Annotated in this window: 41 protein-coding genes, 6 tRNA genes and 1 other annotated feature (1 of these 48 cut by a window edge); of the genes, 13 read left to right on the top strand and 34 right to left on the bottom strand. The window is 47.4% G+C overall.

Annotation, left to right across the window (positions count from 1 at the left end; translation table 11 throughout):
• The 21 genes from hemG to rpoZ form a co-directional block, all read right to left on the bottom strand.
• Nucleotides 1-415, bottom strand: partial view of a protoporphyrinogen oxidase gene (hemG, locus tag OXN25_04340; protein MDE0424085.1) — the beginning only. 1,001 nt of this gene lie to the left of the window's left edge; only the first 415 of its 1,416 coding nucleotides appear in the window; the start codon lies at nucleotides 413-415; its stop codon lies off the left edge, out of view.
• Nucleotides 416-454: 39 nt separating this feature from the next.
• Nucleotides 455-868 carry an aspartyl protease family protein gene (locus OXN25_04345; protein MDE0424086.1) on the bottom strand — a complete coding sequence of 138 codons (414 nt, stop codon included), beginning with the start codon at nucleotides 866-868 and terminating at the stop codon, nucleotides 455-457.
• A 14-nt stretch (nucleotides 869-882) separates the two neighbouring features.
• Complete coding sequence (gene hemH / locus OXN25_04350; GenBank protein MDE0424087.1) at nucleotides 883-1,830, bottom strand: ferrochelatase; 948 nt, start codon at nucleotides 1,828-1,830, stop codon at nucleotides 883-885.
• Between the two features lie 11 nt (nucleotides 1,831-1,841).
• On the bottom strand, nucleotides 1,842-3,299 hold the full coding sequence (locus OXN25_04355; GenBank protein MDE0424088.1) for an MBL fold metallo-hydrolase: 1,458 nt from the start codon (nucleotides 3,297-3,299) through the stop codon (nucleotides 1,842-1,844).
• Nucleotides 3,299-4,387: a uroporphyrinogen decarboxylase gene (locus tag OXN25_04360; protein ID MDE0424089.1), complete on the bottom strand. Its 1,089-nt coding sequence runs from the start codon at nucleotides 4,385-4,387 to the stop codon at nucleotides 3,299-3,301. Before OXN25_04360 ends, OXN25_04355 begins: the two co-directional genes overlap by 1 nt.
• Nucleotides 4,388-4,416: 29 nt before the next feature.
• Complete coding sequence (locus OXN25_04365) at nucleotides 4,417-4,761, bottom strand: hypothetical protein (protein ID MDE0424090.1); 345 nt, start codon at nucleotides 4,759-4,761, stop codon at nucleotides 4,417-4,419.
• 12 nt (nucleotides 4,762-4,773) lie between these two features.
• Nucleotides 4,774-5,844, bottom strand: coding sequence for an alcohol dehydrogenase catalytic domain-containing protein (locus OXN25_04370; GenBank protein ID MDE0424091.1), 1,071 nt, complete (start codon nucleotides 5,842-5,844; stop codon nucleotides 4,774-4,776).
• Nucleotides 5,845-5,939: 95 nt separating this feature from the next.
• Nucleotides 5,940-6,782: a hypothetical protein gene (locus tag OXN25_04375; GenBank protein MDE0424092.1), complete on the bottom strand. Its 843-nt coding sequence runs from the start codon at nucleotides 6,780-6,782 to the stop codon at nucleotides 5,940-5,942.
• A gap of 272 nt (nucleotides 6,783-7,054) precedes the next feature.
• Entirely contained in the window at nucleotides 7,055-7,456 is a 402-nt protein-coding gene (gene rplL / locus OXN25_04380; protein MDE0424093.1) for a 50S ribosomal protein L7/L12, read from the bottom strand.
• Nucleotides 7,457-7,507: 51 nt separating this feature from the next.
• Complete coding sequence (gene rplJ / locus OXN25_04385) at nucleotides 7,508-8,077, bottom strand: 50S ribosomal protein L10 (protein MDE0424094.1); 570 nt, start codon at nucleotides 8,075-8,077, stop codon at nucleotides 7,508-7,510.
• A gap of 79 nt (nucleotides 8,078-8,156) precedes the next feature.
• Nucleotides 8,157-8,333: a sequence feature (ribosomal protein L10 leader region), on the bottom strand.
• A gap of 35 nt (nucleotides 8,334-8,368) precedes the next feature.
• A complete protein-coding gene (rplA, locus tag OXN25_04390; GenBank protein MDE0424095.1) occupies nucleotides 8,369-9,067 on the bottom strand; it encodes a 50S ribosomal protein L1 in 699 nt (232 codons plus the stop codon).
• A gap of 99 nt (nucleotides 9,068-9,166) precedes the next feature.
• Nucleotides 9,167-9,589, bottom strand: coding sequence for a 50S ribosomal protein L11 (gene rplK / locus OXN25_04395; GenBank protein ID MDE0424096.1), 423 nt, complete (start codon nucleotides 9,587-9,589; stop codon nucleotides 9,167-9,169).
• Between the two features lie 63 nt (nucleotides 9,590-9,652).
• On the bottom strand, nucleotides 9,653-10,231 hold the full coding sequence (nusG, locus tag OXN25_04400) for a transcription termination/antitermination protein NusG (protein MDE0424097.1): 579 nt from the start codon (nucleotides 10,229-10,231) through the stop codon (nucleotides 9,653-9,655).
• Between the two features lie 37 nt (nucleotides 10,232-10,268).
• Complete coding sequence (secE, locus tag OXN25_04405; GenBank protein ID MDE0424098.1) at nucleotides 10,269-10,706, bottom strand: preprotein translocase subunit SecE; 438 nt, start codon at nucleotides 10,704-10,706, stop codon at nucleotides 10,269-10,271.
• Between the two features lie 11 nt (nucleotides 10,707-10,717).
• A tRNA-Trp gene (locus tag OXN25_04410) sits at nucleotides 10,718-10,791 on the bottom strand.
• A 73-nt stretch (nucleotides 10,792-10,864) separates the two neighbouring features.
• A complete protein-coding gene (gene rpmG / locus OXN25_04415; GenBank protein MDE0424099.1) occupies nucleotides 10,865-11,017 on the bottom strand; it encodes a 50S ribosomal protein L33 in 153 nt (50 codons plus the stop codon).
• A gap of 27 nt (nucleotides 11,018-11,044) precedes the next feature.
• A tRNA-Thr gene (locus OXN25_04420) sits at nucleotides 11,045-11,120 on the bottom strand.
• 20 nt (nucleotides 11,121-11,140) lie between these two features.
• Nucleotides 11,141-11,213 (bottom strand) — tRNA-Gly (locus OXN25_04425).
• 40 nt (nucleotides 11,214-11,253) lie between these two features.
• Nucleotides 11,254-11,335: transfer RNA gene (locus OXN25_04430), tRNA-Tyr, on the bottom strand.
• Nucleotides 11,336-11,342: 7 nt separating this feature from the next.
• Nucleotides 11,343-11,414: transfer RNA gene (locus tag OXN25_04435), tRNA-Thr, on the bottom strand.
• 106 nt (nucleotides 11,415-11,520) lie between these two features.
• Complete coding sequence (gene rpoZ, locus OXN25_04440) at nucleotides 11,521-11,868, bottom strand: DNA-directed RNA polymerase subunit omega (protein ID MDE0424100.1); 348 nt, start codon at nucleotides 11,866-11,868, stop codon at nucleotides 11,521-11,523.
• 177 nt (nucleotides 11,869-12,045) lie between these two features.
• Between rpoZ and mqnC the strand changes: the two genes are divergently transcribed.
• Nucleotides 12,046-13,113 (top strand): dehypoxanthine futalosine cyclase, encoded by a 1,068-nt coding sequence (gene mqnC / locus OXN25_04445; GenBank protein ID MDE0424101.1) that lies wholly within the window; start codon nucleotides 12,046-12,048, stop codon nucleotides 13,111-13,113.
• Nucleotides 13,114-13,182: 69 nt separating this feature from the next.
• A complete protein-coding gene (locus tag OXN25_04450; protein MDE0424102.1) occupies nucleotides 13,183-14,628 on the top strand; it encodes an arylsulfatase in 1,446 nt (481 codons plus the stop codon).
• 361 nt (nucleotides 14,629-14,989) lie between these two features.
• Here the strand turns inward: OXN25_04450 and OXN25_04455 are convergent, their stop codons facing one another.
• Nucleotides 14,990-16,948, bottom strand: a complete 1,959-nt coding sequence (locus OXN25_04455; GenBank protein ID MDE0424103.1) for a peptidyl-prolyl cis-trans isomerase — start codon at nucleotides 16,946-16,948, stop codon at nucleotides 14,990-14,992.
• Between the two features lie 221 nt (nucleotides 16,949-17,169).
• On the opposite strand from OXN25_04455, the gene OXN25_04460 reads away from it, so the two are divergent.
• Nucleotides 17,170-17,337, top strand: coding sequence for a hypothetical protein (locus OXN25_04460; GenBank protein ID MDE0424104.1), 168 nt, complete (start codon nucleotides 17,170-17,172; stop codon nucleotides 17,335-17,337).
• 273 nt (nucleotides 17,338-17,610) lie between these two features.
• Here OXN25_04460 and OXN25_04465 read toward each other — a convergent pair whose 3' ends face one another.
• From OXN25_04465 to OXN25_04480, 4 genes are read right to left on the bottom strand one after another with little or no spacing between them, the layout of a single operon-like run.
• On the bottom strand, nucleotides 17,611-19,944 hold the full coding sequence (locus OXN25_04465) for a hypothetical protein (GenBank protein ID MDE0424105.1): 2,334 nt from the start codon (nucleotides 19,942-19,944) through the stop codon (nucleotides 17,611-17,613).
• On the bottom strand, nucleotides 19,916-20,335 hold the full coding sequence (locus OXN25_04470) for a hypothetical protein (protein MDE0424106.1): 420 nt from the start codon (nucleotides 20,333-20,335) through the stop codon (nucleotides 19,916-19,918). The genes OXN25_04465 and OXN25_04470 overlap by 29 nt, the downstream gene beginning before the upstream one ends.
• 3 nt (nucleotides 20,336-20,338) lie before the next feature.
• Nucleotides 20,339-21,097, bottom strand: a complete 759-nt coding sequence (locus OXN25_04475) for a hypothetical protein (GenBank protein ID MDE0424107.1) — start codon at nucleotides 21,095-21,097, stop codon at nucleotides 20,339-20,341.
• A 42-nt stretch (nucleotides 21,098-21,139) separates the two neighbouring features.
• Nucleotides 21,140-21,961 carry a hypothetical protein gene (locus OXN25_04480; protein ID MDE0424108.1) on the bottom strand — a complete coding sequence of 274 codons (822 nt, stop codon included), beginning with the start codon at nucleotides 21,959-21,961 and terminating at the stop codon, nucleotides 21,140-21,142.
• A gap of 1,142 nt (nucleotides 21,962-23,103) precedes the next feature.
• On the opposite strand from OXN25_04480, the gene OXN25_04485 reads away from it, so the two are divergent.
• The 3 genes from OXN25_04485 to OXN25_04495 all read left to right on the top strand — a co-directional run bounded on the left by OXN25_04485 (nucleotide 23,104) and on the right by OXN25_04495 (nucleotide 25,921).
• Nucleotides 23,104-24,021 carry a DNA glycosylase gene (locus OXN25_04485; protein MDE0424109.1) on the top strand — a complete coding sequence of 306 codons (918 nt, stop codon included), beginning with the start codon at nucleotides 23,104-23,106 and terminating at the stop codon, nucleotides 24,019-24,021.
• Nucleotides 24,022-24,220: 199 nt separating this feature from the next.
• Nucleotides 24,221-24,604, top strand: coding sequence for a hypothetical protein (locus OXN25_04490; protein ID MDE0424110.1), 384 nt, complete (start codon nucleotides 24,221-24,223; stop codon nucleotides 24,602-24,604).
• A 165-nt stretch (nucleotides 24,605-24,769) separates the two neighbouring features.
• Nucleotides 24,770-25,921: a glycosyltransferase family 4 protein gene (locus tag OXN25_04495; protein MDE0424111.1), complete on the top strand. Its 1,152-nt coding sequence runs from the start codon at nucleotides 24,770-24,772 to the stop codon at nucleotides 25,919-25,921.
• 35 nt (nucleotides 25,922-25,956) lie between these two features.
• Here OXN25_04495 and OXN25_04500 read toward each other — a convergent pair.
• Nucleotides 25,957-26,039 (bottom strand) — tRNA-Leu (locus OXN25_04500).
• Nucleotides 26,040-26,267: 228 nt separating this feature from the next.
• On the opposite strand from OXN25_04500, the gene OXN25_04505 reads away from it, so the two are divergent.
• The 6 genes from OXN25_04505 to OXN25_04530 all read left to right on the top strand — a co-directional run bounded on the left by OXN25_04505 (nucleotide 26,268) and on the right by OXN25_04530 (nucleotide 35,435).
• A complete protein-coding gene (locus OXN25_04505; GenBank protein MDE0424112.1) occupies nucleotides 26,268-29,204 on the top strand; it encodes an FAD-binding protein in 2,937 nt (978 codons plus the stop codon).
• Nucleotides 29,205-29,328: 124 nt separating this feature from the next.
• Complete coding sequence (locus OXN25_04510; protein ID MDE0424113.1) at nucleotides 29,329-30,759, top strand: Nramp family divalent metal transporter; 1,431 nt, start codon at nucleotides 29,329-29,331, stop codon at nucleotides 30,757-30,759.
• 2 nt (nucleotides 30,760-30,761) lie between these two features.
• A complete protein-coding gene (locus tag OXN25_04515) occupies nucleotides 30,762-31,583 on the top strand; it encodes a phytanoyl-CoA dioxygenase family protein (GenBank protein ID MDE0424114.1) in 822 nt (273 codons plus the stop codon).
• A gap of 40 nt (nucleotides 31,584-31,623) precedes the next feature.
• The gene (locus OXN25_04520; GenBank protein MDE0424115.1) at nucleotides 31,624-32,556 is read left to right on the top strand and encodes a hypothetical protein; all 933 of its coding nucleotides are present in this window, start codon (nucleotides 31,624-31,626) and stop codon (nucleotides 32,554-32,556) included.
• Nucleotides 32,557-33,020: 464 nt separating this feature from the next.
• Nucleotides 33,021-33,995: a M23 family metallopeptidase gene (locus tag OXN25_04525; GenBank protein ID MDE0424116.1), complete on the top strand. Its 975-nt coding sequence runs from the start codon at nucleotides 33,021-33,023 to the stop codon at nucleotides 33,993-33,995.
• A gap of 102 nt (nucleotides 33,996-34,097) precedes the next feature.
• Entirely contained in the window at nucleotides 34,098-35,435 is a 1,338-nt protein-coding gene (locus OXN25_04530; GenBank protein MDE0424117.1) for an extracellular solute-binding protein, read from the top strand.
• 6 nt (nucleotides 35,436-35,441) lie between these two features.
• On the opposite strand, the gene gguB is transcribed toward OXN25_04530, so the two are convergent.
• The 7 genes from gguB to OXN25_04565 form a co-directional block, all read right to left on the bottom strand.
• Complete coding sequence (gguB, locus tag OXN25_04535; protein ID MDE0424118.1) at nucleotides 35,442-36,557, bottom strand: sugar ABC transporter permease; 1,116 nt, start codon at nucleotides 36,555-36,557, stop codon at nucleotides 35,442-35,444.
• A complete protein-coding gene (locus OXN25_04540) occupies nucleotides 36,554-37,318 on the bottom strand; it encodes a TatD family hydrolase (GenBank protein ID MDE0424119.1) in 765 nt (254 codons plus the stop codon). Before OXN25_04540 ends, gguB begins: the two co-directional genes overlap by 4 nt.
• Nucleotides 37,319-37,447: 129 nt before the next feature.
• A complete protein-coding gene (locus tag OXN25_04545) occupies nucleotides 37,448-38,158 on the bottom strand; it encodes an SDR family NAD(P)-dependent oxidoreductase (GenBank protein ID MDE0424120.1) in 711 nt (236 codons plus the stop codon).
• 96 nt (nucleotides 38,159-38,254) lie between these two features.
• Nucleotides 38,255-39,340 (bottom strand): mandelate racemase/muconate lactonizing enzyme family protein, encoded by a 1,086-nt coding sequence (locus OXN25_04550; GenBank protein ID MDE0424121.1) that lies wholly within the window; start codon nucleotides 39,338-39,340, stop codon nucleotides 38,255-38,257.
• A gap of 10 nt (nucleotides 39,341-39,350) precedes the next feature.
• Nucleotides 39,351-40,223 (bottom strand): sugar phosphate isomerase/epimerase, encoded by an 873-nt coding sequence (locus OXN25_04555; protein MDE0424122.1) that lies wholly within the window; start codon nucleotides 40,221-40,223, stop codon nucleotides 39,351-39,353.
• Between the two features lie 226 nt (nucleotides 40,224-40,449).
• Nucleotides 40,450-40,635, bottom strand: a complete 186-nt coding sequence (locus OXN25_04560) for a type II toxin-antitoxin system HicB family antitoxin (protein ID MDE0424123.1) — start codon at nucleotides 40,633-40,635, stop codon at nucleotides 40,450-40,452.
• A 401-nt stretch (nucleotides 40,636-41,036) separates the two neighbouring features.
• Nucleotides 41,037-41,750, bottom strand: coding sequence for a hypothetical protein (locus OXN25_04565; protein ID MDE0424124.1), 714 nt, complete (start codon nucleotides 41,748-41,750; stop codon nucleotides 41,037-41,039).
• A 1,064-nt stretch (nucleotides 41,751-42,814) separates the two neighbouring features.
• Between OXN25_04565 and OXN25_04570 the strand changes: the two genes are divergently transcribed.
• Nucleotides 42,815-45,985, top strand: a complete 3,171-nt coding sequence (locus tag OXN25_04570) for a DUF294 nucleotidyltransferase-like domain-containing protein (protein MDE0424125.1) — start codon at nucleotides 42,815-42,817, stop codon at nucleotides 45,983-45,985.
• The last annotated feature ends 259 nt before the right edge of the window (nucleotides 45,986-46,244 follow it).

A 46,244-nucleotide genomic window follows, 5' to 3' on the forward strand; every position in this document is an offset into this window, starting at 1 on the left:
TTCGCAGCTTACCGTGCCAACTGAAGAGTGGGCTCTTTAAAAATGGCTTGAAAGACCCGGGGGCCATCAAGTAAAAGCCCTCAGGGACGGGGTGCAATTCACCATTTCGGACGACAAAACTCCGACGGACTTTTGGATTAGTTCCAATGAATTGATCCGCAATCCCAAGTTCTTCACAGAGTGCTTTCGCCGCCGGTTTTGTTGAGAGAAAAGCATCGGGACCGTGCTCAAGGAGGAATCCATCGCGATGCTCGGTACGAATCACACCACCGACGCTCGCAGCCGCTTCAAGAAGCGTGACATCAAGCGGAATATTGCGCTGTGCTGCTTCGCGTTGCAAGCGGTAGCACGCCGCTAACCCTGTAATACCGCCTCCGACAACAATGGCACGCTTCCTACCCAAGTTTTCCGACATAAAGAATTCTCAATCTAAATTTCCATGTTGTTTGATCGCTTAGAGCTGCTCCTCAATCCATTCATTGTCGTGTGCTGGATTATAGATGAGCCCTTTTCTGATGTCAACACAGAGGTCCAGCATTTCCAAGATGATATGTCCTACAAGAACAGGTGCGTTCGCAGGCAAGTCTGTTACCTGTATATTCCCCTTTCGTTCCATCACAGTAAATTCGACTGCCGAATAGATAGTCCGGGATGCGATACCGTTCGCGGTCATTGTCCTCGCATTCCCGACAGGTGCCAAACCCAGTTGGTCAATAAGCGGTTTGGGCAGCGACAACCGAGTCGCTCCAGTATCAACAAGCGCATCCTCAACTGTTAACTGCCGAACGTCTTCTTGGGGAATAATACCTGCTTCTGCCAGAAACATATCTTTTAGATTGGCAATCTCTATTTTTGTTGTGTGTCTCATTTTTTACACGCCTCCTAACCGTTTACAGATTTCTCACAGACGAAGTCCGCTAACATGCTGATAAATTTAGGGTGGTCACCAACAGTGCCTGCCCGAATAAAATCAACGTCGCACGACGCAGCGGTTTCCGTCGCTTCTATGTCCAGATCATAGAGAACTTCAACATGGTCACAAAGAAAACCGATTGGAGATGCGACAATAGTACCAACGCCTTTCGCTTTTTGGGCTTTAATCCAATCGTTGATATCCGGTTGCGTCCACGGTATCGGGCTGTTCTCTACAGCACTTTGGTATGCCAAACCAAACCGAGATTTTCCAATCGCTTGAGCAACGGCTTTGCCAGTTTTTTCAAATTGTTGGGTGTAAGGTGAGGTATCCGCTGATGATAGCGGAATCGCGTGTGCTGTGAAAACAAGTTCGGCACGTTCTAATTTGTCGCCAGATGCGGTTTTGATAATTTCAGCGATAGCACCGACATAACCGTTATGTGTGTACCATGGATCGAGATAATCGACAGTCGGTTTCTCACCATCAATTGCCTCAATCCCTTTTTTCACAGTTTGTTGATACCATTCCCAACTGACTTTGGACTGGTGCGGTGCCATGATGATACCGAGGGTTTTGCGGTGTCCTTTTTGTGCCATCTCCGCGATGACCTCTTTTAAATACGGGTTCCAATGTCTGAATCCGGCATAAACAGGGAGTGGCAAACCTCGTTTTTTCAGTATGTTTTCTAATGCGGTGGCTTGCCCGAAAGTCAATTCGTTAAACGGCGAAAATCCACCTAATTTTATATAATGTGCAGAGATGTCTTTTATGCGTTCTATTTGAGATTTAGCTGGCCCGACAATGCCTTTGACAAAGCAGTAGGCTTCGCCAGGACATGCGTCGCTATCGTATTGTTGGCAGCATCCCGGTGTTGGTCCACCGAATGCGACTAACAGAACACTATCATACTTCATTTTGCCTCCTTTTATGCCATATTGGCGAATTGTGCCGGCATAAACGTTGCATCAGCGGCAATTGCGCTTGCAAAAGCCTCGCGTGCAAGTGTCTCGTTTCCATTTGCCCGATGTGCAAGTCCAATAGAAAAATACGCCTGTGCGAGCTGCGTGCCGTGAAGTCCACCGACCAAGGCTCTATAGATCGACTTGAGTCCAGATTCTGTTTCATCACCGTTACGATAAGCAGAAAGAATACGGTTATAACCCCGTTGGAGATGGGCGGGTGCATAATCGGGGTTTAGTTCAAGTGCAATATCCAAAGCCCTTTCTACCTCAGCGAAGAAATCACCCTTTTCAAGCACACTCGACACTGTTCGGGATGCCTGTGTGAGCATATCTGCATAAGCGGTCCAGGCATCGGGTAGGTTTGAATGTTTTTCAGTTGCAGTCTTCAAAATAGCAATAGCTAAGCCGAAGTCGTTGCCCTCTGCGACTTCTTCAGCAGTTTCGCAATAGGCTTCCAAGTCCTCAAGCTCGCGTGTCCGCTGATGTAGCTTCTCCGGGTTCGCTTCTGGAATCGCTGAGGGTTTGAAATGCTGCCAACCCGGTTCTGGATCATCGATTAACCCGCGGTACACCCTCAAAATCGCGTAACGCGGTGTTCCCCAGACCTCAGCAATATCCCGAATCCAACTCGGAAAATTGACTTCCATGTCAGCCAACAAGGTCGGCAAAGGCATATCCTGCTCAAAACGTTTGCGAACTTCTGTTAGAAAATAGGTCTCAATCTGAAGCAACAAATCGATTTCGGCATCGTGTGCTAAGGGGCCGTGTCCAGGAAGTACGTGTTCTGGTGTATAAGTGCGAAGTTCACGAATTGTGTCAATCCAATCGTGATTTGCCATGAGTCCTTCATTCATAACGGGTTGTCCAAAGATAGGAAAACTCCCTGTCATGACGGTATCACCAGAGACAATACACCCTTCCGCTGGCACTCGAATGGCAGTCGCATCATCAGTCTCCGCCTTCCCCAAATGAACAAGGTGCAGCGGTTGATTGCCTAAATCGATTTCGGTTTCATGTTCAAACGTCTGCTGCGGGAGAAATGGCGCATCGCCAAGCGTGAAACCACGAGAACGCAGGAACGCCTCCTGTCGCGGTGATCTGTTCACCATAAAGTCTTTTGTCATTTCACGTGCAACAACGGTTGCGCCTGCACCGTGAAAAACAGTATTTCCATTTGTATGATCCCAGTGATAGTGTGTGTTAATTGCGTACAGAATGGGTTTATCTGTGAGGGTGCGAATCGCTTTAAGGAGGCGCTGCCCCATCGTTTGATTTACCTGTGTATCAATTACTGCGATCCCCTTATCCCCAATGATGATTGAGGAATTAACGATATTACGAAACAGATACACGCGTTCCGTTACTTTAACGAGTTCTCCATATTGCCGTGGGGCAAAAGGATTTTCCAACATGTTTCTCATCAACTTTCCTGTAGCGTTTTCGCGATATTTACAAAATGTTTAACGTTTTCAAAAGGCGTATCTCTATGGAGTCCATGGCTCAGGTTCAAGATATGCCCTGTTTTTTCGCCCTGTTCTAAGCAAGCCTTGACAGCTGCCGTGATGTCGGCGGGTGTCCCGTCTCGAAGGATATCGTTATCAACGTTCCCCTGAAAAGCGACAGTCCGGTTTGTCAAGTCTCTAACTTTACCGAGATCAACACATTTTCCGACACTGAGTACATCCGCGCCACTCTGGTGCATTAAATCGAGATACGAACACTCTTTTGCGAAGAGTATCCGGGGTGTTTCCGAGTTCACCTCAGCAAAAATGCGTTGGTGATAAGGGAAAGCGAAGTTTTCATAGATCTGGCGCGGCAAGACATCCGCAATCGACTCGAAGAGTTGTACCACTTGAACGCCTTGGCTAATCTGGTAGTTTAAGTAATGGATTGTCATATCCGTCAACTTGTCCAAAAGACAATGTAGGAGTTCAGGAGTTTCCTCTATCATTTGGAAAATCGGGGTCGCCTTCTCGGATACACCAGCACCTCGCTTGATGGGACTTTCGCCCGCGATAAGGAAGAACGCAAGCGTCAAAGGTGCACCGGCAAAACCGATGAGCGGTAGTGCTTCATTCAAAGTCTGGCGTAGATCGTGAATGATCCGTCCAGTAAATGCTAATTGCGTTGAGGGATCATGGAGTGGCTGAAGCGCATCGACTTGTGCTTGCGTCCGAATCGGCGAGTCTAAAATGGGACCGGGGGCAAATCGGAAGTGTGCCCCCATTGGTGCGAGAGGTGTGAGAATATCTTTGTAGACGATGATGGCATCGACACCGATGCGCTTCGGCAGAAGTGAGATTTTGACCGCCCACTCTACATCGGTCTCCGACATCGGGGTAGGGCAGGTTCGGAAAAGACGTTCCAAAGGGAGGTTAATCTCTTGCCGAATCTGCCGATAAAGGGGATCTGATCTTCCAGCCTGCCGCATCATCCACACAGGCACGCGCGCCACCGGCAGGCATCGCGATGCGCGAAGAAGTAAGTCGTTCTTTATTTGTTGTTCCATACTAACAGGCTCTATCCTTCAACGCGCCTTCATCGCGAGAGGCCTCCTTTTTGGTGTCGTTCAAGAAACTGCCGTAGTTTGGCAAAACTCTTAACGTTCTTCATAATCCTGCCACTTTCTCGTTCTTCAAGATAGAGAAAGAACCCCATAAAATAAAGGCTCACCAAAAACAGCAGAAACCCTATAAAGCACCGCGCGATTGCCCAATAATCGGATTGAAAACTAAGATAAGGGGTGACAGCTGCAGGATCGCTGGTTGCATCGGATGAATTTTGCTTATCCCACTCCACCGAAACGAAGTCACCCCACCCAGTTATCCCAAGCGACAGAAAAGCGATTGAAAGGACAAAAACAACGAAAAATGGGATACCCATGTTCTATATCGCTTACGCGGAGACTTTTATTATTCCTTTTGTGCAACTGTCTTCACGATTGCGTACCTTCGTTATTCCCTCAACCAGTGATTCAAGTGGGAATTCGTGGCTGATAATTTTGTCCATATCGACATCGCCACTCGAAATGAGCTGCACCGCTTCCTCCCAAGTATCGGGGGCAAGCCAAGAGAATCTGATAGTTTTATCCATGAGGATGGTATCAAGAATTGGGACTTGCATCACATCCGTGTCGCCGGGAAGCCCGAAGATAACGACGGTTGCATGCCGACCGGTGACGTCTAAGGCGGTGTGAATTGCGTCAAGGGAACTGGTTGCCGTAATTGCGCGGTCTGCCAATTCTCCATTATTGAGTTCCTGAATTGCGGCACCTAAGTCTTCAACGTAATGTGGAGAGCTGGTATCGCTGACGTTAATGACTACATCTGCGCCGAGTTCCTTACCGCAATCTAAGCGATAATCGCGAGTGCCAACGAGTAGGACGTTTTCTAAGCCGCGGCTTTTCAGGATTTGCACCATCATCAAACCGATAGGTCCAGGTCCAAAAACGACAGCGGTCTGTCCGGCTTCAGCGTTGAGATTGTTAACTGCATAGAGTCCACATGCCAAAGGCTCCGTTAAGGCACCCTGGTCATACGTGACGTTGTCCGGTAGTTTGACCGTCCAGCGATAGTCAGAAACCGCGTATTCCGCGAAACCACCATCAACGCCTACACCCAGAACACGTTTCTCCGGACACAAGTTGGACAACCCCTTCTGACTCCAGAAAGAATTTGGGTTCGATTGAACGGGGTTAACAACAACTCGGTCACCGACTTTAAACCCACCTGCTGTCCTTGCTTCACTGCCAACTTCAACGACTTCACCCGTGAATTCATGCCCCAGAATCAGCGGACCTTTGCCATCATCGGTTTCAAGTGAACTATTACCGAAATAATATGCGACATCCGAACCACAGATACCTACTGAACGCACTTGAACTAACAAGTCGTCGTCCCCCGGTGCTGGAACGGGTCTATCTTCAAGGCTCATTGATTCGGGTTCATAAAAAATTTGAGATTTCACTACGATATGCCTCCTTAAACTTCTAATGCATGGTGTTATTTTAGCATATCTGATTTTAAATTACAACGAAATTCGATATAGACCATCAGAATTAATTAGAGGATAAATCGCATCTCCAAAAGCAGCAATCGGCTGCAAAATTCACCAATGAAGACCGTAATAATGGCAATGAAAAGGAAGCCAGTTGCAGCGCGTGTCGCGCCAAGTTCGTCGCGGGCGACGGACTTAGGACGTAAGCAGTCCCATGTAATGAAATAGAGTAACAGCGTGCCAGCAATACCTATAAGCACTCGCATCCCGAAAATGATATGATAAAAGAGGTTAAAAGAAACAACATTTGTCGATTGTTGTCTGAAAAAGAAATTCAGGCAGAGCAATAGTGCCATCACCAAAAGCGTATAGAGGAGCCCACTGTTAAACCGTTTCAGATAGCGCACCGGTAAATCGGGGACTACGAGGTACCAGTGACCAAACCACATACCCGTGTGGACAGCACCCAGTAACACCGCAGCAGCCAAGAATTGGATGGGTAACAGAAACATTTCGCCGGGGATCTGGATAATTTGCAAGTAACGCTGGGCACTTAAAATGATCCATACCACGCCAGAAATTACGCCGCCCCAGAAAGTGATTCGCGTGAGCAGTGATGCTTTGAACCACCACGTCAATGTCCAAACAAGTACAATGAGGAAAAAACTAATGACGGAAATAGATTCTGGATGCTGCCAGTATCCGAAAAAGTTGAGAAACGTAACGGGTTGCTGATAAAGGGCAAGGTTCGCACAGCGCGACAAACCACCTACGAGTAGATAAATCACTCCCATCAAACGATAGAAGTTTGATCCTACCAATCCTTTCGGAACCAAGAAAAGGAGAACAAACCCACCAACTGCAAGTTGGCTGAAAACGAGATAAAAAACATCAACGATACTGAACATTTATAAAGAATTAGGACTTATGCAGGCTGCTTTTTTGTAGCATAACCTGTTAGGTTGTGCCACAAAAACGTCCATGTTCGTCCAAGTATCTCCATCTAATAGAACGCCTCACAATCAAAATTGCGTAAGTCCTAACAAAAAACGAAAACCCATTACAGTCCGCTGTAGCGCGATGGATTCGTGCATCGCTATGCTCAAGAACCATAATGGGCTTACCTATCATGTGCGGCTTTAGCACGCACGGTCTATTACGTAAAACAGTGTGTCTACACTTAGAGAATCTCAACTTCAGCACCGAGTGCTTCAAGTTGCTCTTTTGTTTTCTCGGCATCCTCTTTGGAGACAGCTTCCTGAATGACGACGGGTGCGGATTCGACTTTCTCTTTCGCTTCTTTTAAGCCGAGTCCAGTAATCGCGCGGACCTCTTTAATAACAGGAATTTTCTTTCCGCCAAAACTTTTGAGTTGAACGTCAAATTCCGTTTTCTCTTCCGGTTCGGCAGCTTCCTCTGCGCCTGGCGCAGCGGCAGCGGGCATCATCCCTGGCATAGCGACTGCCGGAGCCGCTGAGGCACTGACACCAAACTTATCTTCCAACGCTTTGACCAGTTCAGACAGTTCTAAAACGGTCATATTACTGATTTCGTCAATCATTTTATCCATATCTGCAGCCATTTTTCTATTCCTTTCTGTGATAGCACCACAGTCTAAAGACTGGCGCTTGTGTTAGGCGTCTTCCGCCTCTTTCTTTTGATCAGCAACCTGCGTGAGCACGGAGGCTACCTGACGTATTGTTCCACTGAGTACATTCACCATACCTGTGATAGGTGAACCTTGATGTAAGGTATTGACGAGCCCGGTGAGCGGCGCACCGATAGTCCCCACAGCGCGGGCGAGCATAACCTCTCGTGACGGCATATCTTGGAGGGCTTCAACGCCTGCAGCGTCAACCACTTGCGTTCCAAGAATCCCACCTTTAACCTTAAAATTTTCGTGTGCTTCGCCAAATTGAAATAAAATTTTTGACGATGCCGCCGGATCCGTGCTGGTAGCAAGAGCCGTATTGCCTTTGAGATAAGGCTCCAGCCCTTCAATACCCCTTTCCTGGGCAACGACATTTACCAATGTGTTCTTACAGACTTTATACTGGACTTCTGCCGCTCGAAGTTGATTCCGCAGTTCATTCACCTCTGGGACAGTAAGACCCTGAAAATCTGCCAAAAGCACAACATCCGCGCCCTCAAAAAGTTCACGAATTTGTTCTACCTGCTGAACGTTTGCCTGATTCGGCATCATGTCAGCTCCTTTCTACTCGCGTTATATGGAGTCGAGGTGCGGCACCCCGACACCCAACAAACTGTTTAATTCAACACAAGATTACATGCAAAAAGCCCCCATTGGCTGCTGGAGGCTCATATCAAAAGGCAAGAAAGAGACGAATGAAGAACGGTTACGTTCTACCCGAAAAACTTCTGCTGCTTTTATTCCATCTAAGCCTCGGTAGGCAATTAAGCCAACGGCACCTACGGTCTACGACTTTATTTAATTGTAAGGGCTATTCCATAGAATCTTAGCATTTCACGGAACTTACACAAATTGTTGTGGGTCTATTCGGATGCCCGCTCCCATTGTTGATGAAATTGCCACGCTCCGAATATATCTGCCTTTAATGGCTGACGGCCGAGCAGCAACGAGTGCACCCATCACCGCGTTAAGATTCCCTTTAATGCTTTCTTCTTCAAAAGAGACTTTCCCAATTGGGACATGAACAACACCAGAGGATCGTTCTATTCTATATTCAATCTGTCCGGCTTTGACACTTTGAATAGCCTCGGCAACATCCATTGTGACAGTGCCAGCCTTCGCATTAGGCATCAGCCCTCGGGGTCCAAGGATACGTCCGAGTTTTGGCATAATACTCCGCATCAAGTCTGGTGTAGCAATTGCTGTATCAAACTCAAGCCATCCATCAGCAATTTTATCTACCAATTCGTCTGTTCCGACAAAATCCGCCCCAGATTCTTCGGCTTGTCGTGCCGGGTCGCCTTGGGCAAAAACGACAACCCGGACAGATTTACCCGTCCCGTATGGGAGGGCAACGGTGCCGCGGATATTCTGATCGGCTTGTCGAGCATCTACACCGAGACGCGATGCCAAATCTACCGTCTCATCAAACTTTGCCTTGCTGGTTTTTTTCAGGAGCGAGACAGCCTCATCAACCGTGTGAAGTTTGAACCTGTCCACCTGTTCTTTAATTTCGCGGTATCGCTTCCCTTTTTTCGCCATGTTATTCTCCGATACTTACAGGGCATCTCTATCTGCCCTGTTTCAAAGCGAATTTCCTCGTATGCGGACGATACTACGGTTCATCCACACCCAAAGACTTCATTCAATTGTAAGCCCCATACTGCGGGCGGTGCCTTCCACCATCCGCATCGCAGCCTCTAAGTCTGTGGTATTCAAATCAGGCAACTTTGTCTGTGCGATCTCGCGAATCTGCTCCATTTTGACGGAAGCGACCTTATTTCGGTTCGGTTCCCCTGAACCTTTAGCGATCTTCGCTGCGGATTTCAACAAGACCGCGGCGGGTGGGGATTTCACGACGAACGCAAACGATCTATCGCTATAACACGTGATGATTGTCGTGACCACCATACCGGTTTGATGCTGCGTCTGGGCGTTAAAGGATTTGATAAACTCCTGCAGATTAATCATATAAGGTGCAAGACTCGGCCCAACGGGCGGTTGCGGTGTTGCCTGTCCGGATACCAATTGGAGCTTAACTTCACCTGCCACTTTTTTTGCCATTGTTCTTCCTGTCCTGAATTTTGTGAATTCTACAGTGCGTTTAGAAAACAACACTATTGCGTTTTAGTTTAATTGCTCAACTTCAAGCATTCCGAGATCAACAGATGTTGAGCGTCCGAAAAGCGAAATACTCAAACGCAAACGGTGGTGCACCATATCAACTTCTTCAATCTCACCCGGAAATCCACTGAAGGGACCATTTATCACTTTCACCTTATCACCAACCTCATATTCGATGAGTGGTGTTGGCGGAACTTCCTCTTCCTCCGTCGACATCTGTAACATCGCTTCAACATCTTCAGGACTTAGAGGCGATGGATGAGCAGGCGGACCCAAGAAATTCATAACACCAGGGGTCTCTTGTATGAGTGCCCAACTTCTCTGCCCAATCTGACTATCGACATGTGGACCCAGCTCATGGGTGGTATTAATGAGAACATACCCTGGATAAGAAGGACGGATACTGACTTTGCGCTGACTGTCTTTTACCTCCACCACTTCGGTTTCGGGGACGTTCACCTGCAAAATTTCATCCTGTAACTCTTCCCTTGCAATCATATTATCAAGGCTGAGTTTAACCTTCTTTTCATGTCCGGTATATATCTGAACAACGTACCAGTATCCATCCATATTCTGATTCACGATTAAGTCAATTGTGCTATTAAAAAACCCAAAGCCATTAGCGAATAAAGAGTGTTCTAAGAAAAGCCATACCGAAGCCTTCGAGTGAAGTGTTCAAAAGGTATCGACTCACAACAACGGCGATTAAAGGAACACACGCTATTGCTGTCGCCACCAACTTCCGGTTTTGCTCGCTTCCGAAGAGCGAGTCATCGTCGGATGCCCTCGCTTCTCTGCTACTCCGAGGTTGGTTTTCCCAACTTTTAACAAAAAAGAAAACGAGGATCGGAAGGGCTATCAAAACAACCCAACTTAAGGGGCTACTCCATGCAGGGAAAGCAGAGTTACCGTCCACCAAACCGATAAATAATCCTAACAGCGCAGACGCAACAATGACTGTAATCGTACTACCCTGAACCTCTTTTATGTCGGGTTTGGTGACCTTCTGCCACTCCAGATTAATCCCCTGAATGTAATTTTTTAAACGAGTTATCATAAGTTAAAAGGCAGGCCAGGAGGGATTCGAACCCCCAACACTCGGTTTTGGAGACCGACGCTCTAGCCGTTGGAGCTACTGGCCTGCAAGAGTTTCGTAGGACAACATACAAACCTAAGCGAGAAAATCTCACGCTTAAGGCAATGCCTACTTAAAAGTTATCGTGTTTCTTTGTGAACTGTATGCTTTCGACAAAAGCGACAGTACTTCTTCCGTTCGTACCGATTTTGATTCGTCCGACGGTTACGGGTCGTCACATAATTCCGCCGATTGCATGCATCACAGGCTAACTGTGCAATATCTCTTGGCATAATAAACGCTCTACTTTAGTAGTTAAGTGGGGCCGACGACCGGGATTGAACCGGTGACCTCGTCCTTACCAAGGACGCGCTCTACCGACTGAGCTACGTCGGCATAGATAAAAAACATCAACAAGCGGGAGACGGGATTTGAACCCGCGACACATGGCTTGGAAGGCCAATGCTCTACCAGCTGAGCTACTCCCGCAGAATCTCAATAATCTTACGACTTTAACTAAAATAACAGATGGGGGCAGATGGATTCGAACCACCGTAGGCATTGCCAACAGATTTACAGTCTGCCCTTTTTGACCACTCAAGCATACCCCCAAATAAAAGCTGACGAGAGGAATCGAACCTCCAACCTAGTGATTACAAATCACTTGCTCTACCATTGAGCCACGTCAGCAAACAGACATTTTATAATTATACCCGCTCTACTGTAGATTGTCAAGTGATTTTTCTCTGGAACCGAGAAGCACTTTCAGCAGAAAATATCCTCCGATTCACCCAGATTAGAGTCCTTCTTCGCGTTCCTCTTCTTCAGGCTGCTGCGATGCGTCAGAAACGATTTCTTCATTGAAGATATCGCTCTCATCATTTGCGTCTTGAGGATCCGTAAAAATTGAGACTGCACTGGAATCGGGCGCTTCCGCTTCACCCTGTTTATAATGAAGCTTCCCCTCAACTAATTCTTGTGTGGCAATAGCGACGGGTTTCTGTTTTTTATTTCCTGCACTTGGACGGACGATCGGTAAACCATCCGCATTTATTTGCCGCGCACGTTTCGCAACAACATTTACCGCAAGATATTTATTTTCCACTGTTTTCACCAAATCCTCGTTGTAAACAACTTCATTCATTGATACCTCTCCCCATTATAGACGGATCCAGATTGTTAAGCGCAATTATTAATTATACCCGATTTTCCAAAAAAGTCAAGTTAAAATCGCAGAAAAGTTGACAATTTAATTTTAAAGTGGTAGAATTGAGATATAGAATTGTGCCGCTATTGTTACAAAATCAAAGGAAACTTCTAAATGGATACAAACATCCAGCCCATTCTCGAAAAATCGCTTGCCAGAGAACGATTAGACTTTGACGATTGTCTGACGCTTTTCAAGAGCCACGATCTACTCGCCTTAGGACACGCCGCAGATGCCATTCGGCAACGGAAACACCCTGAAGGGTACATCACCTATATTATTGACAGGAATATCAACTACACCAATTGGTGTTATGTTGATTGCGATTTCTGCGCGTTTTACCGACATCGCAAGGATCCGGATGCCTATGTCATGGCGCGGGACGAACTTGGAAAAAAAATTCAGGAAACGATTGACCTCGGCGGTGAGATGATTCTCATGCAAGGCGGTTTACACCCAAAACTAAAACTCGACTGGTACGAAGACCTCCTTCGATGGATTAAAGCGAATTACCGCATCCACATTCACGGGTTTTCACCGCCCGAGTTGGACTGGTTCGCCAAGATAAATCGTATGCCGCTTCGAGAAACACTTAGCCGTTTACGAGACGCAGGACTCGATTCGATCCCCGGCGGTGGCGCGGAGATTCTCACCGAACACGCTCGCAACGAGATTAGCCCCAAGAAATGTACCGCTGACGAATGGTTGGAAGTCATGCGGCAAGGGCATCTGGTCGGACTTAAGTCGAGTGCAACAATGATGTATGGACACGTAGAAAGCTACGCTGAACGGGTTGAGCATCTCGTACGTTTACGTGACTTGCAAGATGAGACGGGTGGATTTACGGCTTTTATCTGCTGGTCCCTACAACCCGCTAACACACGTATGGAGCATATACCGCCAGCGGGAAGTTTTGAGTACCTTAAGACACTTGCCATCTCTCGATTATTTCTGGATAATTTCGACAATTTTCAGTCTTCGTGGGTTACGCAAGGTCCTAAAATTGGGCAACTTTCCCTGAAATTCGGCGCAAATGACATGGGCGGCACAATGATAGAGGAAAACGTGGTCAGCCAAGCCGGAACCGTCTATTGCATGCCGATTGAGGAGATTGAAAGGACGATTGCTGAGTTAGGGTATATTCCCAAACGTCGTAACTTTTTCTACAAACTTCTCAATTAATAATTAATCGCTGCACACCGCTCAGCTCGGTGAATCGCTCGTTTGACGCTTGGTCGCATGGAGTTTGAGATGTCTGACACCCGCCCTAATATCCTTCTGATTACCACTGACCAGCAACGCGGCGATTGCCTGGGACTGGATCCTGACGGTCCTGATTGCCTGCAAACCCCAAACCTCGACTGGATCGGTCGCACCGGCACGCACTTTCGCCGTGGATACGCTGAATGCCCAAGCTGCATTCCCGCCCGGCGTAGTCTTATGACTGGAACCGCACCCGCGGCGAACGGGGCAGTCGGATTTAGAGGCGCCCAGTGGAATCCACCTCATACCTTAGCAGGCGAGTTGTCCGCAGCAGGTTATCAAACCGAGATGATCGGCAAACTGCATTTGACCCCGCCTCGGAAGCGATACGGCTTTGATCACCTCCAGCTGGCTGATGCCACCCGCGGGAACCACAACGACTACGTCGATTGGCTGCGACAATACCACGGCCGCAACGATGTTGATCCAGGTATGGCACACGGTGTCTCTGCGAACGGATGGGTTGGCCGTCCGCACCATCTCTCCGAAGAACAGATGCACACGTTTTGGTGTATTGATCGCGCACTCAATTTCTTGCAAAAACGCGATCCGACAGCCCCTTTTTTTCTCAACATCTCTTTTATAGACCCGCATCCACCACTGACACCACCAGCGCATTATTACCAACGCTACATCCAGCGGGATCTCCCACCACCCGTGGTTGGCGATTGGGCACCCGAATTTAAGGACCCTCAGAAGGGATTGGATCCAAATGCATGGGAAATCCGTCTCGATGACTACGACATGCGCTGCGCCCGAGCTGCCTATTACGGGATGATTAACTTCATCGACGATCAGATCGGTCGTCTGATTCAGTATACAGGCGGAATGAAAGACTGTCTGGTCATTTTCACCTCCGACCACGGCGAGATGCTTGGTGATCATAATTTGTACCGTAAAACCTGGTCCTATGAAGCCTCCGCTCGAGTTCCATTTTTAATGCGGGCACCGGCGAAATGGGGTTCCCCAAAAGAATCTGTTTGTCAAAGTCCCGTCGGCCTACAAGACATTATGCCCACTATTCTGGACGCAGCTGGTGTTGAGACGCCAAGCACCTGCACGGGTAGGAGCCTACTACCCATCATGCAAGGTGACACTGATCGGGTGCGAGACTGTCTGCACGGCGAGCATTCAGGGTGTTACGATTACAATCACGGCAGCCACTATGTGACAGACGGACACCATAAGTACATCTGGTACTCCCAAACCGGTCGAGAACACCTCTTTAATCTGAAGGACGATCCGCATGAAACACGCGATCTGGCAAGCCAGAGCGGGGCTGAACCCCATTTAATCCCGTGGCGAAATCGCCTAATTGAGTTTCTTCGCCACCGTCCCGAACGCTTCACCGATGGCACAAGCCTCATCACAGGGCAAACACACGATGCTTTGCTGCCAGACTATCACCCCGATGCCACCTACCCTTATTTATAGCGTCGGTAGGACTTACGCACTTCATTGGTAGGTGCGGTTTCTAACCGCACCGATCCTATGAAAGTAAGTGTCTTTGCTGTCTGAAGATAGATGTTTCAACGCAATTTTGCGTAAGTCCTGGTCGTTTTGTTAAGGTAGAAACGATCAGTAGGAAATCTTGCCAGCAGACGCGAAAAAGGGCGAGGCACGTGGACCCCGCCCAATCACATCGTATCTAACAGCGGTAGGACTTACGCAGGATGTTCTTTTGTAGCACAAACTTTCCAGTTTGTGTCCGCAAACAGTCTGTATTTCTTCGAGGATCCCTATCTCACAGAGCATGCTACGGCTAAAATTGCGTAAGTCCTGAGCAGATTAAAAATTAACGGTAATCTGGATGAATCCAGAGTTCACTACTCTTTTTGCGTGCAGCGAACCAGTTCAAATATGTCTCCCGTTTTTTCGCTTGGATGATTGTCTGAAGGTGTCGCGTCTTTTCAGCCGGATCCATTTGGAACGCTTCGACATCCGGTTCCTGTCGCTCAACAAGCTGAACGATGTACACGGAAGAGTTACCTTTGAAGGGACCCCCAATTTCATCCATCTTCATCTGAAATGCGGCAAACATCACTTCATCAGAATTCCCCATACCCGAAATATAGTTGCTACTGGCACTCAGTGAGAATAGGTTGCTTTCTTGTACTGAGAGCCGATCAACTGTCAAACCTTCAGGGGCGTTATACTTTTTAAGCAACGCCTCAAGGGATTCGGCGTTGTCGCGCTGATTAAATAGGCTTTGTGCGTCCGTCAAAGCACTCGCTTTCGCTTTTTCCGCTTTTAGTGCCTCAACCACTTCTATTTTTACCTCAGCAAACGGCGGGATAGCAGCAGGCTTCTTCTCCAAAACGGTTGCGACAAAATAGGCTTCCACTTCACCCGTCCGTTTCTTTGCCTCAAGTACCTTTATGACATTCACTTCTATATCAAAAATTTCTTGGATTAATTCCTCATAGCCCCATCTCGCGCCAATTCGAGGAATCGTCGTCGCATCACGACTGAAGAGTCCGGTTTCTAAAACAGCAAGTGGGAGTTCTTTAAAGTTCTCATGTGCGAGTGCAGCGTCATAGTCCTGAATTTCGACTTCATACAACAAATCATTAGCGACCTGTCTCGCCTCATCAACCCCACTAACCTGAACCAACTTCTGTTGGATTTCATATTGGACCTGCGCAAAAGGTTGGGCCTCTGGTGCCTTCTTCTCCTCCAATTTGATGATATGATACCCGAATTGCGTCTCAACCAGACCACTGACTTCTCCGACCTCCAGTGTGTCAAACGCAGTCTCTTCAAAGGGTTTTACCATGTCGCCACGGGCAAAATAGTCGCCAGCAGGGAGATTTGGATTCGACCCTCTTAATGCGCCACCTTGTACTGCGGAGGGACCCTCCGAATGTGTTTTTGCAAGTTCAGCAAAATCGGCACCTGCTGCGAGTTCGGCATTAATGGTTTTCAGTAATTCCGCTGCAGCGACTTTGACCTCTGCTTTCTGTTCGTCAGTTGCACCGTCAGGAAACTTCTTTAAGATATGGCGTGCTTTGACCGCTTCTGGTGTCGTAAACGCAGACTTATTTGCCTCGTAATAATCTTTTACCTCTGCATCTGTAACAAAAAGGATGGGTTCCACTCTGATAAACTTGACGTTCACCTGTTCTTGGGACTTATAGTCATCCTTATTCTCCTCATAATAGGCCTCTGCTGCCGCGTCATCCACCTCAACCATTGCGGTGTAATCACTATGCTTAAATTCGATAAATTTAACTTTCGCCTTATCGGATTCAAGTCGATATGCCTGTTCTGCTTCAGTATCGGTTATTAATTCTAAGGTTTGAATACTGTCTCGAAGGGCGGTGGAACTGAGCTGCAGCCGAATATTTTCTGTATAGAGGTCTGCTGCACCGAATTGTTCATAAAGATTATACTGCTGGACCCGGTCCGCGTCGCTGCGGATGTAACGTCTTATGTCCGCGTCAGCAATATTGACACTTCCAAGAATCGTCTGCTGCACCCAACGATCGATGACCGCCTGTTGTGTCTGTTCCCGGTCAGGTGTACCGACACTCCGACTTTGTTGCCTTTGCGACTCCATAGCATTCGCAACAGCGTTTTCAAATTCACCCCGTTTGACTTCGGCACCATCAATCCTCAGAACGACTTCTCCCTCCGGTCCCTCGCCGCCACCGCGCGTGTTGCTATAGAGGAACACTGTTCCTATCAAAAACACGATAGCAATGACCCACATAAAGAGCTGTGCAATAAATTTCTCGCGTAAAAAGATAATCATGTCTTATTAAAGTATTCTCCTCTTTAGTTTTTCTCTAACGGAATGTCATGCCTAAAGCATATTGATAATAGTAACGTGAGTTTGATAAAGATTGCCACTTGTAGCGCAAACTAAAAGTTAGTGCTACACACTGATGGCTTTGGGACGTGAAAATAGCACTTTCAAGACATCCGAAATGTTTAATCAAACCGACGTTAATATTATACATACAAACAAAATGAATGTCAAATCGTATTAGCGGCTATTTCAAAATCCTGACTTTTCAGGTATGGCGCGAGCAGCTTTTGGAGGTGGAGGCGGGCATTGCGGAGAGGCGTTTTCACCGGACCTTCGCTGCGTCCAGTGCGTGTGGCAATGTCTCTAATAGGGACTTCTTCAATGTAGTATAATAAGGAACACACGTTTACGGGAGGGTGTGAGTGTTTCAATCGCTTCTCGCAGGTGTTGCCGGAGTTCCTGCTGTTGAAGCAATTCACACGGATCGGGGTGGAACATTGCGATGCAGCGTTGGTCAATGGTCTGGAGGGAATCAATGTGAAACAACGCTTTCTGTTTGCGATGGTAATCTATACAAACATTTTTAGCAATTAGGACTTACGCAATTCCCTGGTAAGTGCGGTTTCCTAACCGCACCGAATCACGCAATAAATAGCGAAATTCAATCATTTTGCGTGCGGATGCTTGCGTTGTAAAATCTGTGTCCGGTAAATGCGAACAGCGGGTTCATAATTCTCCTGCAAATACGCGGCGATAATCGGATGGCGTTTTTCCGCAGGAATATTATCAACTGCATCGAACCAACCCCCTGTTTTGAAGAGGACGAAGCGCGTGCTGTCGGCTTCAAGTGCCTCGATAACCTCTCTCTGCATTGCGGGGGTTGCTGCGTAGACAACCTGATGATAACGGGTGACACTCGGACGGTTTGCGAAGAAATAGTAGGCACCTTGACTTGAAAAGTCAAAAATCTTTTCGTCTGGGGACGTCTGATCCTGAAGATAAGCAACCACTTTTTGCATCTGCTGGGCTTGGACATCTGGGATGTCCACACGCCCAGCACGTTCTAACGCCACCTCAGCAACGCGTTGACGGAACGGATGCTGAATCAATCTTTGCCCGTTTTCGCGAAAAACTGTCAAGGGTTGATAAACTTCGGCGACATACCAGAAAAACAGAACTGTCGGAATGAGTATCCAGGACGCTTTTCGTATGAAATGCCAGCAGGATAAGCACATGGAGAGTTTCAGGGGTACTGACTCAGAATGCTGGGGGAAAAATGCATTTATCAGCCGAAAAAGACCGCGTTCAATGGTGAAGAGACAGAGCAGCCAGAAGAACGTTGACCCGTAAGCAAAATGCCCCGGATCCGAGCGACCGAGGGCAGTGCGAAAGAAAACGATACCGCCTATCCAAAGCAAAAGTAACTTCACCATCCCCTCCGATTGCCAGATCGTGCGGCAGACCCCGCGAAACGTGAGATATGCCCCGACACTGAGAAACACACAAATCGGAAGATAGTAGTGAAAATATGAGTCAAAGAGGAAAGCGTGCCAGCCTTCCGTCCGCCATGTAACAAGCAATGCTGATAGTGGTGGAAAGGGCAAACCCCACGTCGCAATTTGGTATCGACATTGGATATAGGTATTCCACAACATGTCGTCCAATGCGCCATGCCAGAGAAGATAAAGTCCAACAGGAAGAATACCTATCATCACCCCACAGGTATAATTGATTAAGAGCAGCGGACGTTTGCACGTAGGGATCCCAGATTGTAGACTGTAGAGGCAGAAAAACAGCCCAATACTGGCAAGTGAGTAAATCCCGATTTCAGCACTGTACCAGAATGCGAAACTCGTAAAAAAACCCGCAAGGATGAGTTTCCACGCAAAACGTGCGTTCTGGAAGCCAGTTTCGCCCTGAAGCTGCCCCCCTTTCTGACGGTGTGTCACATCATTGACAACACAAGCAAACGCAAGTAAACCAAACGTGTATCTCGAGGAAACCCAGATTCCGGAGGCGATCAGCACAGAACTAACGACTGTAAACGATCGGGATCGAAATATTTGCAAACTCAGCAGGTAAAGGGCTATGTAGCCGAGAGGCACTAACGCCTCGCGCATCAGACGCACACCCATGAGGGTAGGTTCAAAAAGTTGACTCCCCACCCAAGGCAACAGGGCGTTTTGGAAGAGCCCATGCTGTAGATAAATATCCCGAAAGGGGATGCCGCCGCGTAACATTTCGTTAAGGGGCGCGAGAAACTCACCTTCATGAAACCTGTCTATTCCACCATGAACTTTGCCTTGATACGTGAACAAGTAGGGGAAAAAAGGGAGGACGATATACGCCAAGACATCATAAAATACGCGTTTTTTTCTCGAGGCATATCCCGCGCCTATGTTCCGCTTATCTGAGGGTGTAATAGCATTGAAGCGGTGATTATCTGTTTCAACGCTTTCAAGGAAAGCCTGCGGCAAAGCCCCGGTAGGTGTTCCTCCTTTTATCCAAACCGAAAAAAGAATGCTTAACGTGACGAGAAACGACACGCCAAACGAGAGGACGAATGGCATCAGCCCGCGCTGTGTGGAAAGAAAAACCGTGCCCCAACTCAGACAAATGGGTAAGGAAGCGAAGGCACAGGCTTTGAGCATCCACGTGATAGATCTGCCGCAGCGTTTCGCCGCCCATTGTGAAAAAACGACCCAGAGGAAAACGGAGGCACCGATCAACACAGGGACACCGATAACTGCTAACAGGTAATAAAAGAACTCTTGATGTTTCGGATACTGATGAACACTCACCCACCCTACGATCCCGGAAGTGTCATCGTATTCAAAAACGAAATATTTTGACAATACGAGTCCGAAGTTGATTGCAAAGGAAAACGCAGTGAAAGTGACAAGTCCAACGTAAGGATGAAGTGCTTTAACGTGGACAACACTCACAGTGGACTGGAATTTCAGGCGATTTTTATCGCACCATTTGCGTAGGTATACCACGAGCGTTTTTCTCTTTTTCAAGAAGGGACTGTACGCGTTCCGCCAATGTGGGTGATTTCGCGTTGACGCGTTTCATACCTTCTTCATATCCATGGGTATCAATCATACCTCGCGCCCACATTTCCAGTTCTTTTCGCTTCTGTTTCACTTTCTCCAAAGCATCCCCGCAACATGAACATGCTTTTTTTCTTAATGTTGTAGGTTTCTGTGTAACTTCCTGAGGCACCTGTGGACGAGAACGGATTGGTCCTGTATGTTCTTGCTGGATATTTTCCTTGTCTTGACGTTGGAAATATACAGTTTTTGATGTAGAATCGTGAATTAGATAAGTACAAAAGGCGATCCCTCCGATCAGTGTAAAAAAACCGCAAATATACAAAAGGATTTTCATGAGTTACTCTCCGATAATATCCTGAGTTTTCAAAGTAATTTCAGTCCCTTGTTCAAGTGCCAATTGCTTGATCTCCATGAGGAATTCAAGATAGAATTCAAGATTCTCAAGGGCTTCGGGTGGACTTATCTTGGAGGCAAGCCTCAGTGTTGCCTCGGCAGAATCAATAGCAGTGTCAATCGTATGGGTGCCTTCATTGCTCTGCCTGATACTTTCAACAATGATGTCAACATCGGGGTCATCCCCATATTGTTCGCGAAAAGCCTCATCAAGCCGTTGGTAAGCGTACTCGGGATCGGTTTTGAGAGCAGCGTTGTAAGCATCAAATCCGGCTTTGACAAAATCCTGATCATAAGGCACATCTTGGTCGACATCGGTAAAATCTCCTGATACGACTGCGTCTGATACCGTTTCTTCAAGGAACTCTTCAAAAAATGTGTTTAGATCAGCTGGGTTGGTAGGATCTTCTGCTGCGACATCGACATCCACCTCTTGTTCTGTTGCATCACTTTCTGAGATTTCTAATTCCGGTCCGGGTCCTGGATTCTCTGTTGCGGCGATTTCTATAGTTTCGGTTGCTTCCTGCAGGTGCGTTGCTTGTTGTACCGAGGCAGGCTCATAGAGCCCTGTCTGTGAAGAGTCTTTTGATAACGATGCCTCAAAACGTTTCGTATCCCACTGTGTGTAGAACCAAAATCCAGCACAAATAAGAATTGTCAGAAGCAAGGCACCAGCAAGCGAGGTAAGATTCATAGATTTCATCTGTTCTGTCCCTCCATGGCAATCCATCAAAGCCAGATAGATTTACTTATCGGTTTTTCTACGGAACGGGGCCATTTGTGTTCCAAGAATTCCTTGTTTTTCATACAGTTTCCTAACAGCTTCAAGTTGTTTTAAGGCATTCTCAAATTGTTTGATCTGCTTGGCATATTTTTCTGCGTCATTGTCTATAAATATTTGCTTTCGTAATTCAAAAAATCGTATATGCTCTGGAATAGTGCCCTTCTGTTTTTGAGTGAGGCGAAAAAAGAGTTCCCTCCACTCCTCGGTAAGGGGGTGTCCGTGAAACGCAAGTGAGGCAAATGCGTCGAGCTCAGCACGCGCGGCTGCAAGGTTTGTAGGGAGTAATTCATGAAAAGCCTCATAATGTTCATAAGCAATTTCGGCGTTCCGCTTTTCTTCTGCTGATTCCATCTCTGCAGCAGAGATATGTTTCTGCTTTGTAGATGACGTTTTTTCAAGAAGTTCATCGTACTCCCTTTGGACGAGTCCTTCAAGATTTTTAAGAGCCTTTTGATGGGTTTGTATCTGCTTCGTGTACTTTTCAGAATCAATGTCAATTAGCATCCGGATTTCAAGCTCATGAACACGGACGAAATCTGAGACAGAGTGTTCTTCCGAACTGTTAATTCGGAAATAGAGTGGGATCCACTCTTCAGCAAGAGGATGATCTTTGTACAGTTCCTTGGCAATGGTTTGAAGTTCTACGCGTGCCGAATTCGGGTCAGTTTCGATAAGTTCCTGAAACGTTTTAAAACGCCCCCCCCAAGGTGAGTCTTCGCTATGTGAATGTATAGAAAGAATTCCAATATTACAAAGAACTATGGTAAGTATAAAAAACTTCATGACTACCTCCTTTTGGAAAGGTGGCATCGGTTCCAGACTTGAAGTGATGCAAGAACTGAAATCGACGCACCTTCTTAATCCACTTATTCGGACGGGCATACAAACCCACAGGCACCTATATGAGAATGATAATGCATCTGAAGCGTGTAAATAATTTCAAAATTACCGTTCTTGTCATACTCATATTCGGTATACCAACATGCGTGAGCCATCCACGCCTCAGTATCTTCAACAGGTACTACGTTGTGTTTACATTTCATTACCGAACTCGTCTGAAAGTCAGTATCTATCAGTATTTGCGCTTATAGCTCGAATGAATCTCACAAAACTACGAAACCCTTGCTATGACTGGATTCAGAGCCAGAATGTAAACACTACCTATCATAAAAATGGATGTGCAGGCAAAGACAATAATCAATATCGTTACGATAGAACGCGAAAACATCTGGGTCATTCATTTTCTCCTATATTATCGTGAGGATCGCTTTCGGAAGTCAAAAGGCAGATGTATTTGCGATCTTTGGCAATCCTCTATTCTGTATGCGGTGCTAACCCGAAAGTCCCACAAAATCTGGTGACTCTGTGCTACAATTAGATTAACACTGTCTTAATAGCAGTGCCACGCCTCTCGGTGTACTTACCACCGGCGGCGCAACCTGAAAAATAGTTATTTGCGCCAGTAAGATGTCAGGCGCGTATCCAACTCGCTATCAATTATACCGGAATTTGTATTTATTTGCCAATATTCTTTTCAAAAATAGAACTTACGCAATTATCCGTAAAACCGATAAATGGAAAAGGTTTTCGGCTAAACCTACACCCCCGTGGCATTACAACGCGAATGCTCAGAAACGCGGCACGCAGATTCATAACACTGAAAAACACCTGAAAATTTCAGAGTGACGTTGAATCCAAACCCACCCCCAAATCCCAAGAACCTATACATTACCTACGTTTATACCGATTCCTCAAGTTCACGGATTTCCCATTTTACTCTGAAACACCCTGAAATCCTGAAAACCCGATAATCTTGAAAATCCTGATTCTGGTGAAAACCAACACCCATCTGCCAATCGCTAATTCAGAATCTGATAAAAATTTGCCAATTTTTGAAATTTACTATATACTAATTGAACAAATTCATGATAAACTTTCCTGAGAGATTGATAAACGCTGGTATGCAGATCCGGAATGTAACAGACTTTAGTCTGAAATATACTTTAGAATCTGGACAATCATTTAGATGGAACAGAGTAGGTGATGCCTACTACGGTGTTGTGGAGGGACGGATACTCAGAATCTCTCAACAAGGGTCTATCTTACACGTTGAAAGCTCAGCGAATGAAAACATGGTAATCTTGGTGCCATATCTTCGTCACTATTTTGATTTGGAACGCGATGTCCCGAAACTCCTCGCCGAAGTTGACAAAGATGCCTATATTCATCGAACGATCCAGAAGCTTTGGGGGATGCACATTCTGAACCAAGAACTTTGGGAAACAATAGCGTCCTTTATTTTATCACAAAATAATAACGTCCCACGGATCCGCGGAATTATTCATAGGCTTTCGGAACGTTACGGTAAGAAACTAAAGATTGGCGAGTATGTGGACTATAGCTTCCCAAACCCGGACGATCTTGCGACAACAACTGAAGAAGAACTCCGCACCTATGGCACTGGCTACCGGGCAAGTTACCTTCAGGATACCGCGCGTGCGGTCATGAACGGAGAACTCTCACTTGCCGCACTGAAGCAACTGCCATATCTTGAAGCGAAACAGAAGCTAATGGAGCGTAAAGGCATTGGCGAAAAGGTTGCTGATTGTATCTGTCTATTTTCGCTCGGACATCTTGCGGCACTGCCGATTGATGTCTGGATAAAACGCATTTTCGAGACGCTTTACCTACGGCGGCGTGCAACACATCGCGAAATACGCGAATTCGCGTCCAACTATTTTGGAGATGGTGTCGGATACGCACAGCAGTATCTTTTTCACTACGTCCATGAATGTCCAGACTGGGCAAACGCTGAGCACCTATCACTTATAGGTCTTACGTAGAATACTCTTTTGTAGCATAACCTGTTAGGTTGTGCATTCCAAACGCTTCTGTTTGTCCAGGAATTTCCAGCTCACAGTATGCAGGACGGTCAAAATTGTGTAAGTCCTAACTTATTGAAGTAGAAACCGAACTTTCAACAGAAAGTTGCGAATCTGCAGTAAATTGAACAAAATAGACGACCTGAAAGGAGACCAAAATATGGCTGAATCATTGGAACAAAGTATTGTATCACTTCTGGAAGAGCATGTTGAACTTGCAGTCTCAACAGTTCAAGAATTAAGAGCAAACAAACTTGAACTTGAAGCTGAGATTGCCAGACTTAACAGCGATGTGGTCCAACGCGATGCCCAAATTCAAGAACTTGAACAGCGGAATAGCCATCTTGAAGAGGAGCTTAATTTAGAACGGTTAGCCACTGCGCAAGAACGCGCCGACATTCGAGAGCGTCTTGAGGGCTTAATGAATGTACTTGCCGCATCAAGTGAAACCGTAACGGAGACAAGAACAGCGGTAGAAACGGAAGCAGATACACATCCCGAAATCGATTTTACCACCGTCCGGAATGATGAAGACAAAATATAGAACCTTGACGAGGAATAGCCACAGGCTCAGAATGGCGATTGTAGGGGCAGGTCTTGTGCCTGCCTGCATACTTGATGAGAAATAGCCGCAGCCTCAAAATAGCGATTGTAGGGGCAGGTCTTGTGCCTGCCTGCATACTTGGTAAAGCCGAGATAACAAACAGTTGTGCGTGTCTTAGTTCTCTCTCATTCCTATATTATGAAACCGTATCGGCGAAAATTCGCACTCATCGCCGAACGTCCGGACGTTACACTACGTGTTATTACACCTACGCGCTGGTATGAAAGTTTCCAAGACATTGTCTTTGAACCAGAACCGGACACACCGTGCGAAGAATTTCCGTGTCCAATCCGCTTTTCCGGCTACGGCAGTCGTTTTTATTACCGTCAGGGTGTGAAGCCTCACTTCCGAGATTTCCAACCCGACATTATTCACTTGGAAGAAGAGGCATGGAGTCTCAACGCGCTACAGACAGTTCGGTTGAAACGGAAGTATTGTCCGCAGAGTCGTTTTATCTTTCGCACTTCACTGAGCATACCGATCAAACAGCGATTTGGTATACTGCCGGTATGGATCGAACATCGCGTCTTTCGAGAAACCGATAGAGCCTTTCCGCTCAGTACAAACGCGGGTAAGATTCTAACTGAACGCGGATATACTGGAGAACAGACACCATTTCCAAATGGGGTTGATGTGCGCCATTTTTATAAAATGGATGCCAGCGAACTGCGGAATGCATTGCGACTCAATGACTGTTTTGTCATCGGTTATGTCGGTCGGCTGCTACGAATGAAGGGAATAGACACACTACTCAAGGCACTGGCACACCTCGCGAGTCAAGATGCCACGTCCACCTACAAACTTCTGATTGTCGGACAAGGCGAGGACAAATCCGAATTCCAGAGGGTTGCTGGAACCCTCGGTATCTCTGAACAGGTTGTCTGGATAGATGCGGTCCCACCCGAAGAGGTACCCGCCTATATTAATTGTATGGACACATTAGTTCTACCCTCTCGGACAACCCCAGGATGGGTCGAATTTTTTGGGAGAGTTCTTATAGAAGGCATGGCATGCGAAGTCCCGGTCATCGGTTCAGATTCTGGCGAAATTCCCCACGTGATTGACGATGCCGGTCTTATTTTTCCAGAGGCAGATGCAAATGCCTTGGCAGAAAGGATACGTCGAATCGCACACGACGCAAATCTTCAGAAGAATCTGATTGGGCGCGGGCTTACTCGCGTCGAAAATTTTACATGGGAGACGATTGCAGAACGGACATATCAGGTATATCAGGAGTTGCTTGGAGAGGCACCGTAGGTTGAGAATAGAGAAACGGGAGCATAGAAAAGTGATGCCCCCGACTGGACTCGAACCAGCATGCCAATTAAGGCACAGGCCCTCAACCTGCCGTGTATACCAATTCCACCACAGGGGCATTCTGTGGTTAATTATATCTTATTCAGACCGCGATGTCAAATTTTTCTTTTTTGGTAAACCAGATAAATAAACAGACATTTTACCCCAACCTGGTAGGTGCGGTTTCTAACCGCACCGGTGCTGAGTGTCCAGTTAATTCTAAGGTCTACCATTTAACGATTGCTTTTGAGCTGCTGTGTCCTAACAAATCCCCAAATTGAATAGCTTAAAAATTTTGGACAAAAATATGGATACCCCCACACCGGAAAACCTTGAACACCTACTATCCGATACGCTTGCTGGAGAGGTTCGCTTCGACCTATACTCTAAAGCACTCTACAGTACAGACGCAAGTCTCTACCAGATACAACCGATAGGCGTTGTAATTCCAAAAGATAAGCAGGACGTTATCAAGACAGTGCAAATCGCGTCAGAACACAAGATTCCGATCCTTCCGCGCGGTGGAGGCACAAGCCTTGCTGGACAGAGCGTCGGTGAAGCAATCGTGCTGGATATGTCCAAATACATGAATCAACTGCTTGAAGTGAACGTCGCTGAACGCTGGGCGCGGGTCCAACCCGGCATCGTTTTAGACGAGTTGAATCATAAACTGAAACCCCACGGTCTGATGTATGCCCCGGATGTCGCTACAAGCAGCCGGGCAAATGTCGGTGGAACTATCGGGAATAATTCCGCAGGTTCACATTCGCTTATCTACGGTAAAACCATCGATCATGTCATGTCGCTCGACTTAATCCTCTCCAACGCTGACCAAATTACAACATCGCCCATATCACTCGAAGAATTAGAAATCAAGAAACAGGGAAACACATTAGAAGCAAATATCTATCGTGAACTCTGCCGAATATGTGCCGACAATGAAGCAGAAATCCGTAAACGGTATCCGCGTATCTTGCGGCGTGTTGCAGGCTATAATCTCGACGAATTTATTCCGGATGCCGGTTCAAAAGAGGTCACCCCCTATCGCCGTGACGGATGCGATGAGAATCACCCGTTTAGCCTGACGAAAATTCTTGTCGGTTCTGAAGGAACACTCGCCACGACCGCTGAAGCAACGGTGAACCTTGTCCCGATTCCCAAACAGACAGCACTATGTGTTGTTCATTTTGAATCGCTCGTCAACGCCATGGAGGCGATGCAACCCATCTTGGAATGTAACCCCACCGCTGTAGAACTTATAGACAAAACGATTCTCGATATGGCGCGTGGCTCATTAGAATTCTCACGGCTTACCACCTTCATACAAGGTGAACCCGCTGCACTCCTTGCTGTTGAATTTTACGGTGAAACACAGGCAGAATTGGACGCACAGCTGGATACACTCGAAAAGACGCTGAAAAGTACCGGGTTCGGTTATGCGTTCGTGCGATGTTTCACTGCTGAAGAAAAAGCACGCGTCTGGGAAACCCGAAAAGCCGGACTCGGGTTGCTAATGGGTATGAAAGGCGATGCCAAACCGGTCGGTTTCGTCGAAGACGCGGCAGTACCGATAGAGAACTTGCCGGAATACGTCCGTCGATTTGATGAGATCGTCACAGCACACGATACAACCGCCGCTTACTATGCACATGCAAGCGTTGGGCTGTTGCATAACCGACCTATCGTCAACCTCAAATCCGAAACCGATATTCAGAAAATGCACGACATCGCTCGTGAAGTCCGAGATCTACTCATGGAATTGGATGGCGCGATGAGTGGAGAACACGGCGATGGACTCGTTCGGAGTGAGTGGATAGAGAGTATGTTCGGTCCGCAGATATATCAAGCACTCACTGAGGTGAAAAAAGCCTTTGATCCGGACGGCATTATGAACCCAGGTAAAATCGTTGACGCGCCACCGATGACAGAAAACCTCCGCTTCGGTTCGGACTATAGTACCATTAAAATTGACACCTACTTCGATTTCTCCAGTCAAGACGGATTTGGTGGCGCGATTGAGATGTGCAACGGTGTCGGTGCCTGTAGGAAAACGCTCACGGGTACGATGTGCCCCTCCTTCATTGGCACACGTGAAGAAGAGCACTCAACGCGGGGTCGCGCGAACGCGCTCCGCTCTATTATTTCAGGAGCATTGCCACACACAGAACTCACCAATGAGCGGCTGCAAGAAGTTCTGGATTTATGCCTCGGATGCAAAGCATGCAAAGCGGAATGTCCGTCTAACGTGGACATGGCGAAGATAAAGTATGAGGTACTTGCACACTATCATAAAGCAAACGGTTTACCGTTGCATCGACGGTTGTTCGGCGAAATCGGCGCACTCGCCCCCCTCGGCTCAATGTTTTCACCCCTCTCTAACTGGGCAGTCAATAATACACTTTCTAAATGGATCGCTGAGAAAATAATCGGCGTTGACCGACGGCGAGACATGCCTACCTTTGTCCGTCCGACCTATGAACAGTGGTTCCGAAAACGCCGCTCGCGACGAACATCGGATAAGAAAGTTGTCCTTTTTCCAGACACCTTTATGAACTATAGTGAACCTTCCATCGGCAAGGCTGCCGTAGAGGTGTTAGAAGCGTGCGGATTCGAGGTGCTCCTGCCCAAGAAGCGGTGCTGCGGCCGTCCACTCATCTCGGAGGGGATGCTCGACCGGGCAATTGAGAATGCAAACTACAACATTAATGCCCTCCGCGTTTACGCTGATGAAGGGATTCCGATTATCGGATGTGAGCCGAGTTGTACGTCTGCCCTCACAGACGATTACCTTGAGTTAATCGGCACACCTGCTGCGAAACGCGTTGCTGAAGCAACTTGTTCGTTTGAGGAATTCTTCGCACAACTGACTCAAAACGGCGAATTACCGCTGGAATTTTCGACAGAACCGCGCGACATCCTTCTACACGGACATTGCCATCAGCGAGCCCTCGTTGGTATCCAGCCAACTGTGAAGATGTTAAGTTTACCAGCAGAACACGACGTTACAGTGATTGATTCGAGCTGCTGTGGTATGGCGGGCGCATTCGGGTATGAGAAGGCACATTACGAACTTTCCATGAAAATTGGTGAATTGCGACTCTTTGGTGCCGTTCGTGAGAAACCGTCAGGAAGTTTCACGCTCAGTGCCGCCGGTTTTTCCTGTAGGCATCAACTTGAGCACGCGACAGGGGTGAAACCGAAGCATCCGGTTGAAGTGTTACGTGAGACGCTAACGCAAACTTAAATTAGGACCTACGCAATCTCCTGGTAGGTGCGGTTTCCTAACCGCACCGATCGCGTGATAAATAGCGGAATCCCGTAATTTTGCGTAAATCCTGTTATAACGTTAAGCACCGGAGGAAGACATAATGTCTAAAATCTATCAACCGCTTGACGATTTTAAAATTGTTGAGTTGCCGGAGAAACAGTTGCCGTTTTGGAAGATTGCGGGCCCAGGGGCTATCTTAGTAGGTCTGTCCATTGGTGCCGGTGAGAGTGTGATTTGGCCCCTCATTGCCGCTGAGTACGGCGGCAGTATGATCTGGGCAGCCGGATTGGGGGTATTTCTCCAACTCTGGATTAACTTCGAGGTAGGACGTTGGACAATCGCAACGGGTGAGACGGTATATACAGGTTACAGCCGCATCTGGCGCGGTTTTGGTCCATTGTTCATTCTCCTCACTGTCGTGGGTTGGATAGCACCGGGATGGGCGCGGACATCAGGGCTTGCTCTCAAAGCACTCATACTTGGACCCGGCGGTTGGGGCTCCGATACCTTTTGGACAATCGTGACGTTTGCAGGCGTTGCACTCATCCTTTTCGGACCGAAGATGGTTTACCAATCCCTCGAACGGACTGTCGAAGTACTTGTCGGTATTGTAACGATTGGGTTAATTCTGGTCGCCCTCGCTGTCGGCTCAATGGATACATGGAAGGAACTCGGTGCCGGTTTGGTAAATGTTGGGTACATCGATCCAGGCATATCCGTGAAAAAACTATTTAGCGCATTAGTCTTCGCGGGTGCAGGTGGAACTGCAAATCTTTTCTATACGTTCTATCTACGCGATAAAAATATAGGCATGGGTGCACAGCTACCAGGGCTACAGAACCCCCTTCGGGGCAGGAGCGAAAAGGTCCCCGCAACAGGATTTCTCTTTGAAGCAACCGAGGAAAATCGAAAACGCTTCACGGCATGGTGGCAATATGTGAAAAACGACCAGATACTCTTCTTTTGGGCACTCAATACCTTCACAATTATGCTCTTTATTTTTGGCGCGCTCTCGGTTCTACATCCGCAAGGGATTGTCCCCGAACACGGAAGACTTATTTATGATGAAGCACAAATATTAGGGGAAATCTGGGGAGTCGCAGGTCAGAAGATATTCTTATTAGTTGGGGTTGCAACACTTTTTGGAACACAACTCGCACTGGTTGATGGCGTGTCGCGCTCGATTTCTGATATTATCTACACCAACTTTCAAGGTGCGCAAAAACGGGATTTGAGTTGGTGGTATCTCCTCATTGCTGGCATCTGGATCGTCGGCGGATGCGTCATAACCTTTGTGATGGAGCAGTTGAAGGTCAGTGAATTAGGATTTCTCTTTAATGCGGCATACATGGGCGGCTTCGCTATGGCACTTTATGTGCCGCTTACACTCTATATGAACTACCGCTTCCTACCTGACTTCGCAAAACCGAAACGACTCTCTACTTTTATGATGCTTATCGCCTCATGTGTCTATATCGGCTTTGCGATTTCAAGTATCTTATGGGAAATTAAGCAATTGATCGGAGGATAGAAATGCATAAGAATGGACAAAAAGCCTTTTTTGAGAAAGAAGGCTATCTTGTTGTCGAAAATTTGCTGTCAGCAGCAGAAATTGAGACCTGTCAAGCAGAAATTCACCGGTTGCATCAGTTCGCTGCAGGGCAAGAATCCGACACAGAAAAGGAACGGGCGGATATAGCACGCCGGCACGTCCAACATGAACCATTCGCCAAGAACGAAACGCAAGGGGATCGGTTACCGGTGCTGCGGAAAGCGGAAAATACACGACAGTACTCCGATGTGTTTCGCGATCTCGCGCAGCATCCGAAACTGATCGCTGTCGTCCAAGAACTCATTGGTGAAGAAGACCTGTTACTTTTTAGAAGTACACTGATGTTTAAACCTGCGTTTCATGGATCTTCGCACGGGCTGCATCAGGATTCGGCATACTGGCCGATGGAGCCGCCGAACCTTGTTACTGTCAGCATTGCACTCAACGATGCTACACCGGAAAACGGGTGTTTCAAGGTAATCCCAAAAAGTCATCTATGGGGTATGCAGTCTTGGGGACACATCGCCCGGGAACAAGACGCTGAACTTACTGAACGGAAAGAGGTTGCAGAACAACAAATGGACGTTCCCCTTTCCGCAGGAAGTGCCTTGTTCTTTCATAGTTTGATGGTACACGGCTCGGGTCCAAATACCACGCCACATCCTCGGAATACGGCGTTATACGCCTACTTTTCGCCGCAGGTCCGGTATGTCCCACAAGGTGGAAAACCCGCCGAGAAGACATTTCCGGTTGTTGCCGGACTCGGTGGAAAAACAGAACTCACGCTTGTTGCACAAACATAGACACGCTTCATATTTTACGGAGGGCTACACTGCTATTACTATGGACGAAATTACCAAAGACCTTTCGGAAGAAGACAAGAGCCAGATGCCTGTTGTTAGAAAACCTGGCAGTATGGAAGCCGTGCCAATCAAATCTAATGTCCCTGCTGTTTATGAAGAACAGAAAGTTACTTCCGAAAAAAAAGGGATCTTCGGAAAGTCGGGGCGAAAGTCGATATTGTCTCGTGGACAACTTGTACAGTTACTTCAGGAGAACATTCAGACATTTCCTGACCACGAAAGACAATTTCTACGCGCAATCTTCGATTTGAACACCTTAACAGCACAAGAAATGATGGTCCCGTTATCAGAGATAGTACCACTGACAGTCGGATCGCCATGTACTGAGATTCTGACCTACTGTCGTCTTTCCAACTATCGTTACATACCTGTTTATAATGAGCGCGTTGACTGGCTAATTGGCACAGTTGATGCCATGGAAGTCGCTACAAGCGAACAATACGATCAAGATTTAACCATCTTCGTAAGAGAGGTGAGCTATGTCCCCGCGCTGAAACCTGCTTTGGACTTACTAAATGAGCTGCGGCAATCCGAGATCCCTGTAGCAATCGTGGTCAACGAACACGGCAGTTGTATCGGGATCGTAGAACTAATAGATATTTTGGAAAAAATTATTGGCGAAATAGCAACGAACCGGAAACGGGAGATACCTCGCATAGATCAATTCGGGGAAAGTGAATGGCGGATTGACGCGCGCGTCCTAATTTCTGAGGTCAACACAGCGTTAAATACCAACCTGCCCACAGATCGGTGTGATACTATCGGGGGCTTCATTCTCATGGTGACCGGACGGTTGCCACAAACAGGCGAAAAAATTGAATATGAAGACCTCGAATTTAACGTAAGCGAAGTCTTCAAATACCGAATTTCTGAGATGCAAGTGCTGAAAAAAACGGATAGACAAACTCAGTAGTGATATACACGATTTTGTGGGGTGAGGCACCCTGCAAAAAATGGCTAACCCTTACAGAAAAAAGTAAAAGAACAATCATGAAACTGAAACGTTCGCGGCACCACATTTTTAAAAAAGCTCGTATTCGGGGACTAATTGTGTGGTACCTCATTCTCCTTGGAGCTATCCTTGTCCTTGTCTGGAAAATGCCAGCAATTGTTGCCCGCTTATAAAATAGGGCAAAAGGATGCGTGTTCCGTATTTTTTGTCAAACTCACGATAACCCGTTTTTCTGATAGAATTTTTGGACAAAAAAACAGCCTATAACGTTTTTTACTTGATTTAGTTACGTTTGTATGGTATTGTTGCGATTAGGACTTAGGCACTTCATCGGTAGGTGTTGTTCCAACCGTACTGAGCCACTACGGATCCATCCGTTGATCATACGCAAATAGTTTTCCCGAAGCCTAAAGGAGGAGTATTAGATGTATACTGTTATTTTAATGTCATCTCGTAAGAATTCGGTCCGACAGCACGCCATCACACGAGTGCATGTTTTTTTCTTCTGTTGCTTCGTTCTGCTGCTATTCACACTAGCGATCGGCGGATTCAATTATGGACTTCTCCAAAAGCGGCAGCGATCCAATTCCGAAAAACAATTACAAGTGAGTACGGAAAAGAAAATTGAACAACTCACGCAGGAAAAACTTCGGATTGAATCGGAACTTACTGTTATCAATGAAGAGATGAAAACTATCCGCCAAATGACCGAACAGATCAAGGAAGTCTTAGGTATTTTCGGTCAAGGCGGTGGGCTTAGTAGTAGTACTGAGGGTGCCACAGGGACTGAAGGAGCCTATGATACACAGCAGGAAAATAGCTCAGCGATTGATAGAAACTCAGATGATACACACGAAAACCCGAAATCGCTAACGCCTGAGATCCTCAAGCAAGAAGTTCTGTTTGTCTATAACTATATGATCGAACATCAAAAACAACTTGGTGAATATCCTTCCATTTTACCGGTGGATCTCCAACAAGCAAATGGAGAGAAACACGCTTATTGGTACTCGTCTCAATTTGGGTGGCGTCTGCATCCATTGACACAGAAACGCGAATTTCATCAAGGATTGGACATTAAAACCGAACCCGGGGTCCCTGTCATAGCTGCCGCTGCTGGTACAATTGCAGAAGTGAAACAAGATGGACATTTTGGAAAAACAGTCAGAATCAACCATGAATCACTGCTGCTCGAAACGTTGTACGCGCATTTGCAAGATTACGCCGACAATCTCAAAGTTAGACAAGAGGTGACGCGGGGACAACTTATCGGCTACGTCGGAAATACCGGTCGTAGCACAGGTCCACACCTCCACTATGGCATTTATGATATGCAAAAAGAGCGGTGGGTAAACCCGATCAAATACATCTTAGATCAGGAACCAACGATTTCACGTTAACCGCATGCCTCTGATTTTAGCCAGAAAGGTACTACCCATCAGCACTCTGTAAAAACAAGATGAGTCAGTAGCCCTTATACTCGAAAAAAGGAGTATCGAAACATGTCTTATTTTAAGTCCCTACTTTGGGGAACAGTCTTATTTTTTCTCGCGCTTCCTATTCTTTCATTTGCCCAAGACCAACTCGTCATCATCTCCCCACACCCTGAAGGCATTGAGACAGAATTCGGCACAAATTTCGAGAAATGGTACCACGAACAGACCGGTAGAACCGTCAAGACGGATTGGCGAGATGTCGGCGGAACCTCCTCCAACTACCGATTTATTGAATCAGAGTTTAAACGCGTCCCCGACGGTATCGGCATTGATATCTTCTTCGGGGGCGGGACTGACAACTACCTCCGTCTCTCAAACATGGGGTGGCTGCACACCTACAAACTTCCTGAGATACAACTGGCACAGATGATGCAATCCTTCCAAGGGATTCCGCTCTATGATGCTGAACATCAGTGGTATGGTGCAGCCTTATCCAGTTTCGGTATCATGTACAATGAGGAACTTCGTGAAATACTTCAACTCCCTAAAGCCACGGCATGGGAGGATTTAGGGGATCTCGCCCTACTCGGTAAAATCGGCGCAGCCGATCCCAGAGAAAGTGGTTCCGCACACATGGTGTACGAGATTATCCTTCAAACCCTCGGATGGGATGAAGGCTTCGCACTCCTAACGAAAATCGGTGGTAACGTCCGAGGTTTTTCTGCCGGTGCTAATGCTATTCCGACAGATGTCGTTGCTGGACAAGTCATCTACGGCCTCGCCATCGACTTTTACGCCTACGGTCAAATCGCTGTCGTCGGGGCGGATAAAATTAAATATACTGTTCCAGCCGACGGTGCGGTCGTCACTGCTGATCCAATTGCAATCCTTAAAGGCGCACCGAATCTGCCAGTCGCGCAAAAGTTCCTTGAATTCGTTTTATCGGAAGATGCCCAGAAACTTTGGATGCTTCGCGACACCGATCCAGAGGGGCCCCAATGGAAAGGTGGCTTGAACCGCGCAAGCGTGCTACCAGCACTCTACGATAAACTCGGTGAAAGATGTATTGTTCCAAATCCGTTTGCTATGGAAGGAACCCCATTCCGATACGATTCAGATAAAGGTGGTGGACGTTGGAATATCGTCAACGATCTCTTCGGGGTCCTCATTATCGATTCCCACAAAGACCTCGTCAATGCCTGGAAAGCGATCCAGAAGTGTAAAGATCCCGCAAAACGTGACGCAGCGATCGCTGTTCTCACGAAGATGCCTACCACTGAAGCAGAAGCAATGCAGATGGCGGCTACTGACTGGAAAGATCCCAGTATCCGCAATGAAAAGATCAAGGAATGGGGACAATTCGCTAAAGAGAAGTTCAAAGAGGCACGGAATTTGGCAAAATAGTTCCGGTCATCGCCGCCGTGATGCCATATCAAACCCGACTGCAGCGACGAGTACGACACCTTTGATGATGTCCTGCCACGCGGCACCCATGTTTGCCATGCTCATCCCGTTGTTGAGACTTTCCATGACGAGCGCGCCTAAAATCGCGCCAAAGATGCTCCCACGTCCACCCATTAAACTGGCACCACCGATGACACACGCAGCAATAGTATCCAACTCTAACAACCGGCCGGCTTCTGGACTCGCACTTCCGACGCGTGCTGTTAAGACAACGCCAGCAATCGCCATCAATGCCCCCATCGTCGCGAACACCCTCAAGGTAATACTGCGTACGTTGACCCCTGAAAGGTAAGCTGCCTCTGCATTCCCACCGACCGCATAAACATAACGTCCAAAACGGGTGTGGTTCGCGATAAAATGAAACACAAACGCCAATCCAAACAGAATGCACACTGGAAAAGGAATTCCCTTATGGGCATTCATCACGGCGATGAACCCCGCAATCAGTGCCGATATCCCGGCTATCTTCAATAGAACGAGGAGTCGGGAGGCTTTTTCAGTGCCATACTGTAGCCGTCTGGTGTGCTGTCGGTAAAAGCGTTCACCACTTATGCAGAGCCCAACAACCACGAGCCCCCACCCAAGTGTCGGCGAGAGGTAGGCATTACCGATTGCTTTGAGCCAATTGTCTGGCAGTAGGATGGTCTCGCCTCTGGTAAAGGCTAACATTAAACCACGATACGCCAAAAATCCACCTAACGTAACAATGAATGCGGGGATGCGTTGATACGCCACGAGATAACCTTGCATCAGTCCTATTAGAATGCCGATGCAAATAACGGCGAAAAGGGTCAGGAGAATCGGTTGTCCCCACCGCACGTGTATAATTGCTGCGATAGCACCGAGTAACCCGGCACCATAACCGACAGAAAGATCAATGTTAGCAGAGACAATAACCAGGGTCATGCCTACAGCAAGAATCGCTGTAACCGCGGCTTGACGGGAGAGGTTAGACAGGTTCCGTGTACTGAGGAAGGTGCCGCCGGTCAGTAGTGTGAAAATCACCCATACACAGACGAGGGCAAGCACCATCGCATACATACGGAAATCGAGGTGCTTCATGTTTGTGCGAATAGAATCTCAAAATTTCTTGCCGTCGTTTCACCGATTGTCTCAACGGAAGTGTTACGGAGCTCGGCAATCTTTTCCGCTACAGCCCGGACATAAGCGGGTTCATTCCGTTTGCCCCGGCGAAACTGCGGTGCCAGCCACGGACAATCCGTCTCTATGAGCAACCGATCTTCAGGCACTTCCCTCGCAACCGCTTGGACATCCTTGGCATTTGGGTAGGTCACGATTCCACCGACACCGATATGGAATCCGATAGCAAGGCTTCTGTGCATCAATTCCACATCGCCAGTAAAGCAGTGCAGGACCCCTCGGATGCTCCCGTGTCGTGCTTCCAATATAGGTAGAATGTCCATATACGCATCACGATTGTGGATAATGATGGGCATTTGCATCGCTTCGGCGAGGTCTAACTGTTCCTCAAACGCCGCCTTTTGCAGCAGACGCGGTGAGAGGTTGCGATAATAGTCCAATCCCATCTCGCCGAGGGCAATCACCTTCGGATGTGCAGCGAGCTTCCGAAATGTCTTAAGAACATCTGGTGTTAGGTCTTTTGCGTCATGCGGATGCATCCCGACGGTGGCGTAGATGTGTGCATGCTTCTCCGCTAATTCCACTGCGCCGAGGCTCGTCTCCATATCAAATCCGATAACGAGGATAGCAGAGATCCCAGCTTCCTGTGCGCGTTTTAGCACCACATCACGGTCGCGATCGAATTGGGAGAGCTGAATATGTGCATGCGAATCAATAAGCATTTTTAGAGCTGTACCATAGCCTGTTAGGCTGTGGCTCTTTCTACAGTTCGCTGTACCATGGTTTCCTATTAGGAGACCGGGGTTCTTTCTACGGTTCGCGGTCTGCGGTCTGCGGTTCGCGGTTCACCATCACATCAAAGGCGTTCGGATAACGGTTTCCAAAGTATGTGCGCGCGGTGGTTGCGTCACGAGAAACAGAATTAGATCCGCGACATCCTCTGGAAGCGTGAGATGCGCAATTACATCGTCTGGATGGTTATCACGGCGCATCTTGGTATCCACGGGACCCGGACAAACAACCGAGGCTTTCACCCCGTGCGGTCTGCCTTCATTATTCGTCGTCTCCGTGAAGCCAACAACAGCGAATTTAGATGCGCAATACGCGCCACCGTTGACATGCCCAGATTTGCCAGAGACTGAGGAAACATTGACGATATGCCCATATTTCTGCTCACACATGTGGCTGAAGACGGCTTGCGTGCCGAGAAATACGCCCTTAAGATTGACCGCCATCGTCAGATCCCAATCCTCTTCCCGAATCTTCGGAATCGGGTTGTGGATTGCCACGCCTGCGTTATTAACAAGAATATCCACTTTGCCGAAGGCATCAAGCGTTTGGGCAACCATCGCATCGACATCGGTTTTCAACTGAATATCGGTTTTGATAGCGAGTGCACGTCTGCCGAGCTCCTCTACCTCTTTGGCGACAGCGTTTATCTCGGCATCGGTGCGTGCAGCGAGGACGATATCAGCACCTTCTCTGGCAAACGCTAAAGCGGTTGAATGACCAATGCCGCGTCCGCCGCCTGTGATAATCGCAATACGGTTTTCAAGTTTCACGAATTCTCCTTAAAGTAGTAGGGTCTTTAGAAAAGCCACACGCGCTTTTCTCCCAGAAAAGCCACACGCGCTTTTCTCCCGCCGTGTGCCGTTCACCTACGATATTTGATACGCCCCAAGTTTCTGCTTATCGAACAAAATGCCGTGTCCCGGACGATCCGGCGGTGAAAAGTGTCCATCTCTAAGCACCAAGGTATCTTCAAGTACCGGGTCAAATGATGGAATGTATTCCACAAAAAGCGAGTGCGGCACCGCTGCCGAGAGATGCACGTGTAAATCCATCAGGAAGTGTGGCGATACGGAAAGCCCGAAGCATGCCGCCGTATGCGCAACTTTCATCCACTCAGAGATACCACCAACGCGGACGGCATCGGGTTGGAGGATGTCCGCTGCGCCTTGTGCAATGTACTCCTTAAAGACATATTTATTGTAAATCGTCTCGCCAATAGCAATTGGGATAGTCGTTTTCTCGCGGAGTGTGACGTGGCTCTCCACATCGTCCGCCTCAATCGGCTCCTCAAACCAGAAGAGTCCTGCCTCTTCGACGCGGCAGGCAAGTTGAATCGCTTCCCGTGCGTTCCACTTCATATTCGCATCAATCATGAGGTAGGGTTCTTGACCGATCGCCTTCCTGACGGCAAAGATTCGTGCGACGTCCTCGTGGAGGCTGTCGCGTCCGACCTTAATCTTGATTCCCTTGAAGCCCTGCTCAACAAATTCGACAGACTGCCTGACAAGCTCATCTTCGGAGAGATGTAACCATCCGCCGTCTGTATTATAAACAGGAACAGACGCTCTCGCGCCCCCGAGGAGTTGATAGAGCGGCAGTTCCGCGCGTTTTGCCATGAGGTCCCAGAGGGCAATGTCTACCGCTGCCATGCCTAAAGTGACAATACCGCCTCTCCCTACCCAATGCGTATCCATCCACATCCGGTTCCAAATCCGATCAATGTTGGCGGCATCCTCTTCAAGAAGGATAGGTGTGAGATAGGCATCCATAATCTGTTTGATCGCCGCTCCACCTTTGCCGATAGTATAGGAAAACCCAGTCCCGATAACGCCATCTGCGTCTTCAATCTCAATGAACGGAAACTCCATAGAAACAAAAGTCTGGATAGCATCAACCCGTTCAACTTCAGGTGGGATGTCATAAAGAGATGTGCGAACCGCTTTGATTTTCATCAGCATCTGCCTACTGTTTTAGGTTCTCAATCATCGCCAATAAATTTTGGATACAGATACGAGAGGCTTCCTCACCGGCTTCAGAGAATGCTTGCCCTGCTGGACGATTCAGAATGGCTTCGTCAATTTTCAGTGAGGGTCGCCAATGTGTTTCAAGACAGAGATGTCCTTCGTAACCCTCATCAATCAAGGCTTGTAGTTGCCCTTCCCAGTCGATAATACCGTCGCCAACAGGCACAGATTCTATTTCGCCCGTATCAGGGTTCGGACCCGCATCCTTGAGATGGGCATGGATCATCGTCGATTTCATGCGATTGTAGGCATCAGGATACGGAGTCTCACCACCCTTGGCGTGCGCCTCGTTGGCAGGATCCCAGATACCACGGATATTCGGTGAATCAATCTCCTCAATAAATTCCCCTGTGAGCTTGGCGGTGCGGAGTGAAGTCGTAGATTCGTTCTCCATGCCGAGGACGATGCCTTCGCCATCTATCATTCTGCGCGGTTCATCGTAAGAGGCGATAATCTCGTCCCACCGTTTCTCCGTTTCGCCGGTGTCCCAAAAGACGAAGGTACGGATGAGGTTGGTATCAAACGCCTTTGCTGTCCGGATGCACCCTTTGAGTATCTCAAGATGTTCTTTTCGTTCTGCAGCGTTGTCTATATCGCATTTAAAAAACGGGGATGCGACCCCAATAATTTCTATATCCGTGCCGTCGAGTAAGCGTTTCATCTCATCGATGTCGGCATCGGTCAACTCGTTAGGCAGTTTGTCCCAGACCGATCGGATTTCGATGGAGTGCAGATTGAATTCTTTTACAAAATTAACAACGGTAGCAAAGTCCTGTGAGACCTCGTCGTTGATAACACCGAGTTTAAACATAGTTACATATCTCCTTTGAAACTTTGACGATATGTTAGCACAGCGCGGTGTTAATAGCAAGGGGCATTTTCTCTAACTTAGGGTCATTTATGGTAAACCTGAAAAATAAATAGACCTTTGACCCTCACCTGGTAGGTGCGGTTTCTAACCGCACCGGTGCAGAGTGTCCAATTAATTCTAAGATCTACCATAAATAGCCCTGATCGGTTTTGGGCATTCTCTTTAATTAATGCTTCGTACGAGGTGCGGAAGGGAGAAGAATGGTGCCGCTCGTAAGTTCCATGTAAATGTCAAGGAGATTTTCCTCTAATTCCGCTAATGTTTCGCCCTGCGTCCAATAATCGGGGTATGCCTCAAGGTAGCCAAGAAACATGTCCTCATCTTGCCAGTAAATGTACTTTTGTGTCTTCATAGATTACCTCAAATTGTAACATGAGTCCCACATTTGTAGCGTAAATTTTCAGTTTGCGCCTTAGAAGACACAATCTAAATGAAGTCTAAAAAAATAAATGGGTAATCAACAGGCAATGAATGGTTTCGCTATTACAAACGGGCCCGCTCGTAGTAGTGCGATTTATCGCACGTTTAGAAATTACCGAATTAAAAAAATTAATCTTCATAAAGATTGTGCTACAAAAAGGAGAAACCGCTACAATGCTGGTAATTTTCTTACAATTTCCACCGTCTTCAAACTGACAGTAATAACACGTCCAATCAAGTCCACAATATACCGCGGTTGATCTACACAGTTCGGGTCGTTCACAATCCCACTCCGTTTGTCTGTTTTCACACGATACTGATACACGACCCACTCTAATTCGGATTGATCGCAGCGCGACACTGTTCGTAAAAGCCCGTAAAAGCCGCGACAAACCGCGAGTTCGTCTTGTGCTGTTCGGTTATCAACTCTGCAAGTCGTCTCCCCAGTGTGGGAACCATCTCCTTGAATTCCGCGACAGCGGCGTGCCAGTTTTCAAGCGCAGCAGGCGGTGCGGCGAAGAGGTGTTGAAGTGCAGCGATCAGGCGGGTCGGCTCGGTGATATCCACATCAAAAACCCGTTCTCCGTTTTGATAGAGGATACCGCGCTGCGGATTTTGGAAGAAGATATTGTCAAGCGGATAGCCAGCATTCCGTTTTTCCTCGACGGCTCTCTGGAGATCATCGTCCATATCCTTCGCTTCCCAATAGGCGAAGGGGAGCCCGTAAGTGTCAAGTATCACACCATCAACGACAATACGGTTGCCTTTTGGGGTACGCATAGCGTATTGGGGAACGAGAGTAGCATCTACCTGTTTCGCGCAAGCATCAAGCAGAAAGGCGAAAGGGTTACTAACTGCACCTTCGTGTCTGACGTTGTGCTGGTCATATTGCTGCAGCGTGGCGTAGTAGTCCCGAATCGCCTTATGATTGGGTTTAAGATTCAGTTGTGGCATGTCAGTATGATAGCAAGTTTTGGGCAGAGGGTCAAGAGAAATTGGACGAGATTCAGGGGCATTTATGGTAAACTTAAAAAAATAAATAGACATTCACGAAGGTTCTCCTTGTAGCATAAACTGTTAGTTTGTGCATCTGGCGAGGTTAGGAAACCTCGCCAGCGAGAATGTTTCATTAATTCTAAGCCACCATAGTCTTAAAAGTAGTAGGCACACATTGAATGCCTTCGCTAAAAAATTAATTTTTAACTTGACATCAGTTAGCAAATATAGTATAATATATCATAAAACTTTCCAAAGAGGGAGTATTGTATCAATATCCAAAACACTAATGTGGAAATCGACACAAACGTTTTCAGTGAGTACATAAGTTGCTTACTGACTATCAACCGCTGACTGCTGACGGCTGAGAGTGGAGCGTAGCGAAACGCCCTGACCGCTGACCGCTAAATAAAAAATGTTACACTTTTCGCCAAATTATTTTTTTCACAAAAGAAAATTAAACGTCAACAAACCCTTACGGTGACTGGGTTTTCTAACCTTACACACTGTGCACAAAATGTTACACCAGTGTAACATTTTTAAGGAAAATTACGAAGAAATATATCGTTAAGTTAATGCTATATTCACGTACGTCACTTTCATAGTAACCCTCCTAAAACCCCTAAAGGGAGAAACCCGTCTAAACCCACGCCACCCGTGGTGTTACAAGCGTAATGCTGAGAAACGAAAAATGCAGATTCATAGTAACAGGGAAAAAACAACACTTTCATAGACACCCGACAAACCCACGTCACACCTGACTTTATGGAGATTTTAAAGGCGCAATTTTCAGAACGTTACTATGAATACTATGAATACTATGAATACTATGAATCACGACACCGCTGAACCCCGGTTCATGCCCGGGGAAGCCCATACGGGCTTCATACCGTTGATTCAAGGCATGAATACCGTTGATTCCCTACGGCCATAGAGATATCGCTCCTATCCTTGTATTACATTCAAGTTCGGACATCCGGATATCCATTAGACGCAAATCCTGATTCTGACAATTAACAAATTTTGACACACGCCGCCTCAGGAAATTTGGTTTGCAAGGGAGACAAAAAATGTGATAAAATAGCATTAATTGTAACTTTGCTTATAGAGGAGAAATGATGAATTACACAGAGTTGTCACTTCCACAAGGTCAGAGAGAAGAAATTCATCGGATTCTATCCAACGCTTCCGATAGAACCGGCGGCATAGATACCGAATCTATATTGCGAAGTCTACAAGAACTCGCCACCGATGACCCAGACATCCAATCCTGCTTTTCAGACATCGTTATCCGCGTGTTGAAAGCCGCCATAGACTCCCCAAACCCTGAAGCCGCGCTAAATCATTTCTCGCGTTTTGGGCAAGCAGCGTTTTATCGCAGATCGCTCTATCAGCTCCTGCGAGATGACCCCTTTCTCATACGACCCCTCATCTTAAGTTTCGGCGCGTCCACCTATCTATCTGAAACACTGATTCGCAAGCCTGAATATTTCTACGACATCATTGATGCAGACGTAATGCAAACCCAGAAAACTTCCGAGATAATGTATCAGGAACTGGCGCAATCAATTTCGCGGTTCGCTTCGGTCGAGCAGAAACTCCGCATCCTCCGACGCTACAAACGGCGAGAAACGCTTCGGATCGGACTCCGGGATCTTCTCAAAATAGCAGACGTCGAAACAACGACGTTGGAGTTGAGCAATTTAGCAGAAGCGGCACTGCAACACTGCTATGAAATTGGGCGGGATCAAGTGATGAAACCCAAGTACGGGACACCCCTCAATGAAGAAGGCGATGCCCCCTGCCGTTTCGCTATCATTGGAATGGGGAAATTAGGCGGTTATGAACTGAACTTCAGTTCCGACATCGACTTGATTTTTGTCTATTCAGATGACGCACGCACGGATACGGGAAACGAGAATACCGAATACTTCGCTCGTCTCTGCGAATTCTTAATCAAGGCGATGAGCGAGATAACATCTGACGGCTACGTCTTTCGAGTTGACATCCGTTTGCGTCCTGAAAGCAGCGCAGGGGTCATTATCCGCTCTATGGAAAGTTATGAAAGTTATTACGAGGGCTGGGGTGATCTATGGGAGCGTCAGGCGCTCATCAAAGCACGCCCCGTCGCTGGAGATATGGCGTTTGGTGAAGAGTTCATCCGCATGATCCAACCGTTTGTGTATCAGCGTTATTTGGACGGTGTGACACTCACTGAAATTAAGGCAGACATCCGACGCACAAAAGCGCGAATAGAAGAACGACTCGTCAATGAAGGTGCGAATCTTGAGAGGCATGTGAAACTGGGCCCCGGCGGGATTCGCGATATAGAGTTCACCGTTCAATGCCTTCAAATGATCCACGGTGCCAAGCGTAAATCGTTATGTTCACACAACACGTTAGAAGCGATTACAGCGTTGAAGGAGAACACCCTCCTTGACGCAGAAGATGCGGACGCGCTTGCCGCTGCTTATCGGTTTTTACGCACTGTTGAGAATTGCATCCAAATTGAAGCCGATCAGCAGCGCTACGCTATCCCCGAGGGAGAGACCGAAGCGCGCGAGCTCGCCCGTCGCGTCGGCTACCCACACACGTCAGAAACTGATGCCTTGGAAACATTTCGTGCAGACTATCGCCGTCACACCGAGCAAGTACGTGCTATTTTTCGGAAGATTACAACGACTTCAATTGAATCTGCAGACGGACTTGACATCGGAATCCTCCTTTCTGAAGAGGATTCACAACAACTTGAGACTTTCTTAAGCACATTCCGTTTTGAAAATGCGAGAGAGGCACAGCGTCTCCTAAAGCAGCTCGCGAATGGTAGCGACGGCATCCAATTCTCCCCGAATGTCAGACGCACCTTCTTTAAACTCGCACCAACGCTCCTAAACGTTTTACGTGATTCCCCGAACCCGGATATGGCACTCCGCTATCTTTCAGCATTCACAGACAAAGTTGGTGCGCGGAGCAGCTACTATACGATGTTCGCTGAAAAACCGTCAACCCTTGAAGTGCTGACCCGTGTCTGCGGGACAAGTCTGTATCTCGCTGACATGCTCATCGCGAGTCCTGAACTTTTCGATCTACTAACTGTCCCCACATTAGTAGAACGCTCCAAGACTCTTACCGAGAAACAAGAAGAGGCGTTGCAGATTGTGGCAGAAGCACCAAGCGGAAGAATGTTGAGTATGCTGAGGCGGTATAAGAACGATGAGATCTGGCGTATCGCCTTACGTAATATCCTCGGTAATGCGACACTCCCGACAACGACTGAAGAACTCTCTGATTTAGCGGAAGCCGCCTTGCAAGCGATTTACCCAGAGATTGAAGGAGAAATGCGCGAGGCACACGGCACACCGCTTGCACCCGATGGAACACCCGTCACTTTCGCAATTATTGCGATGGGCAAGTTTGGAGGTCGCGAATTGAACTTCAGTTCGGATCTGGATGTTATGTACGTCTATTCCGCAGCCGGTGAAACGACACAAGGTATGTCAAATGCCGACTATTTTGCAGCAGCCGGTTTAGAATTAGTAAAACGACTTGCTGGAAATCAGGGAATGGGTATCTATGAAATCGATCTACGACTCCGCCCGCACGGCAACGGGGGCGCCATCGCGCTACCGTTAGCGGGGTATCAGAATTACTACGATAAAACCGCCGAAGTTTGGGAACGTCAGGCACTCACGCGGGCACGCGTCGTTGTTGGAGACACAGAACATCTCGGAAAGCGGTTTTTAGAAATCGCCCACACCTTCTGCTACGCGGATCCGATAACGTCTGAGGAGATCGCTCAGATTGTCCACACACGCCAACGGAAGGAAGCACAAGCAACTCGAACAACCTCTACTCGACGTAGACGGCGTGCCAAAACCCAGAACGTCAAATCTGGATACGGTGGACTTGTCGATATTGAGTTTGTCGTGCAAACCCTGCAACTCGTGCACGGCGGCGAAGCACCTTCTATTCGCGTGCAAAACACACCCCTTGCCATTGAGAGACTCCATAGTATCGGGGTCCTGACGGAAGCACAACGTGACGGACTGTCCGAGGCATATCTATTTCTCAGGCGCGTTGAGAATGCATTGCGGATCGTCCATGATCGGGCATTGGATGACCTGCCGAGAAATCGCACAGAGCTGGCGCAATTGGCACGCCGTCTCGGATATACAACAACCGAAGATAAATCTGCAGTGGAGGCTTTTTTACAAGATTACGGAAAGTGGACAGAGACAACTCGTTCACTTTTCAATCAAATCCTCGTCGATCAAACCAACCTATAGGAACTATCCCCGATCTCGACTCTTTCTACAACATCATATCTAACCTCATAAAGCGTTTTGTTTGTAGCATAACCTGTTAGGTTGTGCATTCCAAACACTTATGTTTGTCCAAGAATTTCCATCTCACAGCATGCATTACAGGCAAAATTGTGTAAGTCCTAAAAAAACTATTTGACATTTTTTGAGATTTAGGCTATAATTATATTTCGCAATAAGTATTTTTGGACACACGAAAAGTGCCGTGGACCTTGATAAATAA

The sequence above is a fragment of the Candidatus Poribacteria bacterium genome, assembly GCA_028820845.1.
In the GTDB taxonomy this organism is placed as follows: domain Bacteria; phylum Poribacteria; class WGA-4E; order WGA-4E; family WGA-3G; genus WGA-3G.

Coding starts and splice junctions, on each gene's coding strand:
- OXN25_04345 (MDE0424086.1), bottom strand. CDS start 868: ATGAGACACACAACAAAAATAGAGATTGCCAATCTAAAAGATATGTTT.
- hemH (MDE0424087.1), bottom strand. CDS start 1,830: ATGAAGTATGATAGTGTTCTGTTAGTCGCATTCGGTGGACCAACACCG.
- OXN25_04355 (MDE0424088.1), bottom strand. CDS start 3,299: ATGAGAAACATGTTGGAAAATCCTTTTGCCCCACGGCAATATGGAGAA.
- OXN25_04360 (MDE0424089.1), bottom strand. CDS start 4,387: ATGGAACAACAAATAAAGAACGACTTACTTCTTCGCGCATCGCGATGC.
- OXN25_04365 (MDE0424090.1), bottom strand. CDS start 4,761: ATGGGTATCCCATTTTTCGTTGTTTTTGTCCTTTCAATCGCTTTTCTG.
- OXN25_04375 (MDE0424092.1), bottom strand. CDS start 6,782: ATGTTCAGTATCGTTGATGTTTTTTATCTCGTTTTCAGCCAACTTGCA.
- rplL (MDE0424093.1), bottom strand. CDS start 7,456: ATGGCTGCAGATATGGATAAAATGATTGACGAAATCAGTAATATGACC.
- rplJ (MDE0424094.1), bottom strand. CDS start 8,077: ATGATGCCGAATCAGGCAAACGTTCAGCAGGTAGAACAAATTCGTGAA.
- rplA (MDE0424095.1), bottom strand. CDS start 9,067: ATGGCGAAAAAAGGGAAGCGATACCGCGAAATTAAAGAACAGGTGGAC.
- rplK (MDE0424096.1), bottom strand. CDS start 9,589: ATGGCAAAAAAAGTGGCAGGTGAAGTTAAGCTCCAATTGGTATCCGGA.
- secE (MDE0424098.1), bottom strand. CDS start 10,706: ATGATAACTCGTTTAAAAAATTACATTCAGGGGATTAATCTGGAGTGG.
- rpmG (MDE0424099.1), bottom strand. CDS start 11,017: ATGCCAAGAGATATTGCACAGTTAGCCTGTGATGCATGCAATCGGCGG.
- rpoZ (MDE0424100.1), bottom strand. CDS start 11,868: ATGAATGAAGTTGTTTACAACGAGGATTTGGTGAAAACAGTGGAAAAT.
- mqnC (MDE0424101.1), top strand. CDS start 12,046: ATGGATACAAACATCCAGCCCATTCTCGAAAAATCGCTTGCCAGAGAA.
- OXN25_04450 (MDE0424102.1), top strand. CDS start 13,183: ATGTCTGACACCCGCCCTAATATCCTTCTGATTACCACTGACCAGCAA.
- OXN25_04455 (MDE0424103.1), bottom strand. CDS start 16,948: ATGATTATCTTTTTACGCGAGAAATTTATTGCACAGCTCTTTATGTGG.
- OXN25_04460 (MDE0424104.1), top strand. CDS start 17,170: ATGTCAAATCGTATTAGCGGCTATTTCAAAATCCTGACTTTTCAGGTA.
- OXN25_04470 (MDE0424106.1), bottom strand. CDS start 20,335: ATGAAAATCCTTTTGTATATTTGCGGTTTTTTTACACTGATCGGAGGG.
- OXN25_04475 (MDE0424107.1), bottom strand. CDS start 21,097: ATGAAATCTATGAATCTTACCTCGCTTGCTGGTGCCTTGCTTCTGACA.
- OXN25_04480 (MDE0424108.1), bottom strand. CDS start 21,961: ATGAAGTTTTTTATACTTACCATAGTTCTTTGTAATATTGGAATTCTT.
- OXN25_04485 (MDE0424109.1), top strand. CDS start 23,104: ATGATAAACTTTCCTGAGAGATTGATAAACGCTGGTATGCAGATCCGG.
- OXN25_04490 (MDE0424110.1), top strand. CDS start 24,221: ATGGCTGAATCATTGGAACAAAGTATTGTATCACTTCTGGAAGAGCAT.
- OXN25_04505 (MDE0424112.1), top strand. CDS start 26,268: ATGGATACCCCCACACCGGAAAACCTTGAACACCTACTATCCGATACG.
- OXN25_04510 (MDE0424113.1), top strand. CDS start 29,329: ATGTCTAAAATCTATCAACCGCTTGACGATTTTAAAATTGTTGAGTTG.
- OXN25_04515 (MDE0424114.1), top strand. CDS start 30,762: ATGCATAAGAATGGACAAAAAGCCTTTTTTGAGAAAGAAGGCTATCTT.
- OXN25_04520 (MDE0424115.1), top strand. CDS start 31,624: ATGGACGAAATTACCAAAGACCTTTCGGAAGAAGACAAGAGCCAGATG.
- OXN25_04525 (MDE0424116.1), top strand. CDS start 33,021: ATGTATACTGTTATTTTAATGTCATCTCGTAAGAATTCGGTCCGACAG.
- OXN25_04530 (MDE0424117.1), top strand. CDS start 34,098: ATGTCTTATTTTAAGTCCCTACTTTGGGGAACAGTCTTATTTTTTCTC.
- gguB (MDE0424118.1), bottom strand. CDS start 36,557: ATGAAGCACCTCGATTTCCGTATGTATGCGATGGTGCTTGCCCTCGTC.
- OXN25_04540 (MDE0424119.1), bottom strand. CDS start 37,318: ATGCTTATTGATTCGCATGCACATATTCAGCTCTCCCAATTCGATCGC.
- OXN25_04550 (MDE0424121.1), bottom strand. CDS start 39,340: ATGAAAATCAAAGCGGTTCGCACATCTCTTTATGACATCCCACCTGAA.
- OXN25_04555 (MDE0424122.1), bottom strand. CDS start 40,223: ATGTTTAAACTCGGTGTTATCAACGACGAGGTCTCACAGGACTTTGCT.
- OXN25_04560 (MDE0424123.1), bottom strand. CDS start 40,635: ATGAAGACACAAAAGTACATTTACTGGCAAGATGAGGACATGTTTCTT.
- OXN25_04565 (MDE0424124.1), bottom strand. CDS start 41,750: ATGTCTATTTATTTTTTTAAGTTTACCATAAATGCCCCTGAATCTCGT.
- OXN25_04570 (MDE0424125.1), top strand. CDS start 42,815: ATGATGAATTACACAGAGTTGTCACTTCCACAAGGTCAGAGAGAAGAA.